Here is a 57,671-nt window from a genome sequence, read left to right as displayed (position 1 = left end):
GGTCGCAACGCTATTCCCAACAGTGTTACAGATGGCTATCGCTATAGACATAAAACGGTAAACTCCAAAAATAAGAGCTAATCCTTCAACGGGTAAAATGTTTGTTGAGGTGACTGTGGCAGCAAAGACAACAAACGATCCACCGGATACTGTCGCAGCGCCCTTTGAGGTAAGTAACATTAAAAGGAGTATGCCAAATTGTGCTTCCAATGATAGAGGGATACCGTATGCATGAGAAATAAACATAATTCCCATTGACATAAAAATAGATGTACCATCCAAGTTAAATGCATAACCAGTAGGGAGTACTAATCCTACCGTTTGTTTAGCACATCCAAGTTTTTCTAACTTTATTAATAGCCTGGGAAGAACGCTTTCTGATGATGCGGTACCAAATACGATAATTAATTCATCTTTAATATAGCGAAGCAGGTGCCATATTCTGAATCCAGTTAACCTTGCTATCACCCCCATACCAAGTACAATAAAAAGAGCAACAACTATGTAGAAGACTAATACTAGTTCTGCTAGTGCGAGTAAAACGTTCGAACCGTTACTGCCAACAGAATAAGCTATAGCACCGAAGGTTCCAAGGGGAGCGAATTTCATTACCAGATTGATAAATGAGAATAATATTTCAGATATCATATCTAAAGAACTATTAACTCGGCTACGTTGTTCCACTGAAATAGCCAAGATACCAATCCCCATCATTACCGCTAATACAACAACTTGCAGTAGTTCACCTTTTGCAAATGCGCCAATAAAATTATCTGGCACTATATGCAAAAGAAACTCGTAAGCCCCTGATGCTGATGTGGTTGATGCCTTTAACTCTGGAGCAGGAACCCCGCTCATTAATGACATGCTGCTGCCGATTTTGAAAATATTTCCTGCGGTTAATCCGATAATTAAAGCAAAGGTTGACACTATCTCAAAATAAACAAATGCTCGCCATCCGACACGACCAGCACTTTTAGCATCTCCTGCAGAAGAAATACCATGAACTATTGTTAAAAACACCAGTGGAGCAACCCCAACTTTAATAAGATTTAAGAATATATCTCCTAAAAACTTGAATTTTATTGCCATATCAGGAATTGTGAGACCTACTACAATTCCTAATATTAAAGATATCAGGACTTGAGTACCAAGGTTATAGTACCAAATCTGGCGCTTTTTTGATTCAGGTGTGGAAGTGGTTGTTTTCACAAGTACGCTCTCTTTTTAATAGATCCACTCACGCGCCAAGATGATAACTATTATGAGAACTCATCTTGATAATCAATACATATCCATCATATTCCAATCCGAATGAGTATTGGTTTTTTCACTAACCTGAATCACTTGTTTGAACAAGTTCATCGGAATTTTTCTCTTGCCACCTTCCTACGATTATAATTACTTATGAAATATAATTTTATATGGAAAGTATTTCTCCAAAAGAGAATTTAAATTATCATTTCTCTGCCGTAGAAAAAGCGATCTGCGTTGCATTTCAAAATCACCACTTATAATGTAATTAATAAAAGTAAATTATTTGACATTTAATTGCTCTTGGTTTTCAATTAAAAACAATCATAAATAACTAACTGAATATAAATAATTTAATTCATGCTGTAAGTATACTGATAAACCGAACCATTCACTTTTAGAGATCTTCCGACATACTGATTGTGTCCCGTTGAGGAGATCGCTATGCGCAAAGCCCGATTTGCTGAGCATCAAATCATCGCCGTTTTGAAGTCCGTTGAAACCGGACGTACTGTCAAAGATGCCTGATGATTGAATCGCATCATTATGATGGGATCATATAACCAAATAGCTCAATCCAACTGCCGATCCCCCTTTCTCTGGCGCAGTACCAGGGATCGGCAGAGAAGAAAGGAAACTGGGCGTTACACCAGTCCAGCGGCGGAACGTGCGGCGAAAATTATTGATATCGCTGATATTCAGATACTGCGCGACCTCTTCATTATTTAAACCGTTAAACCAATAGAGGAATAGCGCGGTGTGCTTTCGCACCCGATCCCACTGCTGCTGGAAGCTGCTATCGTGCTTGCGTAATTTACGTTTCAGCGTAGCGGGGCTCATGCCAAACGTGGCGGCGATACGTTCAAGGTTGAGAGGTTCGCGCACATTGCGGTACAGATGGTCATAAAAGTAGTCGACAAAACTGCGCTGAAATCCCAGTGCAGCAAGCTGTTGCCAGCATTGCTGGCGCACCGCGGCGCAAATGGTGCTGTTGGCATGGGGCGACGCCTGTCGGGCGTATTCCACCGGCAGCAGCATCATATTCAGCGGCTGGTCGAAGCGTAACGCATCCCCCAGATGCACCCAATACTGTTCGATATGGCGTGGCTGGCGATAGTTAAATAAAAAACGCCAGGGTAAAGAGCGTTGCGGACAGAGCGAGCGGCCAAGCGCCACGACGGAAGTCATGGCGGCCTCCAGCAGAAAACGCTGCCGCCCTGCATCCGCCTCGCTTTGCGGCCAATACAGACAAAGATAGCGATCATCCAGATGCATGCGCGGCACCAGCAGCGGGCTGAACAGGCTGCCAAAACGCACGACATCCTCCAGCGCCTGCTGCAAGTTGTCTGCCTGTTGCAGCACATGGCTAAAGTTGCCGTAACAGCCGGGCAGCGAACGTTGGCCGAACAGAAAGCTGCTATCGTCGGCATCCAGCAGGCGTATGCTGTTGTCGATAAGCTGGCCAAACTGCCGCTGGCTAAACCGCGCCGCGCCGGCGGCGATATCCTCAAGAAAGACGCCGGTGCCGCGCAGCAGGCGGTGTCCGCCGATATCCCGCGACAACGCCAGATCGATCAACATCCCCGGTTGATGGTGTCCGACGATAAAACGCTCATCGCACTCGTACCAACGCTCGTTCGCTGTCATCAGGCTAGCCTGCTCTGCCGTCCGGTGCAGCCTTGACCTGACTCAGCGTATAGTTCAGGCGCTGCAGCAGGCGCTCCTGATCCTCGTCGAGCGCCATGACTGCGGCGACGCTGGCCTGTAGCCTGACACGCTCACCATGCTGCTGCGTGTGGTGCGCCAGGCTGGCGATCGCCGCCGTCAGATCCTGTGCCATCATGTCTGCCTGCTGCTCGCCGGTATTGGGCAACAAGGCGACGAAACGGTCGCCGGCCAGCCGGCAGAGCAGATCCTGCCGACGCAGATTAAGCAACAGCAGTTGACACAGCGCCTGCAACACATAGTCCCCTTCCGCGGTGCCGAAGCGTCGGTTAATCGCGTCAAAATCATTTAAATCGACCACGATCAGCGAGAGCGGCTGCCGTTCGGCCGCCGCCTGTTTCAGCGACAGCGACAACTGCTTGCGCAGATAATCGGCGCCGCCCAGCGGGGTCAGCTTGTCAAACAGCAGGTGTTCGCGAAACAGCCGTTCGCGTTTATTTAACTGCGCGCTAATCGCCAACTGTTCCTGATGCCAGTGGTAAATCCCCAGCGTAATCAGTATCAGGCCGAATGGCATGGGAATATTTTCCAGCCACTCTCCCATATTCGCCCCCGGCGGCAGCTTAATGAACTCATCCAGGCAGTCCATCCACCAGGAGAAGAAAATACAGGCCAGCCCCAGCGCCAGCAGCGTGGTCACGCGCCCGGTGGGCCGACTGATCAGCAGCATAATCAGCCAGCTTAGCGCCAGTAGCGCCGAGCCGCCTTCGGTCAGCACATCCATCCCGTCGATTATCGGCCAGGGCTTCACCTCGCCGATAATCAGGTCGATCAGCAGGCCGAAATTGGCGAGAAAGGCCAGCAGCAGCAGCTTGCTGCCGTGTTGTTTCCAGAGGCGATACATCGTAAGGCTCTTTATGCGTAATCATCGGATGACCTAAGCATACAGGCGCAGATGACGGCAGCATGACAGCGCAGGGGTCAATTCAGCTCAACTTAGATAACTATTTATTTTACGCCGCCGTCGGCCGAAGGACGCGCCACACATCGCGAATCTCAGCGCCGGGAAGTGTTGCGCGCCACGGCGCGAGGCCGTAGCCGTACTACGCCGCTGCGCGTCCGACACCGGTCATAAACGCCGCCTCCCGGCGCGTCGGTTTTCCGTTCCGCACGTACAGATGCCTTTACGGCAGTCATTTCAGCTCAAAACGCGCGTTACAGAGCATAATTGAGCGCCGCTACGCCCCGATAGCCGTTAAATGTCATATAACTGACATCGGTGATTTTTAGCATCCCTTCCCCAATAAGCCGGTCAGCCAACAGTAAACCGTCGTTACTCTGGGGGGAAAACACGTGAAATCGCAGCGAAACAATACTGATCCACGATATACAGCTGTAAGGACAACATTCAGACATAGCGCTCTGGCGCTCGCCATCGGCAGCCTGACCGTCACCGCACCAGCGCCAGCGGAAGAGAACGCCGAACATGTGGACGTTATCGGCCAGGCGGCCAGCATCAGCCAGGCGCTGAATGAACAGCGCGCTTCCGACGCCGTCCGTAGCGTGGTTCACGCCGACGCCGTGGCGCAACTGCCGGACGACAACGCGGCGGAAGCGCTGCAGCGCCTGCCAGGCGTCTCCGTCGAACGCGACCAGGGTGAAGGGCGCTATGTCAGCGTGCGCGGCCTGGGACCAGACCTGAACAGCGTGCAAATCAACGGCACTTCCATGCCGTCGCCGGAGAGCGACCGCCGCGCCGTGGCGCTGGATGTACTGCCTTCGGAACTGGTGCAGTCGCTGTCGGTGGTCAAAACGCTGACGCCGGATATGGACGCGAATTCGCTGGGCGGCACCGTCGAAGTCAACAGCCTGTCGGCGTTCGATCACGACGGGCTGTTTTACACTCTGGGCGCGGAAGGCAGCTACGATACCAATCGCAATAAAAGCAGCCCGAAGTTCTCCGGCGCGGTCAGCAATATTTTCAGCATCGGCGACGGGGAAAACAATTTCGGGGTGGCGGCAGCGCTCAGTTGGCAGAAGCGCAGTTTCGCTTCGGATAACGTGGAAACCGGCGGCGACTGGGATTTCAGCGACGGCGCGCGGCTGAACAGTTTTGAACAGCGACGCTATGAGATCGAGCGCGAACGCACCGGCTTCGGCCTCAATTTCGACTATAAGCCGAGCGACTTGTCCAGCTATTACCTGCGCACGCTGTACAGCCGTTTTAAGGATAGCGAAACCCGCCAGTCATCCGCCATCGAATTCAGCGATCCGCTGGCAGCGGGGGAGCAAGGCGATGCCGAGGTTGAGCGTAAACTAAAAAACCGCGAAGAGACCCAGAATGTCAAAAGCGTCGTCCTGGGCGGCGAACATCTGCTCGGTCCGTGGACGATCGGCGGCCAGATGGCCTATAGCCGATCCAGTGAAAATCTGCCCAACGGTGCCTACGCCACCTTCACCGGGCTGGACTCGTTCGCGGACAGCGGCTTTTCCGACACGGTTAAACCGACCAGCCAGATCGGCGGCGGCTATGCCGACGCCGATAATTATCAGCTCAACAGTATGGAGTCGGAAACACAGAAAACCAGCGACACCGAGAAAAATATCCGCCTCGATTTGGCGCGCGACTACACCCTGCTGGATACCGACAATCAGGTCAAATTCGGAGGAAAACTCAGCCGTCGCGACAAGAAAAATGACATGAATGTCTGGAAATACAAAAAATTGGGCAACTACGGTCTGTCCGACGAACAGCTCAATCTAAGCCGTTTTTCCTCCGGCAACGCTGGCTACGCCTTTGGCCAGGACGGCCCGGCTATCGATGCGGCCAGCATCAACGCTCTGATCGGCACGCTGGGCAAGGACGGCTTCTACGATCAGGAAGAGTCGACCATCAACGACTACTGGATGAGCGAAGATATCAACGCCGCTTACCTGATGAACACGCTGGATATCGATAACTGGCGCTTTATTAGCGGGCTGCGCTATGAAGGCACGCGCTTCACCGCTGACGGCACCGGGCTGCGCGACGGCGAGTATCAGGCCTCCAGCCACCAATCCAGCTATCACGACTGGCTGCCGGGCCTGCACGCCCGCTACCGTCTGAACAAAAATACCCAGATCCGTGCGGCCTGGACCAATTCGGTGGTGCGTCCGGCATTCGGCCAACTGACCCCCGGTTATAGCATCGACGGCGATGAAGCCGAGTTCGGCAATCCCGCGCTCTCCCCACTGAAGTCGAAAAACTTCGATTTGGGGATCGAACACTATATGGGACGCGCTGGGACGCTCTCAGGCTATCTATTCTATAAAGACATCCGCGACTTCGCCTATCAAACCGATTTGGCCGGCAGCGGCGCATGGATCGATTTCAGCGAGGCCAAGACCTGGGCCAACGGTGAAAAAGCGCGCTTGTACGGCGCCGAACTGGCCTACTCGCAAAAATTCGACTGGCTACCGTCGCCGTGGAACGGCCTGCTGACTGGTGCCAACTTGACGCTGAGCAAATCCAGCGCCCGCATCGAAGGCAACGGCCACTCGCGTAAAATTTCGCTGCCGGATCAATCTGACGTGGTGGGCAACCTGATGGTGGGTTGGGAAAACGATAAAGTGAGCGTGCGTCTATCGGCCAACTATAAGTCGGATTACCTGAGCGAAGCGGCCAATGTCAATGATAGCGCCTACGACAGCTACGTCGACGATCAGGTGTTCGTCGATCTCAGCGTGCGTTATTTCCTCACCAAACAGCTTCAGTTTTCGTTCGAAGCGCAGAACCTGACCAACGAACGCTACTACACCTATACCGGCAATTACGGCTTCAACTCGCAATACGAACAATATGGCCCGACCTTCAAGCTGGGCGTGACTTACACCAATTTCTAAAGGGATTCGCGCATGTTTTTCAGACTTCCATACCGTTCGGCGGCGCTGACGCTACTCGCGATGGGCATCGCACTGAACGTCGGCAACGCCTGTCGGGCCGAGACGCCAGAGCCGGAAGCGCCGCAACTGACGCCGCTCGCAGGCAGCGCCAATAACGACGAACTCAAACTGTTGTCCGATGACCGTTTTTGGCCGGGCGCGGACCGGCTGCTGCTCGGCGATAAGCAAGGGTTACGCCTACAGGATAGCCAGGGTGTGACGCTGGTCGAACTGCCCGGTAGCTACCAATCTCTTGACGTGCGCACCGACGCCGTCGGCATGCTGGTGGCGGCGGTGGACAAGTCGCGTCGGCAGCCGATGCTGGCGCGGCTGGACGGCACCAAGCGCCGCTGGGAGAGCGTACGCTATCTGCCAGCTCCCGCGTTTAAGGTTAACGGCAGTTGCCTATTCCGCGATGAAGCGGACAACGGTTTCGTCTTTCTGATCGGCGATAGCGGCGTGGCGGAGCAATGGCTAGTGGCCCAGAGCGCCCAACTACTGGATACGCCACGTAAGGTGCGCGATCTGAGCATGCCGCCGGAAAGCGAATATTGTCAGGCCGACGACCGGCGGGCGCTGCTGTACGTCAACGAAGGATCGGTCGGTCTCTGGGCCTATGACGCCGGGAGCGAAGCGCCGCTACGCCGCCAGCCAGTCGATCTACGCCAGCCGTTCGGCTCCATCGGCGGCGAAATAGCGGGCATCGCGGTACTCCCCGACGCACTACTGGCGCTGGATCCCAAGTCCCGGCGCCTGCATCGCTATCGCTATGATGGAAAACGCTGGCAGGCCGAGCCCGCGTTGCCGCTACCGGAATTGAAAAAACCGCAGACGGTGACGGCGCGCCCGACGGCGCAGGGAACGGAGATCGTCGTCGCCGATAAACAGGGGCTGCATCGCGGCCTCCTCGACTGGATGCCGCCGGATATCACGCCGCTGCCGACGATAGCGACGCTGTCGGCGCTGGTGGAAACCGATCCGGTAGCCAGCCTGGGCGACGCCGCCGACGATCCGGCCATTTGGGTTAACCCAGCCGACGGCGCAGCCAGCCGTATTCTGGCCACCGATAAACAGCGCGGACTGCTGGTGTACGACCTACAGGGTCGTAAATTGCAGGAATTGCCGGTCGGGCGACTGAACAATGTGGATCTGCGTAGCGGACTGAGGCTTGACGGCAAGAGCGTCGATCTGGCAGTGGCCAGCAACCGGGACAACAACTCGCTGCATCTGTTCTCCGTCGCGCCACAGAGCGGAGAGGTCGCCGTTCTGGGCGAGATCGCCACCCCGCTGTCCGAGATCTACGGCCTGTGTATGTTTAAGGATTCGCAGGGGACGATCTACGCCATCGCCAACGACAAGAGCGGCCGTTTCCTGCAGTACCGGCTGTGGGGCGAATACGGCGGCGTGCGAGGCGAGATAGTGCGCGAATTCAGCATCTCCAGCCAGCCGGAAGGCTGCGTGGCGGACGATCGCCAGCAGCGTTTATTCGTGGGAGAAGAGGATGTCGCTGTCCATGCGTTGGATGCCCGTCCCACGCAGCCCGCGCGCTTACAGCAGGCGATCGCGGCGGGCGGCGCGCTTCAGCCGGACGTCGAAGGAATAACGCTGTATCAGGGCCGCCGGCACAGCTATCTGGTGGTTTCCAGCCAGGGCAACAACCGCTATCTGGTGCTCGACGCCCAGCCTCCCTATACCTTGCGCGGCGCATTCCGCATCGGTCTGAACGCCGACGCAGGCGTTGATGGCGCGTCCGAGACCGACGGCCTGGATGTCGTTTCCGCTGACCTGGGCGGCCCGTGGCGGCAAGGCCTGCTGGTGGTGCAAGACGGCCGCAACCGTCTGCCGGAGCAGGCGCAAAACTATAAATATCTTCCCTGGTCGGCGATCGCGCAAGCGCTGCAACTGGCGGACTGACGGCTAACTGAATCATCCGCTGGCCTCCGGGGCAGCGGGCAACCGTAAGGAGTAGAGAATGACACCCGATAATAGCGTAATTTCCGATAACACCATGACGCTCGTCAGTCTGATCGGCAATGCCAGCCTGCTGGTGCAGTGCGTTATGGCGATCCTGCTGCTGGCATCGCTGACCTCTTGGTATCTGATCGTGGCGCACGGCCGTGTGCTGCGCGGCAGCGAGAAAGATATCATCGCCTTCCGCCACCGTTTTCGTCAGGACGGCGATCTGCCGTCGATTCAGCGCACCATTCAGGGCAACATCGCCCGGGACGCTGGTGCCGGACACCTTTTCTCCGCCGCCTGGCATGAATATCAGCAATTAAGCCAGATAGAGGGCATATCGCCCGACGCCGTGACATCCGGCGTGGAACACAGCTTGCACGTCGTCATCGCCGAGCAGGAAGAGCGCCTGACCAACGGCTTGACCATGCTGGCCACGATTGGCTCGGTCAGCCCCTACATCGGTCTGTTCGGCACGGTGTGGGGCATTATGAACGCCTTTATCGGCCTGGCGCACGTACAGCAGGCGACGTTGAACACTGTGGCACCGGGCATCGCGGAAGCGCTGATCGCCACCGCTATCGGCCTGTTCGCCGCCATCCCGGCGGTGATCTTCTATAACCGCTTTACCGCCCGGACGCAGACACTGGTGAACCGCTATTACAGTTTCGCCAATGAGCTACAGGGCTATTTGCACCGCCAGCTACATACCGCGGCCCACCAAACCGCTTCCCGTTTCCAGGCCGCCTGACAGGAGTCGTTTATGCGCAGACCACCGTTACGCCATAGCCCCAAGGCCGAAATGAACGTCGTCCCCTATATCGACGTCATGCTGGTGCTGCTGGTGATTTTTATGGTTACCGCTCCGATGCTGTTGCAGGGCGTAAAGCTGGAACTGCCCAAAGTGGCCAGCGAAGCCCTGCCCGCCGACAGCCAGCGTCAAATTCTTACGCTGTCGGTCAAGGCCGACGCCACCTACTACTGGAATCTGGCCAGCGACGTGCGGCCCGAGCAGCGTGACGATTCGGCGCTGGCGGTCACGTTGGAAGAGATGAGCGCCAAGGTCGCGGGCATCATCGCCGCCAAAGGCGACACCCTTGTCTATATCCGCGCCGACCAGGCCGCCAACTACGGCAGCGTGGTCGCCTGCATGGCTGCACTGCAAAAAATCGGCGTCGAAAATATTGGGTTGATTACCGAGGCGCCACAATGAGTGCAATCAGCGTCGATTACTCTGCTGATAATAAAATGATGCCCGAGGATGTGATGAAGCGACAAACTCTCTGGCCCCGGCGTATCGCCGCTGCGACGATTGCGCTGGCGGCCCACCTGCTGCTGGGAACGATTCTACTGCGACACTGGCAAATGGAAACGCCCCCGGCACCGGTTGTACGTCATCTGAACACTGTGCTGATAGCCCTGCCCACCGCGCCGCCTACAACGCCGGACATCGCACAGGAACCGCTATCCATGCCGCAGGCCGCGCCGGAACCTGCTCCACGCCAAACGCTGCCGCCGGAGCCGCCCAAGGTGGCCGAACCGCCGGTCGCGCCGCCCCGGCCGGACAAGGCGCAATTGACACGTCGGCAGCAGGAGCACAACGTGCGAAAAACCCAGCGTCGGCGGCAGGAACAACAGCGTCGACAACAGCAGGAACTGGCGCGGCGGCAGGCCGAAGACGAACAACGCCATCAGACTGCGCTGCAAAGCCAGGCCGCCGCACGGACGTCGGAAAACGCGCGCCAGACGGGAGTGATGGACGAGCATCAGTATCAGCCGATCAGTAAACAAGTGCCGGACTATCCGGATAAAGCGTTAAGCCGCAAGATAGAGGGTGACTGTACCGTGGTTTACCGGGTAAACCGCCGCGGCGAGGTGGAAGATCCGCAGGCGCAAAGCGACTGTAATCCGCTGTTCGTCCGTCCGTCCGTCAACGCAGCCCGAACCTTTCGCTATCAGCCGCGCATTATCAACGGCCAGCCAGTCGATGTACGGCAAGTGAAAAATACGTTCCACTATCGGATTGAGTAAGTTCCACTTCGGGGCGACACAAGCGCGAACGTACGGTTTTTGGCCATTCTGCAGTCGTCTACTTTGCCTATGCCGTCTGGAACGAAGCAGTAAGAGACCGAGCCAAGGCGTCTGTAGCGGTTTAATGATTTGGCCACCTGATAAGCGGTGATATTCTTCATCTCATAACAACATCGGTGACACAATACGAAGACATTTCAGCCCCGAATTTAAGCGTGAATCTGCTCAGTTGGTTCTCGACCAACATTACACTGTTATAGACGTAGCCAATGCCATGAATGTTGGCCTGTCGACTATGACGCGCCGGGGCAGACAATGACGAGAAGAACGGCAAGGTAAATCACCAAAAGCGCCCCATAACGACATAACAGATTGAAATAGAAAAATAAATATTAAAAAGCTACCGCGCTCTTGATATCAGACTCCCTGAACAATTCTCGTTAATCGGGAAGCTCAGAACGCGTTATCCCGCGGCAACACTTTGCTATGTATCGGGGTTCATCGCAGCCGTTACAAACACTGGAAGTCACATCCAATGAAGCCGGATGCCCGCCGGATACATCTTCGCAGTCTGCTTCAGGATCTGCACAGCGTCAGCCATGGCTCGGCAGGGGCAAGCAATATTGCCACATGGCTACAAGGGCTTCAGGATGGGGCGCTGCCTGACCCGCCAGTTGATGAAGGAACGGGGCTTGTCAGTTTCCAGCAACCCGCGCATCGGTATAAGCGAGGTGGTCAGAAGCATATCGCTATCCCATGTGAATATTTATAAGAACATTGACGCCGAAGAAGATGAAACGCTTTTAAACTGATGGCTGGATAGCTAAGCGCCCATCAGTCAGCTTCTCAGGAGAAATAACGTGTTTCGGTAATCTCGGAATACATAGAAAATCACAGCGGATTGAACCATGTAAAGAAACGGATCGTCCCCTACCCAGCGCGCAACAGAAGCAGACCTGCGATAAGTACCAATGTCACCGCATCCCCCTGAGGACAGGGTCGAAATAGCTCTGGACACCTTACACCGTTTCCCCCTTTACGGAACCCGGATCCGATTGCCAGAAAACGGCACGATAAGCTGGTTCATCCACTGCGGTGAGCATTCAGCCGAGAACGGCTTTTACCAAGTCCTCTTCACACGAGTCACTTAGAGGAAACGTTGCCTAAAGTCGTACCGTATTTATTTTTACCCGAAGGAACGAAATTCATCATTGACCGGGCGGGATATGAAGAGTTTGGACGGAGGCGGAGTAGAAAAACGCCCTGAGAGCATCTCAAGGCGTTTTAGAATAGACAGGAATATTCACTGTTAATTTATAGTGCGACACTAAAATAATAAGCATCGCAATATTTCACATTATCTAAAATAAAATCACAGCCTATCGTGCAGCATTCAAAGGAATTTCGGGGTCAGGCTCGCGAGTCATACGATTACGTAAATCACGACGAATAATTTCAATGGACCAGAACCAAATGAGGTGGCCTACAATTTCTGACACATGTTCATACCAAGGGAGAACAAACAGAGACGGGGTGAGGCCCATTAATGGGAATGAAATCATATGGACAAATAATTGAGCCAGCGCACCGGCCAGCAGACCTTGCCATAATTTTATTTTAGGAAATACTTCTGCAACAACACAATAACCTACAGCAAAAACAATAGAGAAAATAATATGCGTCACACCAACCCAATTGAATACGTGGCCAGCAAAGGTATAAACCGCTGCATTAGGGTCAACGACGCCAAGCCAATCGCGTAAAAAAATGTAGGGTGGGTTAAGAAAATTACGAGAGCAATCAATTTGATCGGCAGCTCTAATCAGTGATTCAGGTACGCAAGCACTACTAAACATATCAGTGGGGCTACGTGGAGGAAGCGGATTTTCAGCGCCCCACTTAACAAAAGATGAAACAATACCTGCAATCAAACCAATAAAAGCCGCTAATCCATAGCGTCTCCGGGATGGAGATGTTTGTTCAAAAAAGTTCATTTTTTTACCAATCTAACTATTAAAGATTATATTCTTACATAGGTATTATGGACTGATAAAGATGTTAATTGATATATCTAACAATTCCTCTAGTATATTTTGTTATTAGGAACTTCGTTTTAAAATTTATAAAATGGAAAATAAAATAATGCGTTGTTTTTTTGTTAAACTTTTATTCAATAATTGAAAAACCAGCTTCTATAACGTATACGAAATGTATATTTCCTCCGATAAAACGAATAACAACTTTCCAATAAATAGCCGATAAACATATTTTCGGTTATTTTTTTGTAAAATACTAACAGTTCAGTAACTCATAATCTCACGCGGCAACACACTGATATTCAACCCACCACATGGATTGATAGGATGAAGTAATCCAGCCAACCCTCCCCCATACACCCATTTTACTCTTCCTTAATTCTGCCGGAACCAACCTGGGCGCTGATGCGCTTCACGCCAGAATAATGCAGCCATTCCCCAGGATGCTCCGTCCTGATGGCGTAATTGCCAGACCACACCACCGTAAATCGGAAATGTTTGGCCATTCTTCTTGATGCGGATTCCGGTGTAATTATGGTCAATCCCTTGCCGAGACACATTTTCAAGAAACTGCTGCCAGGCAGGCTGCAAAGCACCGTTCAACGCCAGATAACATGAATCAATCTTCTCAAGCAATGTGAGCGGCATAGCTTCTCCTTAACGGTTTCTTCGTCATGAATTGCTTCCAGCAGTTTATGCGCATCAACCAGCACATCGAACAAGGGTAGTAATAAAAACCGATACCACCACCAAGATTCCAAAGAAAACGGTTCATCATCCGCACCAAGTAAAAGCCTTTCACATATATATTTTTATGGAATTTAAAATCCATTTTTATTCTTTTACACACATAAGGCTGCTCTCTAGAGTAGCGAAAACACCGCCGTGTATGGCCTCATGTCATTCGTAAAGGACACAGGGAATGGAAAAAACGCATCCGCAAGTTACGACTCTCGCCGCAGGATTACTCTCGTTACTTTTCGCACTCAATCCCGGTGCTTATGCCGCACAAAGCGGTGAAAAACCGGTGTCCGGCGGTATCCTGAATATCGGGCTAGGTAGCGATACGCCAATTATCGACCCGCACATTACGGCCTACGGCGTAACCGCGCTGATTGCACGTAACGTAGTCGACTCTCTGGTCGGACAGGCGGAAGATAACCGCTTTACGCCCTGGCTGGCGGAAAGTTGGAAAATTAACGACGACAACACCGAATATACCTTCCATTTGCGTAAGGACGTCACGTTCAGCGACGGCACCAAGCTGGATGCAGCAGCCGTGAAATACAACATCGAGCGTATTCTCGATCCGAAAACCACCTCCAGCTACGCAAAATCGCTGTTAGGCCCTATCGACAAGATCTCAACGCCGGATGACTACACGATTGTGCTCCACTATAGCTCCCCGTTTGCGGCGCTGTTACAGGGGCTGAGCCTGCCGTATCTGGGCATCCAATCACCGACGTACCTGAAGAACACGCCAAATACCAGTAACACCGTGGTAGGTTCCGGGCCGTTTATTCTCGACTCCTTTGTAAAAGGTAGCGGCAGCAAGCTGACAAAACGCCCTGATTACAACTGGGGGCCGGGTTATGCCAAACACACTGGCCCAGCTTATCTGGATGGTCTGGTGTTCAAATATCTGCCGGAAGCGTCGGTGCGCCTTGGCGCGCTGAGCAGCGGCCAGATTCAGGCCATTGACGCCGTGCCGCCTGCCAATTTCCCGGCGGTGAAGCGCAATCCGAAGCTGGAAGTGATCACCTATGAGAACCCAGGCGTTAACCGCGTGCTCTATCTCAATACCACCAAAGGCCCTTTCCAGGATGTCACGGTGCGTAAGGCGTTCCAGAGCGCGGTGGATACTCACGCGGCGGTGAAAGTGGCCTTTTTCGGTACGCTGAAAGCCGCTGACAACGTTCTCGGCCCAGCCACGCTGTACTACGACCCGAGTGTGGCATCACGCTGGGGCTTTGATGTGAAAAAGGCTAATGAGCTGCTGGATAATGCTGGCTGGAAACAGAAAGATGGCGAAGGCTTCCGGACTAAAGACGGCAAGCGCCTGAGCGTCAGCTTCGTGTACGCCTCAACCAACGTTGAAGCTGCCGATGTCGCGCTGTTCCAGGCGGTGCAATATCAGGTGAAGCAGGCAGGCTTTGATGTCCAACTGACGCCGGTCGATGCCGGTGAATTCACCACACGCACCAACGCTAACGAGTACGATATCGCCTCCAACTTCTTCGTACGTGCAGAGCCGGATATTCTGCGCACCGTCTTCGATTCAGCCTACGCGCCACCGAACGGTAACAACTTTACCCGTATCAGCGTGCTGAATGACAAGCTGAGAAAAGCCATCGGTGCTGGCGACGCGGAACGTAAACAGCTTTATAGCGAAATACAGCGTGAGGTCATCGATCAGGCGTATGTGGTTCCACTGTACATTCCCGCCTATCAACTCGGCCTGTCCAAACAGGTACAAGGCATAAGCTGGGCCACTAACGCAAAACCGAACTTCTATGATGTCTGGATTAAACGTTAATCTGTACGCGTTAGGTAAACGTCTCTTCACCATTCTGGCTGTGCTCTGGGGCGCAGCCACATTGACGTTTATCGCCGTCAAACTGATCCCCGGCGATCCCGTCGCTATTCTTAGCGGTGGCGATAACGTGGTGGATGAAGCCTATCGTACCGTACTCATCAAACAATTTGGACTCGATCAGCCGCTGTGGGTGCAATATCTGCGCTACTGCGGACAGGCGCTACAGGGTGATTTTGGCGTCAGCTATCTCTATCGTCTGCCGGTTGGTAACGTGATTAGCGATGCGATGCATGAAACCCTGCCGCTAGCGCTCGGCGGCCTGATTCTGGCGCTGATCCTTGCGATTGCCAGCGCGCTGCTGACCGCTGGCCGCTATGGTGTGCTGCGTACCACCATTTCCTGGCTGGAACTGACGCTGCTCAGCACGCCGGTCTACTGGATTGGGATCGTACTGCTGAGCCTGTTCAGCTTTCGTCTGCAATGGTTTCCGGTCACCGGCAACGACGGATTGATGTCGCTGGTGTTACCGGTTATCACGCTGAGTCTGCCGATCGCCGCCATTCTAAGTCAGGTGCTGCGCGACGGTCTCGAAGAGGCGCTCTCCCAGCCCTTTTCGTTAACCGTGCGTACACGTGGCGTCAGTGAAATCCGGCTGCGTTTTCGTCACGGTTTGCGCCACGCGGCGCTGGCGACCTCAACGCTGACCGGCACCTTGCTGGCAAGCGTACTCGGCGGCTCCGTGCTGACTGAAACCGTCTTTGGTCGCGCAGGCATCGGGCAGGTCACATTGAGCGCGATTGAAAACCGCGACATGCCGCTGGTGCTGGGTGTCGTCATGCTGTCCGCATTTCTGTTCGTCGTCATCAATCTGCTGGTGGATGCGCTGTATCTGATTATCGATCCCCGCTTACGCAAGAAGGCGAGCGCCCATGAGTAGTGACCCCATGCCTTTCACGCAGACACCACCAAGAAAAACCTATCGCAGCCCGTGGCTAAGCACCGCGACACTGCTGCCTGCCGCACTCGTTTTCCTGCTGACGCTGGCGGTCTTCTTTCCCTCGTTGTTTACCAGCCGCACCGCCGATGAAATGGATATGGGGGCGGTATTTCAGCCACCGAATGCCACCTACTGGTTCGGCACCGATCAACTGGGACGCGATATTTTTTCCCGTATCGTTCACGGCACCTCGCTGTCGCTGGGCATCGGCGTCGGAGCAATGCTGATCGCCTGCTTCGGCGGCGTGCTGTTTGGCACGCTGTCGGTACTCGCGCCGCTGCGTATCCGGCAGGTTCTGGTGCGCCTGATGGACATCATGCTAGCGTTTCCCGATCTGCTGCTGGCGCTGCTGGTGATCGCCGTACTGGGGCGCGGCCCGGAAAACACCATGCTGGCCGTTGGGCTGGCGGGGATTGCTGGCTATGCGCGTTTAATTCGCTCTCAGGTGCTGCAAGTCAGGCTATCCGGCTATGTCGAGCACGCGATTGCGCTGGGCGAGCACCCACTGTATATCGTTTTCCGCCATATCATTCCCAATACGCTGCGTCCGCTGCTGATTGTCGCCACCATTGGCGTCGGCCATGCGGTGCTGTCCGCCTCGGCGTTGAGCTTTCTGGGGTTGGGCGTTGTCCCACCGACCGCCGAATGGGGCGCGTTATTGGCCGACGGACGTAACTTCCTTGATATCGCCCCTTGGGTCAGTCTGCTGCCCGCCAGCGTCGTTGCGCTGTCGGTGATTTCCATCACGCTGCTGGGACGCCGTTTACAGGCTATTTTGGCAAAAGGAGAGGCACGATGAGCCCGAATACACTTCCTCACCCCTCTCATGCCGCTTCAGAAGCCCCCGCAAAGGCGCCGCTGCTGCGCGTAGACGGCTTGAGCGTCACCTTTCCCAACCCTTTCGGCCCCATTCGTTCGGTTAAACACCTCTCTTTTCAGGTGAATGCCGGAGAAATTCTGGCGTTGGTCGGCGAGTCGGGATCAGGTAAATCCGTCACCGCTCGCACGCTGGTAGGGTTATCCGGCGAAGGTGCCGAGATACAAGCAAACGCGATTGAACTGACTCGTCATGACGGCAGCTCGTGTGATTTACGTTATCTGACCGATCGCGACTGGCGTGCGATTCGTGGCCGAGAGATCGGTTTTGTTTTGCAAGATGCGCTGGTGTCTCTCGATCCGCTGCGCAAAATTGGTCAGGAAGTCGCAGAGCCGATTCTGACTCACCGCCTGCTGCCCCGTAAGCAGGTTCCCGCGCGCGTCGCTGAACTTCTGACAAAAGCTGGCATTCCCGACCCAGAGAACCGCGCGGCGCAGTATCCGCATGAGCTATCCGGCGGGCTGCGCCAGCGGGCGCTTATTGCTTCCGCGTTAGCGGCGGGACCGCAGTTGCTGATTGCCGATGAGCCCACCACCGCGCTGGATGCCACCGTGCAAAAGCAGGTACTGAAAGTCTTCACCGCATTGGCGCAAGCAGGGCATGGCGTGTTGCTGATCACCCACGATCTCGCCGTCGTCGCAGATGTCGCGGATCGCGTCATCGTTATGCAGAACGGATCGCTGGTAGAAGGCGGTGAGGCACAACAGATCCTGTCAGCGCCGACGCATCCCTACACCCGAAAACTGCTGGCCGCGATCCCAACGGCTTCTACGCGGGGAAAGTGGCTGGCTAGCGTCGATCCCTTACAGGGTGGCATTGCGCCGTCACCTACCTCGCTGGCAACAAATCGCGCCAGCACCGACGATGCCATCGCTCTGACGGCGGATCGCATTGCGGTGTCGTTCAAACGCCCGGACGGCAGCCGGATGCAGGCCGTTAATCAGGTTTCACTCCAGATCAAGCGCGGCGAAACGCTGGGTATCGTCGGGGAATCCGGTTCGGGGAAAACCACGCTGGGCAAAGTCATTCTGGCGCTGCAAAAGCCGGACAGTGGCGAAGTCCGACTGGCGGACAATGCCTGGAGCACATTAACGGAACGCGAGCGCCGACCGTTGCGCGCGCGCATTCAGACGATCACACAGGATCCGTTCAGTTCGTTCGATCCGCAATTTACCGTCGCACAGATTCTGAACCAGCCGCTGCGCCTGCGCCGCGATCTGAGCGACGATGAGAAACAGCGACGTATTTTGACACTGCTGGAATATGTCGGCTTAGCCCCAGACCTGCTGAGCCGCCGCCCTCGCGCCCTCTCCGGCGGGCAGCGTCAGCGTGTTTCCATCGCACAAGCGCTGGCCTCAGATCCCGAGATTCTGATCTGCGACGAACCGGTATCAGCGCTGGATGTCACCACACAGGCGCAGGTACTCGATTTGCTGGTCGCGTTGCAGCGCCAGTTGGGGCTGACGATGCTGTTTATCTCCCACAATCTGGGCGTGGTGCAACACATGAGCCACCGCATCGCAGTGATGAAAGACGGGGATATCGTAGAAACGGGGCCGGTCGAGCAGATCTTCAATCAGCCGCAGCACCCTTACACACGCCTGTTGCTTTCAACGGTGGCGGAGTAGCGCTGTTGAGGTTTAGCGGCACACTGAATTTGTGCCAAAGGATAAATCTCAGAGGAACTGTATTAAGGGCTTTGGTAACCGGCTTCTTTTTGGTGTTTGACGGTCAGTATCACCACTCTGTCAGTCAGTTCATCGTGACGGTAAAGCATCACGTAGCCACTGCTGCCAAATTCGATCACCAGTTCCTGATATTCCAGGGGGAGATGTTCTACTGGTCGCCCACTATTCGGCAGCGCCTCTAACTGACGGATACCGCGAATCAAAATTTCAGCAGCCTTTTTTGCGGCCAGTACATTTTTGTTTTTTAGAAAATCCTGTAAGCGCTGTAAATCACGCCTCGCGCGTTCTGAAACGATCACTTGTGGCATGCCGGCGCATCCTGTTCATGCCCAGAACCCCAGGATTCTAACCAGGTAACGGTCTCATCTGCGGTGATGTGTTCGCCAGTGTGCTGATAGTCTTCCCACGCGGCCAGCGCTTCTTTACGGTACTGGCTGCGTTTTTCTTCCCGCTCAACGTATTCGGCAATGGCTTCCAGCATCAGCGCATGGGCTGAACTGTGGCGGTCATCGGCCAGCGTTTTTAGCCGCTCTTTAATGTCTTGATCGATGCGCAGCGTCGTGGTTTGACGTGTGGTGTCAGCCATAGTGTGCTCCCGTTAATAGTATTGGTGTCACCACTGATATTAGCCCCGAACGATGCGAGTGTCACTCCACATTCAGGAAGCGCTGGCGATAGGCGCTGGGCGAGACGCCGAACGCCTGATGGAACACGACGGAGAAGTAGTTGCTGTCTTCAAAACCGCACAGCGCGGCAACGTCGCCAATCGTTTGCAGGTCATAACGCAGCAGTTCCATCGCCTTACAGAGCCGCAGTTGGCGCAGGTAGTGCGGCACGCTCATGCCGGTTTGTTCTTTAAAGCGTGAACGTAAACTGCGGGCGCTGAAGTGGTGCTGTTCGCAGAAGGCTTCAAAGCGGAATGGGGTCGCAATGCTGGCACGCAGCGCATTCATCAACATATCCAACTGGTGCGCATCGGCCAGTTGTGGATTATCCGGTGTGTGGCGATAACGCGCCGCCAGCAACGCAATCTGCAACAGCAGCGCTTCACTCAGTTGCAGCGACAACGCATCCGACTTCATGCACTCCTGCCTCAGCGCATCCACCTTCTCGCGAAGGGTATCCATACCTTCCGAACCTAAACACCAGTGGCGCTGACTTTGTGGACGATCCCCGCCAGGCAGTAACATTTGCCAGTCGGCGGATAGGGTCAGGCGGTTACGAATATAGAGGATGTTGTCCAGCTCAAGCTCGTGGACGGATTCGTAGCTGTGGCGATCGTTCGCGGAGACATAGAACATATCGCCACGGGTAATGCGGTAAGGCACATCGTTCCAGAGGTGCAGACCATTGCCACGCCAGACAATGACGAGTTCATCGAAATCATGATGGTGCAGCGGAAATACGGGTTGTGGATGGCGTTCAGCCACCATCACGGCATTCTTGTCGGTGAGGAAATAGTCTTCAGTCTGTAATTTCAAACCCCGTATTGCTGTCGCCATTTCCTCATCCGCCGTTGCTGTTACCTACTCTTCACGAGAAAACGCCTGATGGCGTAGTGACTTAGGCGCCTGCGAAAATGCCTTGCGGAATTGCGTCGAGAAGTGATTGCTGTCGCTAAACCCACAGGCGTGCGCAATAGTGGTGATCGAATCGTCACTCTGCTGCAACCGCCGACGCGCCTCCAGTAATCTTAACCGATTCAGATAGCGTTGTGGCGTCATCCCGGTATGTTGTTTCAATTGACGATGCAGCGTACGCAGCGGCAGTGAGAATTGATCGGCCAAATTGCCCCAGTTCACCTCTTCGCTGTAGTTATTTTGCAGCCAGCCCAACAGTGCCTGCACCCCATGATGCTCAGAACCGTTGCCCTGCGTCTGGAAACAGTGTTGACGCAGTTGTACCAGAATGTGCAGAAACAGGCTTTCGCTAGCCGCAATCGCCTCCGGCGCATCACTCTGCGCCAGCTCCGCCAGACTATTGAGCGACTGTTTCAGTTGCTGCATCCCCACCGTATTCACTTGCCATTGCCCTTGCCACTCGCCGTTCGGGCCATATGGCAAAAATGCAGCGATATCGGACAGGAAGCGGAACCCATGCGGCGAACGGTACAGCATATTGGTCAGGCACAGCCCTTCCACGTCTTCAAACAGATGCCGATCGTTATCGCGAACAAAGAACACCGTTCCGCTGCACAGCGCAAAGGGCTGATCGTTAAACACATGGACGCCAGCGCCCTGCTCCACCAGAACAATTTCCCAGAAATCATGATAGTGCTCAGGAAACGCCGTCTGTGGGGTACGCGGCTCTACCGCGACCGTCACGGCGCGAGAAGTAAAAAAATCATCACCACGAAGTAACGTCATTTCAGTTCTCCATTCAGCCTCTGGCAAAAATGCGGCCTTTGAAAAAGGGTAGCCAGAAGCCACAGAACCGACCTTAAATTACCGTCACTCACGCGCCATCTGACTGCTCTTTTTTTAAGATCGCGCCGCCCAATTGATTGAAGTGTGGTAAGGATCACACCGCTTTTCCCTTATTTTTACGTGGTTATTCCCTAGATAATTTCCCAGATTGTGAGCCCTTTCACGGTCAGCTTTGTCATTTTGCCAGCCGCCTGTTGTAGATGGCACTCATCGGAAGGTGGCATCCGTTACCGCTCCTTACACTGCAACACATCCAACAATAAGGAGTGCGGCTATGGCGGTGAAGAATATCGTGGCGGTGGATTTAGGGGCATCCAGTGGTCGGGTCATGCTGGCAACCTTGCACACCGCAACGCAGCATCTGACGCTGAAAGAAATTCACCGTTTCAGCAATACGCTAGTGTTTCAGGACAGCCACCACCAGTGGGATCTGGCTGCTCTGGAGCGTGATATCCTCACCGGATTACACCAAATCGATGCCATGGGTATCGCGCCTGATAGCATTGGGATCGACAGTTGGGGTGTGGACTATGTACTACTCGATAAGGACGGGCAGCGTATCGGCCCGCCCTACTCCTATCGCGACCACCGCACCGACGGCGTGATGGCTACCGTCAGCGCCGAACTGGGGCGTGAGGCGATCTATCAACGTACTGGCATTCAATTCCTGCCGTTTAATACGCTGTACCAGCTTAAAGCGCTATGCGATACGCCGTCTGAAAATCTGAATCAGGTGGCACACCTGTTGATGATCCCTGACTATTTTCATTATCGCCTCACGGGGAATCTGGTCTGCGAATACACCAACGCCAGTACGACCCAACTGCTTAATCTGAAAAAGAAAACCTGGGATAGCGAACTGCTGGACTATCTGGATATTCCACGCCGCTGGTTGAGCGAACCCGTGCAACCGGGGTACGCCGTGGGAAACTGGACAGCACCGAGTGGACGACAGATTCCCGTCACTGCCGTCGCCACGCACGATACCGCCAGCGCGGTGGTCGGCGCGCCGTTGCAGAGCCGCGACAGCGCCTATCTCAGCTCCGGCACCTGGTCTCTGATGGGCATTGAGAGCGACACGCCGTTTAACAGTCCGCAAGCGCTGTCCGCCAATATCACCAACGAAGGCGGCGTAGACGGCACCTATCGAGTACTGAAAAACATCATGGGCCTGTGGCTGCTACAGCGGGTTTGTCAGGAGCGCAACATTAAAGATTTAGGCGCGCTGATTCAGTCTGCCTCTGCTCTGCCCGCCTTCATCAGCCTGATTAACCCGAATGACGAGCGTTTTATCAATCCGCCGTCTATGCATCAGGCAATCCGCGACTATTGCTGTGAGCACGGCCAGCCTGTACTCCAAAGCGATGCCGAGCTGGCACGCTGCATCTTTGACAGCCTTGCGCTGCTCTACCGGCAGGTGGTACTGGAACTGGGCGAACTGCGGCATGCCCCTATTCGCCAGTTGCACATTGTCGGCGGCGGCAGCCAGAACGCCTTCCTGAACCAACTGTGCGCCGATGTGTGCCAGATTCCGGTTCTGGCGGGGCCGGTCGAAGCCTCAACGCTTGGCAATATCGGCTGTCAGTTGATGGCGCTGGGCGCCGTCGATGACCTTGCTGCCTTCCGGCACATGCTGACTCATAACTTCCCTCTGCATCGCTATACCCCGCGTGCGGAGAGTGACTTTGCCGGGCACTGGCGTCGTTTTCAGGCGCTCAGCCAGCCAGAAACCGCCCCACAGGGCAAAAAGGAGACCACGCAATGAGCACACCAATTGAAACCGCCTGGCAGTTGGCAAAAGCGCGCTATGCCAGCCTGAATATTGATGTAGAGGCCGCGCTGGAACAGCTCGACCAGATTCCGGTATCAATGCACTGCTGGCAGGGTGACGATGTGGGCGGATTCGAGAACACGGGCGGGCCGTTAACCGGTGGCATTCAGGCCACAGGCAACTACCCCGGCAAGGCGAGTACGCCGGATGAACTTCGTGCCGATCTGGAACAAGCCTTTGCGCTCATCCCCGGCCCCAAGCGGCTGAACCTGCATGCCATCTATCTGGAATCCGCACAGCCTGTTGCCCGTAACGACATTGCGCCCGAACATTTCAGCACTTGGGTTGAGTGGGCCAAGCGCCATCAACTCGGTCTGGATTTTAACCCAACCTGTTTTTCTCATCCGCTGAGCGCAGACGGTTTTACTCTGTCGCATCCGGACGAAAAAGTACGCCGTTTCTGGATTGAACACTGTCAGGCCAGCCGCCGGATTTCTGCCTACTTCGGTCGCGAACTCGGCACGCCATCCGTGATGAACATCTGGGTGCCGGACGGCATGAAAGATTTGACCATCGATCGTCTGGCGTTCCGCCAGCGGCTACTCAGCGCACTGGATGAGATCATCGCTGAACCGCTCGATCAGGCACACCATATCGACGCGGTGGAAAGCAAGCTGTTCGGGATCGGCGCGGAAAGCTTTACCGTCGGATCCAATGAATTCTACCTCGGCTACGCAGCCAGTCGCGGCACCGCGCTCTGTCTGGATGCCGGACACTTCCACCCGACCGAAGTCATTTCCGACAAGATCTCCAGTGCCATGCTTTACGTCCCACGTCTGCTGCTGCATGTCAGCCGCCCGGTACGCTGGGACAGCGACCATGTGGTACTGCTGGATGACGAAACGCAAGCCATCGCCCACGAAATCGTGCGCCATAAGCTGCTTAACCGCGTACATATCGGGCTCGATTTCTTTGATGCCTCTATCAACCGCATCGCCGCCTGGGTTATCGGCACACGCAATATGAAGAAAGCCCTGCTGCGCGCGCTGCTGGAACCGACGGAAACGCTGCGTAAGTTGGAACAACACGGCGATTACACCGCGCGTCTGGCCCTGCTGGAAGAGCAGAAATCGCTGCCGTGGCAGGCCGTGTGGGAGCACTACTGCCAGCGTCATGACGTGCTTCCAGGCAGCGAATGGCTGCAACAGGTGCGTCAGTATGAAGAAACCATCCTCACTCAACGTCAAGGGTAAGACTATGCAAGCAATTCTCTCTTCCTGGTTTGTACAGGGAATGATTAAAGCCACCAGCGACATGTGGCTCAAAGGCTGGGACGAACGTAACGGCGGTAACGTCAGCCTGCGCCTGACGGCTGAGGATGTGACGCCTTATGAAAGCGATTTCTACCCGCAGCCGCGCCATGAGGCGCTATCGCAACCGATGCCCGAACTGGCTGACTGCTGGTTTATCGTCACTGGTTCCGGCAAATTTTTCCGCAACGTTCAACTCGATCCGGCGGATTCACTGGTGGTATTGCAGGTTGATAGCGACGGCAAAGGCTACCGTATTTTCTGGGGGCTAACCAATGGTGGCCTGCCGACGTCTGAACTGGCTTCGCATTTCCAATCGCACATCGTGCGTATGGGCGTGACCCACGGGCATGACCGCGTCATCATGCACTGCCACGCGACCAACCTGATCGCCCTGAGCTATGTGCTGGAGTTGAATACTGCGACGTTTACCCGTGAACTGTGGGAAGGCAGCACGGAATGTCTGGTCGTCTTCCCGGACGGCGTGGGCATTGTGCCGTGGATGGTGCCAGGCACCGATGCCATTGGCGATGCCACCTCCGAGCAAATGAAGCGTCATTCGCTGGTACTGTGGCCTTTCCACGGCATCTTCGGCACCGGCCCGACGCTGGACGACGCCTTCGGCCTGATCGATACCGCAGAAAAATCCGCCGAAGTCATGGTGAAAGTCAGATCGATGGGCGGTAAGAAGCAGACGATCTCGACCGAAGAGTTGATCGCCTTGGGTAAACGTTTCGGCGTCACGCCGATGGAAGCCGCGCTACGCGTGTAGTTCATATGACGCTATAGTTTGTATCACGCCTATCGCGTTACCTTCAGCCTCACACTGCCACGGCCTCACGCCGTGGCGTTCTGCTAACGACTACGGGGGACTCATCCATGTTGCGTAAGGCTTTTGTGATGTCGGTTTTTCCTGACTGTCACGATGAATACCAGCGTCGCCACAACCCCATCTGGCCGGAGCTGGCCGAGGTGCTGAAAAACCACGGGGCGCACCACTACAGTATTTTTCTGGATAAGCAGCGCAACTTGCTGTTCGGCTATGTGGAAGTCGAATCCGAAGCGCGTTGGGAGGCCATTGCGCAAACGGAAGTCTGCCAGCGCTGGTGGAAGCACATGAGTGACGTGATGCCATCTAATTCCGATAACAGCCCGGTTAGCGATGCGCTGGAACCGGTGTTCTATCTGGACTAAGGCATACTTTGCGCTAAACCTCATCGTGCAGCGGTAATGATATTACCGCTGTATCATTATGATTGAAGAGATAAAAAAGAAATAATTTGTCATTTAATGAATGGATTTCGTTACATATAGTTATTAGCTTTAGTAAATACATAAATATTTATTGAAATCGCAATACACCGCATCGACATCTGCTGAGTAACGAAAAGCACACTCAATCTGATTCATGAACTGATGTTGACGTTATGTTTATGAAAAGGGAGTTATTGTTGCGCCATCAAACTATACATTCTGTTTTTTACGTAACGGTTTCTACGTACCCGCCGTCAACTGACGACTATTTTGCTATCTCGCCGCACGGCGATAAGGAGACAACATGGACGAGCACCCTCGATGGCCCGGTAAACCGCATCCGTTAGAATAAGGACTGTCTTCTCCTCCGACCTCTCTGTTCTCTTCGCCTGCGCTGTTTACCTCCCTTAATACCTTCATTTTTTCCGCTTGACGTCCCTTTATCCGGGATGCGCGCCCGTGCGTGGCGGACAGGCAACATTAAGAGAACAGCATCATGACCGATATGATCACGCAAACGGGATATCGTCGCGCCCGTAAAACGCCTACGGCCACCTTTGCGATTGCCCGCGAAGCACAAAACAGCCTCGACCAAACGCTGGCTAACCTGAATACCCATCTGCACGGCTTAAGCCATGATGACGTCATTGAGCGTCAGCAAACCTATGGGGAAAACCGCGTCGCCCACGAAAAAGCGCCCCATGCGCTGGTGCAGTTGGCGGCCGCGTTTAATAACCCGTTTATTTACGTACTGATGGCGCTGGCCGCTATCAGCTTTTTCACCGATTACTGGCTACCGCAGCGCCATAACGAAGAGACCTCGCTCACTGGCGTGCTCATCATTCTGGTGATGGTGAGCCTGAGCGGCCTGCTGCGCTTCTGGCAAGAGTTTCGCACCAATAAAGCCGCAGAAGCGCTGAAATCCATGGTGCGGACAACGGCCACCGTGCTGCGTCGTCCTCACGCCAGCGCCACCGCTGTCCTGCAAGAAATCCCGCTTCAGCAACTGGTTCCCGGCGACATTCTGACCCTCTCCGCTGGCGATATGGTGCCAGCAGATGTCCGGTTGGTGGAATCACGCGATCTGTTCGTTAGCCAGGCGGTACTCACCGGTGAATCGCTGCCAATCGAAAAATACGACGTATTCAGTGATATCAGCGCCAAAGGCTGTCAGCCCGCAGGCTGCGGAGGCGAGAGCGATCTGCTGGCGCTATCCAACATCTGCCTGATGGGAACCAACATTTCCAGCGGCACGGCAACGGCGATTGTCGTCGCGACCGGCAGCCACACCTACTTCGGTTCGCTGGCAAAATCGATCGTCGGCACACGTTCTCAAACCGCCTTCGATCGCGGCGTAAACAGCGTCAGCTGGTTGCTGATCCGTTTCATGATCGTGATGGTGCCTGTCGTGCTGCTGATTAACGGCTTCACCAAAGGCGACTGGATGGAAGCCAGCCTGTTTGCGCTGGCGGTTGCGGTTGGCCTGACGCCAGAAATGCTGCCAATGATTGTCTCGTCCAATCTGGCGAAAGGCGCGATTGCCATGGCACGACGTAAAGTGGTGGTCAAACGGCTGAACGCGATTCAGAACTTTGGCGCGATGGACATCCTGTGCACCGATAAAACCGGCACGCTCACGCAGGATCGCATCATTCTTGAGCATCACCTGAATACACAGGGTCGAGCCGATGAAAGTGTGCTTCAGCTCGCCTGGCTCAACAGCGCGCACCAGAGCGGCATGAAAAACCTAATGGATCAGGCCATCATGCAGTTTGGTCGCCATAATCCCGCGATTGCCGCGCTAGGTCGCTATCGCAAAATCGATGAGCTGCCGTTTGATTTTATTCGCCGCCGCCTGTCCATCATTGTTGCCGATGAACACAACCAGCAGCGCCTGATTTGCAAAGGCGCGGTAGAAGAAATGCTGTCTGTCGCCACACATGTGAGTGAAAACGGGCGACGCTATGCACTGGACGACGCGCGCCGCAATACGCTGAAAACGCTGGCAGAAAGCTACAATCAGCAAGGGTTTCGCGTGCTGATGATCGGCACCCGTGAGTTGAGTCCGGTGGGCAGCACGCTGCCGCTCAGCGCCGAGGATGAACGCGACCTGACAATTTGCGGCCTGCTGACGTTCCTCGATCCGCCGAAAGAAAGCGCCTCTGCCGCCATTCGCGCCCTGCATGAAAACGGTGTGATGGTTAAAGTCCTGACGGGTGATAACGCGATTATTACCAGCAAGATCTGCCGCGATGTCGGGCTGGAACCGGGCGAGGTACTGGAAGGGAACGCGATCGATGCGCTCAGCGATGAACAGCTCGGCGTGCTGGTGGAACAGCGCACCATTTTTGCCCGACTGACGCCGCTGCAAAAATCTCGCGTACTACAGGCGCTGCAAGGCAATGATCATACGGTCGGTTTTTTAGGCGACGGTATCAACGATGCGCCCGCCCTGCGCGATGCCGATATCGGGATTTCCGTCGATACGGGCACGGATATTGCCAAAGAATCGGCCGATATCATTCTGCTGGAAAAGAACCTGATGGTGCTGGAAGAAGGCGTTATCAAAGGGCGCGAGACGTTCGGGAATATCATTAAATACCTGAACATGACCGCCAGTTCCAACTTCGGCAACGTGTTTTCGGTGCTGGTCGCCAGTGCCTTTATTCCCTTCTTGCCGATGTTGGCGATCCATCTGCTAATTCAAAACCTGATGTATGACATCTCCCAACTGTCGCTGCCGTGGGACAAAATGGATCAGGAGTTTCTGCGTAAACCACGTAAATGGGATGCCAAAAATATTGGTCGCTTCATGCTGTGTATCGGGCCGACGTCATCGATTTTTGACATCACCACCTATGCGCTGATGTGGTTCGTGTTTGCCGCCAACAGCGTGGAACATCAGGCGTTGTTCCAGTCAGGCTGGTTCGTTGAGGGGTTGCTGTCACAAACGCTGGTAGTGCACATGCTGCGTACCCAAAAGATCCCGTTCATTCAGAGTACAGCGGCGCTGCCAGTGATGCTGATGACCGGGCTGGTGATGGCGATGGGCATCTATCTGCCGTTCTCTCCGCTGGGGCCGCTGGTTGGGTTGCAACCGCTACCGTGGGAATACTTCCCCTGGCTGGTCGCCACGCTGATTGGCTACTGCACCGTCGCGCAACTGGTTAAGCGCGCCTATATCCGCCGCTTCGGCCAATGGTTCTAATCCCGTCTTCACGGCGGGTGCGCTGTCGCCCGCCATATCAGGAGTCTCAATGAAATTTTCTCGCTACGCATTTCAGATCGTTATCTTTTTTCTAGCACTGCTTTCACTGGTTAACATCACGATACTGCTTACCGTCATCTAGACGGTAGAAATACCGATACAGTGGCAAAAATAAATACCATCGATGCCAGCCAACGGCTGGATGAACAAACCATTGAAATGGAATCGTTGGTCAATCGCTTCAAGGTTGACAACAGCGCACCACAACCTCCTGTACAGCAAGCGCTGTTATCAAGGTAGGCCATAAAAAAACCGACCGACAACAGATGTCTTCTGCTTTTTTAGCCGGGTGGTACCGCCCGGCATCCCCTCATCATGGAGAATAGATATTCCGTACTTTCCTCATCACTCACTCTATTATATTTCCACACTTTATATCTGGCTATTCCCAATAAAATATATTTTACATTCCCAACATAATTATAATTGGTACCCCAGTCGCTTTAATTAACTAATTAAAGTGAATGTCGGTAATGCATTACTTTATATAAAAGGCGAAGTGATAAGGATATAAATTGCAATATCAATGCAACATTAAATACCTAACCTCAAATCAACTGACGTAAAATGGTTTTTTCTTATCACAAGAAATAAAACAATAAGTTATTGTTTTAAAATCAATTAAATAAAAATTTAAGCTATATAAAAAACAAGCAGCATTATAAGAAAAGTCTCAATATTCATCACAATTTAGAAAACACCAGAACTAAAATTAATTATGCCGAACTTAATTAAATGAAGGCTAAGAATTAGTGGTTCCCCCTTCCTGTTCAATTGGGAAGGAAATATCCCTGTATTTTCTAAAAAGAGAGAGTTTAATTTGACGACATTAAAACCCCTATTAGCCAAAAACCGCAGTTGGGCGACGCTACGTCGCCAACGCCATCCCCACTATTTCAGAAAGCACACGCAGGGCCAGACGCCGCACTCACTCTGGATAGGCTGTTCAGACAGCCGAGTGCCTGCCGAAGTGCTAACAGGCTCTGCTCCCGGCGAGCTTTTTGTTCACCGCAACATCGCCAATATGGTGGTGGCAGACGACGATAACTTCATGAGCGTGCTGCAATATGCCCTCGAATACCTGCATGTTTCCCGTATCGTGCTCTGCGGTCACTACGGCTGTGGCGGCGTGCAGGCGGCGGTAAACCTGCCCGAAATGGGGCTGGCTCAGGAGAATTCAGCGCTTTCCCGGCGCATCACGACACTGCGTCAGGCACTTTCGCCACATATTGCTGCTTCGCAAGATAGTGATGCCGATGAAAGCACACGCCAGAACCAACTGGTGGAAGCTAACGTGCTGGCACAGTTCGCCCACCTGATCGCCTGTGAACCGGTGCAGAAAGCCTGGCGCAATGGCGTCGAGCTTGATGTTTTCGGTTGTGTCTACGACCTGCATAGCGGTCATCTGAAAGAACTCATCCACCGTCACACCCAGGAACAGGAGGCATCCCCATGAACCTGAGTACACTCCGACATGATATCCCCGCGGGGCTCGTCGTCTTCCTTGTTGCCCTGCCGCTGAGTCTCGGTATCGCGCAGGCCAGCGGTCTTCCTCCTTTTGTCGGTCTGTTGACTGGCGTCGTCGGCGGTATCGTCGTTACCCTATTCAGTCCCTCTCGTTATGCCGTCAGCGGCCCAGCCGCCGGTCTGGTTACTATCGTCTCAGGCTCTATCGCCAGCCTGGGGTCGTTTTCAGCATTGCTATTGGCGATCATGCTCGCAGGGGGGCTGCAATGCCTTCTGGGCCTGCTACGTGCCGGGCGCTTCATTACGCTCATCCCCGGCACCGTGATTAAAGGTATGCTGTCCGCTATCGGCATCCTGCTAATTATTCAACAGATCCCGCTTGCCTTCGGCTCGGACGGAGAAGACGACCTGAAATCGCTCTTTAGCGCCTCCGAACCCGGATTCTCCGCCAGTGCGCTGACCGTTTGTCTGGTCGGGCTGGCCATTCTCTGGCTCTGGACCACCAAGCCCGTGCAGAAAATCAGCGCATTAAGCTGGCTTCCCGGCCCGCTGGTCGCCGTACTCTTTGGCGGCTTGTTTACCGTCTACGGTGATCGTCTGTCCCCCGACATGGTCAATAACCTGCCACGTATTGTCCTGCCAGAATTTGGCAATCTGGAGCAGTTGATGGGAGAGATGATTCGCCCTGACTGGCAGGCGTGGAAAAACCCGGCGGTTTATGTCGTCGCGGTAACGCTGGCACTGGTGGCCAGTCTGGAAACCTTGTTAAGTCAGGAAGCGCTGAAAAAAATTCGCCCGCAGCATCCGGCGCCCTCACCGGATAAGGAGATGCGCGCGCAAGGTATCGGGAACATGGTGAGTGGTTTTCTGGGCGGCCTGCCGATTACAGCCGTGATCGTACGCAGCTCCGTTAACGTCAACGCAGGCGCACGTACCAAGTTCTCCATCCTGCTGCACGGCGTGCTGCTGCTACTTTGCGGCTTGTTCATGACCGATTTGCTCAATGTCATCCCGCTTGCCAGTCTGGCAGCCGTATTACTGTATACCGGCTATAAGCTGGCTTCTCCGCAACAGTTCCTGCTGCTGTGGCGTCAGGGGTTACAACAGTTCGTGCCTTTCGCCACAACCGTCATCGGGATTATCGTATTTGGGATGCTGGCAGGTATCGGGCTTGGCATCATGACCCAGTTGGCTTTCAGTATGTATAAAAGCCACCGCAACGCGATGCAGCTTACACGCTACGGCGATCATTTTGTCCTGAGCTTTCAGCAGAACCTGACGTTTGTACACAACCCGCGTCTGCAAGGCCTGCTCAACAAGATCCCCGCCAACAGCGTCGTGATTGTCGAACACGACAACGCCGATTACATCGACCCGGATGTCCGCACAATGCTGGAAGATTTCCGCGAGAACGCGCAAGAACGTGGCATCAAACTCAATCAATGGCCGGTTTAACACACGGCTTGCCATGCACAGCCACGCCCTCGCAGGAGGGCGTTTCCTATTTAGATCTCGCTAAACAGCGCTGGCGACGCTCATCAACCCGTTGGGCAAACCATGCCGTAGTGAGCTTACGGGTGATCTTCGGGCTTTCCAGCGTGATCCCCGGCAGGATAACGCGCGGAGCTTTCTCGCCCGATTGATCAGCCAATGCAAAGACGCGCTCGTACAGACTGGTGTCTTCAAAATCGAGGCTATTCCCCTTCTCCAGCGCGCGACGAATGGCGCTGTCGCTCATGTCTACCCGTTTCCCCAACGCACGTACTGCCAGTTCTGTGGCGCTGGCTTTATCCGAGCTGTAATTGATTACATCGCCATCCAGCGCCAGTTTGATCCCTGTCAGACGGCTGACGGCACGCTGGAACGCCGCATTACGACTGGCATACCATCCTGCGTTGAAATCGGCAAATCGATAAATGGACTGTGGATAGTTCGCCGGATAACCCAACAAATGTTTGATACCAAAGTACATTCCACCACGACGGCTAAAGACTTCACGGCGGAGGGTTCCGTCTACGGTATAGGGATAGCCCGTCGCGTTCGCTTCAGCAAAGGCAATGCTCACCTGCATCGGCCCGCCGGTATGTACCGGATTCAACCGTCCGAACAGCGTCTGCCCCATCGGCACCATATTGATAAAATCATCAAAGATCGCACTCAGTTCCTTTTCCGTACGAACCTTATCAAGCCGCTCGCTGTAGCTTTTTCCGTTAGGAGACTTGATGAGTAACGCGGTGCGTACCAGAAACACCGGAACATGAACTTTCTCCGCACGACGGTCGATCTCCTGCCAGGCGATTTTCGACAGATTCGGCACCTGAGGATCGGCATTAAACGTCGATTCCTGTTCAGTCACCGCGAGCACCGAACACAGGTTTTCATTACTGGGATCGAGATCCTGCGTGGTAAATGCCGTCGCGATATCCGTCGCCCAGCCCTGACGATCTTTCACGCTGTCAGGCAAGAGTTTAAGTAGCTGCGCGCGAACATCCGCAGGCCGCGATTCCGGCGTCGTCGCCGTTTTGCTGGCGCAGCCCGCCAGAACCAACAGAGTTAGCGCACACAAGGGACGAAACAAGGAAATAGAAGAACGGAACATAGTCTCTCAGCATCATGGTAGGAAGGCTGTCAGAACGTTAGCGCAGCGCGCGCCAATTATCCAGCCGGAGTCAGCACATGCATTTTACGTACTGACCTGGCATAGTTAGCGCTATCACTAACCGAATGCGCTAACGAACGGACGACACACGCATGGCTGTCACCAACCATTGGACGCGGGATCAGTTACTGATCGCCTTCACGCTATATAGTCAGTTGCCATTTGGCAGGCTGCATTCGCGTAATCCCGACATCATTCGCTACGCAGCGTTGATTAACCGCACGCCTTCCGCACTAGCAATGAAGCTGGTTAACCTTGCCAGCCTCGACCCGTTTATTATCGACTCCGGCCGTACTGGATTGCGCGGTGCTTCCAACGCCGACCGCGCACTGTGGCAAGAGATGGACAACAATCCTGAGTTATTTGAACAGCAGTGCCAACAGGCTGTTGCCGCCCTTGAAGCACAAGCGGTAGCAGTGACGACGCCAGCATCGTTTAAGGCCAACGAAAGCGAAATTCATGATTATCACGGCGGTGAGCGTCTCGCGCAGGTAAAAACCCGCATTGGCCAGCAGCTATTCCGCAAACGCGTGCTCAGCAACTATGGAGAGCGCTGCTGCGTGACCGGGCTGGAAGAACCCGCGCTGCTGGTCGCCAGCCATATTCGCCCGTGGAAAACGGCAGCGGAACACCGCCTTAATCCCAGCAACGGGCTCTGTCTGTCTAACCTGCATGACAAAGCCTTTGATATGGGGCTTATCAGCTTCAATGATTCGCTGGAAATGTTGCTTTCTCCACGCATCAAAAAGCTGAAAAGCGCCATCAGCGACGTCAATTTCGTCCAGTACGAAGGTAAGCAAATCCATCTTCCAGACGCCTATCCGCCCGACCTGTCACAGATGGCGTACCATCGTGAGCATATTTTTTTGGGGAGGGGGGAAATACGTTATCGGTAGGACGCCGATAGCTTGCGGGAGGTATGCAAGGGCAAGGGTAGGTTCCCGAATAATCGCCGAATGGTTATTAGTTAACCTAAGAAACGATGCTGACAGTAATACATTGGAACAATGGTTTACTGGAACCACGATTAAACATTTAACAGGGAAAGCGTTAAAAAATTATCCCTTAAAAGTTCCCCCACTTGAAGAACAAACCGAAATTGTTCGCCGCGTCGAGCAGCTTTTTGCCTATGTTGATAGAGTGGAAAAACAGGTGAAAAATGCCCTCGAATGGGTCAACAATCTGACGCAATCGATACTGCCGAAGGCGTTTCGGGGTGAGTTGACTGAACAATGGCGCAAGCGGGGAAAACCGTGCCGAAGCGCTTTTAGCCCGTATCAAGACTGAGCGTGCCGCACAACTGCCGCCTCGTGTATCTCGGTTTGCCAGCGACAAGCCTTTCAGCCATTTCTGCGAGCACCATTCCAAAACATGCTGTAATTCCACTGTAAATCCATCCACCCTATTTCACGTTTTTCGTCGTTGGAATACAGTCTCTGTGCTGCGGCAACATCCGCCACCGGGCTTGGAACCCCGAACATCTGGAACTGAAAACGCTTTGTTTTTTCAGGGGCTACGTGCACACTCTCATCCGTGGCTCAGGCAGGGCAATCGTAAGGTTGGCCGGTCGCTAGATCCGGTGTTCCAACCCTGTCTGGGTCACACCTTTAGTTTGGAACCTGAAGGCGTGATGAAATAATTATCTAGCTATGGAAGATTTAATCATGACGGACGCTCACGCCACACCCGCTGACAGCACCATTACCATTTTCCGCGACCTGATCGCCATCCTGCCCTTCGCGCAATTAGATGACGTTCAGCTCTGCGATCTCGGCGCCATTGCAGCCGAATCGGTTGAAGGTCTGTGCCTCGGCCTGAATTACCTCGGCGACACGTTGCAAAATGACGTTGAACTGCCGCAGGAAAGTCTCAGCCAGCTCGGCGCTAGCCTCAACGCCACCGCACATCTGATTCCGGCACTGCTGGAAATATGCGAACAGGCGGAACGTCACGTTAGAACAGCGGCTTCATCCGGTGATATCTCTCTCACCACGCAGTAAAAACAATGAATTACACCATTCACATTGTCTTTTATACATAAATATAGGGATTCATCGCGAGTTTTGTCGTTATCCGGCGTAAAGAATTATGCTGAGGAGATAGCAGGCTTAGGATGAGCCACATGGACGCGGCGAAAGCTTGCGCCACGTCGGGAACGTGTCGCAAGCGGTCCGTTAAGCCTGATACCGACGAAGGCACCGCAAAGCGGCATAATTCGCCCAAAAGCCTGGGGTCTCGGGGCGAGCGGCGTTTGAGCCGTCCCGAGTCGGGCGCGTGCTATGAGATAGCATAAAAATATCGGTGTTATGGCGCACGAAACTATCTCTCAGTTTGCATAAAAAATATGACTAAGAGGCAGCCCCTGAAGACGGGGAGGAAATAACATCAGCAAAGCAGAATCACTCTGACAGGCGGTGCTCAAGCACTCTTAACGCTTCACCTTCAGATCCGCTAAAGCTAGGAATAAGAAAAAATTAATCAGTGATGCAACCTGTATTTTTTCTGAAGTTAGCCGACTATTCTAGTGTCAGTTAGCAGGTCCGCTGTCGGTGATATGAGATAAACTAACTGCTCGAACTTTGACGACATTCACCTAGCAGCGCAGGCAAATTCACATGGTTAAACGAACAGTGTCCGCCAATAAATCGATCGATATGTACGCCGTCTATGTGTTTGTGACGATGGCGGAAGCAGGAAGCATGACAGCCGCCGCTGCGCGGTTAGGCCTGACGCCCTCGGCCATTTCTCAGACGATCCGTTTATTGGAAGAAGATTTCGGCGTCAAATTGGTTAACCGGGCTCGTCGCCCTTTTGTCCTGACGCCCTACGGCATTGCGTTGAAAAACCGCGGAGAAATCCTGACGGAGGAGATCGCAAACCTGAAGGCTCAGGTGCTGGAAGCGGGGAAAGGGATTAAACCCGACTTGCGTATCGGCCTGGTGGACTCATTCGCGATCACTTGCGGTTCAGTGTTTACCAAGAGTTTGATGAAGAGTTCGTCGCAGTTGTTGATTCGTACCGGACTCAGCCCGCAGCAGGGTGAAGCGCTAATGCGCCGCGAGCTGGATATGATCGTCACCAGCGACCCATTGATCGACAGCGATAGCGTGGTGCGTCACCAGCTGTTTTCCGAGGGCTATTTCATTATTACGCCGCCGGATTACCGCAAACGCATAAAAACAGTCGAGGATATCCGCGAGCTTTCCACCGCGCTGCCGCTGGTGCGCTTTAACCGGAACTCGCAGATTGGGATGCAGATTGAGCGCTACCTGCGCCGTATCGATGTCCGCGTACCGAACATGCTCGAATTTGATAACGCGGATACCTTAACGTCGATGGTAGCGGCAGGCATCGGTTGGGCGGTAACCACCCCACTGAGTTTCCTGCAATCCGTTGCGCACTCTCGCGAAGTGCTAACGCATATGCCGGAACAACTGAATATCAAGCGCTCGCTGTATATTGTCGGGCACCGTGATGAATACAGCGCGTTCTTTGAAGAAGCGTGCGATGTCACACATGACATTATCAAAACCGTATTTATTCCAAAATTGAAAACGCTGAACCGTGGAATAGAAAAGCTGGTTGAGATTAATCTGGATAATACGGAATAACCGTTAGGTATAACTATTCACGATTGGGAGACAAAACATAAATGGAGGAATATATCCACTCATAGCCATTTAACGATGCTAATTCCATGTTCGTCTCCCCGAGAACGCTTTTTAGTCATGATTTTATAAAATCGTGATGGGTTTGTGTTACCTGAAAACCAAAAAACAGGAAAACAAACCCTAAAAAATCATAGTTTTAATATTGAAAGCGATGCTATGTACATCGAACAAGAAAAAGGAAGAAGATCCATGTCAACGAATATCCGTATTGAAGAAGATCTGTTAGGTACCCGCGAAGTCCCTGCCGATGCCTATTATGGTATCCATACGCTGCGTGCGATTGAGAACTTTTATATCAGCAATAGCACCATCAGCGATATTCCAGAATTCGTCCGCGCCATGGTGATGGTAAAAAAAGCCGCCGCGCTGGCGAATAAAGAACTGCAAACCATCCCGCGCAACATTGCCGACACTATTCTGCAAGCCTGTGATGAAGTGCTGAATAACGGTAAATGTCTGGATCAGTTCCCGGTCGATGTGTATCAGGGCGGTGCGGGCACCTCAGTCAACATGAACACCAACGAAGTGCTGGCAAATATCGGTCTGGAGCTGATGGGTCACCAAAAAGGTGAATACCAATACCTGAATCCGAACGACCACCTGAACAAATGCCAGTCTACCAACGATGCCTACCCGACCGGCTTCCGCATCGCGGTGTACACCTCAATCCTGAAACTGGTCGAAGCGATTACTCAACTGAGCGATGGCTTTGAGCGCAAGGCGAAAGCGTTCGAAAACATCCTGAAAATGGGTCGTACCCAGTTGCAAGATGCCGTGCCAATGACCCTCGGTCAGGAATTCCACGCATTCAACGTGCTGCTGAAAGAAGAAAACCGCAACCTACTGCGCACCGCCGAACTACTGCTGGAAGTGAACCTGGGCGCGACCGCCATCGGTACACGCCTGAACACGCCGGACGAGTATCAGAAGCTGGCCGTTCAGCATCTGGCAAAAATCAGCGGCTTGCCTTGCGTACCAGCGGAAGACCTGATCGAAGCCACTTCCGACTGCGGCGCTTACGTGATGGTGCACAGCGCCCTGAAACGTGTGGCCGTAAAACTGTCGAAGATCTGTAACGACCTGCGCCTACTGTCTTCTGGCCCGCGTACTGGCCTGAACGAAATCAACCTGCCGGAATTGCAGGCAGGCTCATCCATCATGCCGGCTAAAGTTAACCCTGTCGTACCGGAAGTCGTGAATCAGGTGTGCTTCAAAGTCATCGGCAACGATACCTGCGTCACCATGGCGGCAGAAGCGGGTCAGCTACAGCTGAACGTGATGGAACCCGTTATCGGACAGGCCATGTTCGAATCCATCCAGATTCTGTCCAGCGCCTGCTACAACCTGCTGGAAAAATGTGTCGATGGCATCACCGCTAACAAAGACGTGTGTGAAGCTTACGTCTTCAACTCTATCGGTATCGTGACCTACCTGAACCCGTTCATCGGTCACCACAACGGCGATATTGTTGGGAAGATCTGTGCCGAAACCGGTAAAAGCGTACGCGAAGTGGTACTGGAACGCGGCCTGCTCACCGAAGAACAACTGGATGATATTTTCTCCATTCAGAACCTGATGCACCCAGCTTATAAAGCTAAACGCTACACCGACGAAAACGAAGCCGTTTAATTTTCATTTTCTGTCACGCTGGCCCGGAGGATATCCGGGTCTTTGCCTGATCATTATTTACAGGGTCGTCTTTTTGAGAAAAATCCATCACCAAATAATTTAAAATAATAACCAGACCAATAATCCGAAAATCCATTTATTGCTTCCGAGCCCAGATTAATATTACTTATTGATTTAGATATTTTTTATTTTTATCAAAATTAAACCCAGCATGTCCAATTATAATTGCTACAAACCCTAATGCCGCTGACAATGGTATTGAAGCAATCCGACCGCTGTTGCTGCCTCGACACTCATCTTATTATCTCTCCATGACGTTATTTTAATGCAAAGTAAATTTATATAATTTAGTAAGCTCTCTTAAACTCATAGGGCGCCACATACTCTTCCCGATTCGCATCCAGATAATCCGCCCACCATTGCTGCATTAGCCTGCGCTCATCCAGATGTTCCGCTTTGTGGAAATAGGCAGCACGAACGCCGTTGCGTTCCTGATGACTCATCTGGCGCTCTACCGCATCCCGTGACCACTGGCCGGACTCCACCAATGCGCTACAGGCCATGGAGAAGGCCGGACCGAATTTTACAACGTAACCAACTGATAAATATAATTTTAAAAACCAGTGATATTATATTGTATACTCACATATATACTCAGCCTCATTTATTTTAAAAAACGATATAAATCAATTAATTAAATTTCATCGTCACCATCTTCAACAGGCTCTAGCGCATCAAGCGAAACCTTCACCATAGCGATTGAGCCAATACGGATAAAAGCATCTTCTCCGTCAACATCGGCTATCACATAACGTGCTGTTTTTTCAGGGCCAGACTCAAGCATATCAAAGAGTCCGTCTAACTGTCCTAAGGCTCCTGTCTCTTCGTTCTCTGGTTCATCTGATTCGGCACTCAGTCCGATAATTGGGCCGCCGTTTTCCAGCGCAATGTGGACATTATAATAGATATCTTCAATCCCATGCTCATCACCATCGCCGTAAATAGGAGTAAATGGTTCAAACAGAAACTGGTGAAATGCCACTTCGCGGGTATTTAACGCATAGCGATGCTGCTCTGAATCGAATATAAAAAATCGCTCAATCTCTGGATCTGTTTTCTCTTGAAAATAGGCAAAGAATCGACGCTTATCAGCCGCAGATATTGGCAGCCAGAGTGGATCTTGATGTCCTTTCAGGTAGATCTTCACGGACCAAATACCGTTATCCATTTCAATACCATTGGCAGCACAGCTATCCAGCTCTTCATCAGTCTGAGTACGATAAGTGCGGAACTGCTTTAACACTTCATCACCATCAGGAAACACTGCGCTTAACGGCTTATTCAAAACAGCGCATATCGCCTGTGCCAAACCTAGCTTTGCGGCAACTTTCCCTGTCTCTATGCGCTGAATCTGTTGCTGACTGGTTCCCACTCTTTCTGCCAGCTCACGTTGAGTGATAGATAGCTGGGTACGAAACTGTTTGATCTTGTTTTGCAACATGGAACATACCCTACTGAAATCGGTAAACAGCATTAAAACACGTAGTAGTGTTATAAACACCAATCAGGGTTAATTGGCAATCTCTTTGCCGTTTCAGCAATATCAGCAAGCTGTAAGATAGAACTACACTATATCGATAGCAGCAAATACGATTAAGGAAAGAGCTAATGTTTCAAGTCATCGATTGAGCTTACTGTTCCCTACGCTAAGCACTCTCTTAAAACTCGGTGGGGTTTCTATTTCCAGAGAGGCTGGGATTTGCGTAGATTTTCCACTGTTATACGCTGCCGTTGCGCCAACAAAACGATAAGGGATATTTAAACGCTCCAGCGTTTCAATAATTACGGCTGAAGATCCCCCTGGTGCAGCAGGCATAATGTTGCCGGTAATGCTATTTTGACGAGCTTTGGTGTATACCCCATAACCCACTTTCAACAATAGGCCTTCACTGACCAGACTACGTAATACTTTTCCAACTTGGGCATAGCTGCCAATATCGTTGAAGTCATCACGAGTGAAGACATAATGCATTGAACGCTTCACTCTGGATTGGATACGATCTCTCGTCGTCATGTTTTACTCCAAAGACAACGGAAGCTAGCGATCTTCTCGTGTATGCCAAAGATCGACGATATAAATAGTATCGTGCTGAATTTCATAGTGAACTTCATAATCATCAAACAAGATTTTTCTCACCTCGCGTGGTTCATATCTTGTCTGAGATACGCCGATTCTTGGATGGTCAGCAAGCCCCGTAGTGCCGATGATCAAGCGATCTAACACCTCGTCAGCATGTTGCCGACTGTACTGACTGGCAAAACCATAAATACGTTCCAAGTCATCCTGTGCCTTTTGCGTCCAACGTATTTCCATTGATTATGACTTTTTCAGTTTGTTGGCAAAGTCGATCGCATCTGCATGGCTTACTACTCTTCCCGCATCAACATCAGCAAGGCCTTTCAAAATCCGCTGATGCCGCCGTTCTCTCTCTTCAATCATTGCGGTCAACGCTTCTTTAATCACCCAACTTTTGGATCTATCCAGTTCAATAGCCAGGCTTTCAACCGCAGCAGCAAGTTCGGCGGGTATCTGAGCACTGATCGTCTGTTTTGCTGGTTGTCCCATGAATGCCACCTTTTAATAAAAGTTAATAATACTTATTAAAATAGCATGATTCTGTTAGCGTCACTACCTGTGGCAAACACAACATCAGCATCCCTGCTACGTCATGTGATCACCTCGCCGCCAACATCCCTGGATAATGTTTGGCAATAATGTCGTTCATCTTCTCGATCAGGTCGGGACGTTTAAAGGTCAGATGCCCGGTGCCTTTCTGAAAGTAACGGACGCTAAAAAACTCATCCTCGTATTCCTGCTTGTGCGGGTTATCACGGATATGGTCCATTAGCCGGATGGTGACATCGCCCCGATTGTCGGGGATCGGTTTTCCATCCAACAGATAAAGCATACGTTCCAGATCAGCCAGCTGAACGCGTCGCCAGCCCCAGTTCAGGCCAAAGCCCCAACGGTTGTATGTTACCAGATTGCTGATGATGATTTTCTTACCGAAGTAACAAGGGTGATTGGTTTTGTAATCCCACGATAGTCCTTTGAATACGTTGATTACTCCACGCTCGAATACTTCCTGCTTACTCTGATGAAGTTGCTCAAACGTGCTGAGAATATTGGCTTCGCTGATGGCAGGTAGCTCTCCTTCATCCAGATTTTTATGCCACTGGTTACGCGCTTCAGCATCCATCAGCGACAACATGCCGGATTTCAGCATCAGGTCGCGCCAGATATTGCGATCCAACGTGCGGGTGATGGCAGGCATCGTCTTGTTGGGCGCGTCTGTTAGCCAGCAATCGTAGCGATGCCCCTGCTTTAATGCCCAGTCCTCAGCGGTGCCGCCACCGATAGTCGCCGTGAGTGTTGAGATCGACTGTAGCTGGTTGAGGAGCTGTTCTATTTGTTGCAACGCGGTATCACGTCCAGTAACGATACGTTCGATATTGGTCGAGCAAATCAGCTCGGTGTGTTCGGTCAAAACCTCGGATTCAGTTTGCATCATTTATGGTCCATACATACAAGCAAATGCGCCAACCGCTGAGGGCTGGCGCATTATGCATTGGGGAAGAAGATAAATAGATTTGGCCTGGTATTAGTGGAAAGCGGCTCGCAATCTTTATGCTTTGAGCAAGCCGATAGCGCGTCTGGCACGGAGAACATCAACGGCAGTGAGAAATGGCGATTGCTCCTGCCAGTTAAAGCCGTTGCGATCGATACGCACCAGTTCGTATTTTTCCACCAGAAAATTCACGGCGTTTACCAACGTGACGCCAGCATCGATATGCTCCTGAATCACATTTTCCTCACAGAGCGGAGTATCGTTCAGCGTGAGGCCGTAGTGCTTTTCCAGTAGATAGGTCAGAAGTTGCTGCCAGACGGCTATAGATGACGGACAGGGGTTATCCTCCCGTGGAGGGATTGCAGGTGATGTTTGCATGGGAATTGTCTCTCAGGTTAAGTCGATAAGATCAGGGAAATGTTCAGAATGGGGAGAGAAGCAACGGGTTATTCTGCTGCTACCGAAGAGGGATAAATAGCAATATACACGTAGCCAAAACTGCCCAGCGTATCGGCTTCACAGGTCCATTCGTTGCAATACAACGTGACACAACCCTGCTTACGGGGATTCAGCTCCCCCGCGCACAGTTTCTGTTCCAACTGCTTAATCAGCTCAGAGAAACAACGTTCCAGACTTTGGGCTTCTGTTTTGCTGAACGTACCGACAACGCTGGCCCGGTCTGCCAGATAATGCAGACGGTTACCTTCCTGCACCAGTCTGGCTCTGAATCGCGGCGTAATGGCACATTTTAGTCCCCATTCCGGGGTATCCGATGATGGCATGATGGTTTCCTTATAAAAGCGCGGTAGTAAATGCGGTCATCACAGCCAGCCGCGTTCAGCGAACGACACTACCTCAGCGCCGCCGACTACCAGATGATCGAGGACTCTGACGTCGAGTTGTGACAGTGAGTCCTTCAGCTTGTCGGTGATATGGCGGTCAGCCTGACTGGGCTCGGCACAGCCGGAAGGATGATTATGTGCCAGTATCACGGCGGCGGCGTTATGACGCAGTGAAGCTTTGAGGATTTCACGCGGATGCACTTCGGTGCTGTTGATGCCACCCAGCGCGATAATTTCCTTTTCTATCAGGCGATGCTGGTTATCCAGATACAGCACTATAAAGACTTCACGCTCCAGGCTACTGAGTTCCAGCATTAACCAGCTTTTGGTGTCCTCCGAGGTTTTGAACTGCCGCGCATTTTTACGCACCCGTTTTTCCAGCAGGCACAGCGCCATCTGGATAATGCGCTGCTCTCTGGACGCAACGCAGCCTGCCAATGGATTACATGACATGATGATTCCTTACGTGTTGGGATTGATATGAAGAGAAGAGAGAAAAACCGATTCAGATTTATTCCCCCACAAACATAAGCGGGTGAGATATTTCTATCTACTAAAAAGAAAATGCTCGCTTATATAAGCGAGCACTAAAAAGTCAGGCTGTCATTGCTGCGTTGGTGGTGTTTGTTTTGATGGCTCTTCCAATAATGAAGAAGAACCATAAATTATCTTATGTTTTGCCAATGCGTCCGGCATAGCATTGATGCAGTATGTAATGTAATACACGTTAAAAACAATGGTATAAAACACATTCATTTTCAGATCAAATCTGAATTCCATCAACGCATAATGTCGTAACGCTGTCCGTGCCTTAAAAGCCCATACAACATAGAGTACTGCGCAAGCTAATGAGAGTATCCCACTCAATGCCAGCAAGGTGTCGCTGGTTGGATCGTATCCATAAATATCCGTCGACACCATTGCCGCCAGTTGACGAGACATTCCGAAGCATATCGCGATCCAAATAACAAATAGCTCATTGGAAAATGGATATTTAGTTATCTCACTAATTATGCTTTGCTTTTTGAAAAGCCACACGATCGGCCATACGCCGCACGTAACCAGGGTTAATAAAACAAAGTTGAGCGTTTTAGTATCAAGACGCTGTTTAAGATCGGTAATATCAGACATGTTAATTCCTAATGATTAATGATGGCTCGGTAATAAAATCATGAGAAGAGAGTGAAATTAGTCATTACTCGGTGTACATCCTGTCTTGCTATATTCTGGTAAGACGTTTTTAGCCCCGTTTAAGGTAAAAGCCGCAGGCTTCACCCCACTGCCAGACACAATAACGCGTTTTCCAGTACGGAATTTATCCCACATCCAGGCAAAATTATTTGCGCCTACTCGACTCGATGTTTCACTTACACTGAATGCGTCATCATCATCGATTTTTACTTTTATGATTTCATTGGTATCTGTACTAACAGAGTGACCATTAACATCCGTAAAGATGAGCACTTCTGGGCGATAACCTGAATCGTCACAAGCCAGGTATAACTGCGATTTTCCTTTACCTAAAATGCTATACTCGGAAACACCTTGCCCCCATCCGCTCACCCATTCATTCCGGTTACCAAAGGCCTGAACGAGACTGGGTATTAATGATGCCGTCAGCAGTAAAGTAATCAGTAACTTATTTTTCATTCTATCAATCCTTTTCATTTGAATCAGAAACCGGCCCATCCGCCAACGGTATTGATAATAAAAAGCAGGCAGGCCATAAAAATCACCAGCGTGATATACCAGCGCATAAAGCGGCCAAACAGCTTCAACAGCGTTCGCATATTATTTTTCTCTGCAAATCAGGTAATACAGCAATCCGGCCAGTAACGGGTCGATGACCATACCCAAAATAAACCAGCCCCAGAATGAGCGACCGTTACTGGATGCCACGCATCCCAGTACGATTGCCAGTCCAACCCAAAGCAGTAACAACGGCATCATTGCCCTCCAGACGCATACGCGTTACATGAACATGTTATTGATTCGTAAAAGTAAAAAATTCTCAGAGTGGAATGTCGATTTTATAGCGGGGAGAAATGGCGGTATAACAAATCAATTCGATCGGTTCGATCGACAAAATCGATCGGTGACAATAAAGAAACCTGATGGAAGCAGCAAAAACATTAGTCGAAGAAGAAAGACCACACGGCATTTGCCGCTCTGGCGACTGTATGGGTGACACCATGCAGCACCTGTTTTGCCACCTGAGGCAACGGCGCGTGATCAATGACCCAATTCACCGCACTGACCACCGTGTCGGAAAATCCTGTCCTGGCCTGCTCTATCGCGCTTTCGGTTTGATGTTCGGCACGTAAATGCGGAATGACCGGACTGCGGGCCTGCTTTGGGAGAAGGGTTATCATCGCCTCCACCATCTTTCCCAGTTGATAACGGCCTTTAACGGAAAGCGGCAAAATGTTCTCTGCCACAATACCGAGTTGTTGCCCGATAACCGCCTGCTTTTGCGCCATATGTTCCCGCTGTCTGAATGACGGTTGTGCAGAGGCCCAGTGCCATTCCTCGCTCGGTTCAATCTTGTCGACCTGATTGAGTAGCCAGAGTATCGGCGGATGCTCACCGTTCACGGAGCCGAACACATCACGGTAAAACTGCTCCTCGGCAGAATAGGCACGGTCATCTGCCTTCAATACCCACAGCACCATATCCAACTCCGGCAACAGGGATTGATACAGTGCGCGATATTCCTCATCCCGTTGCTGGCTCTCACCGACACCCGGTAAATCAACCAGCGTGAGATAATGACGACCAAAACGCAGACGAATTCGCTGTGGTTCACGGGTACAGGCTGCGACGGCATTCACCGCACAGACCTCGCTGCGAAACAGCGCATTGCATAGACTGGATTTTCCTACGCCGGTTTTGCCCATAATGCCAATCACCGGTTCATAGGTGACCAACCGGGTCAACTCCTGCATAAGGGCATGACGTAACGAACGGGGATAACGCCGCAGATGGCGGCGTATCAGGGCATAGCCTGATGATTTTTTCATATCAACCTCAGAATGAAAAAGGCCATCCGGGATGGATGGCCTGATGAATTGAAATGGGTAGTAATCCAATGAGGTGATATATAACTGAGATTTTTTTAGTTTTTCTGATTCAGTTCTGCCCATGCTTTTTCTATCAGAAATTCGATCACATCAGCCCTGTTACGGTTAAAACGTTTCTCAAGTTTTACCAGCGTTTTTTTAGAACTTTCAGAAATACGAATATTTACTGGTGCTTTGGTGGCAACTTTCTTACGATGCTTCATATTTGCATAGCGTTTTCGCAACGTATTCAGGAAAAGTTGTTTTTCTGCCGGTTCTTCATTCCAGAGATAATATATTGCAGGAATGGCAAAAGCCTGCATCTCAGGAATAATATTGATATCTCTGAAACCCCTAAATATGCGACGTTCCGAAAAAAATTGTTCCATTATCCATTCAATATTTTCTTTTCCCGCATCAACCATCCATGAAAAATCCTTTCTGAACCTTTTTTTGTTTTTTAAGTAATCATCTTTTATTTCAGATATAATTGAGTCATTTCTGCTTGTCCGGGTCAGCAATATATCGAGAATGGACAATGTAGCCAGATAACATTGCTCAGGTGTATCAGGTATCGCCGAAGGTAAATGCTCACCAATAAACCAGAGATGTCTTTTTCGACGAAAATAGTATTGAGGATATGCATCATCCGCGTCTTCAGAGTAGAAAGTCACATATTCTTTTATTAACCGTAGCCAAAAATACATACAACCATACTGATCTTGTTTAATCCATACCAGTTGTGATTCATCGACGCTATGCTCACGGTAAATTGTGCTATACCGGATCACATGTTTTGTAATACGCGTGACTCCGTCACTCTCCTGTACCTCAGCGTCAATAATCTTGTTAATCTTCTCATTAATCAACTGCACGTTTTTCTGTGTGCCGAATGAAAATCGTCTTGCCTCTTCAGAATGCCCCATCCGCCAGAGAAGATAAACCCCCTCCCTAATGGACTTAACTTCAATATACCTAACCATCTCCTACCCTCCATTGCTGGTGTCTTTATTTTTTAATGAAACTACTACAAACATCATCAAAAAACCATGATTCATGAAGCTAAAATCAGGCTATCTAAAAGCATGAAAAAGGCATATTTTCTTACGAATTACTGTTGCGTATAGTCGTGTTTTTCAGGTTATTCATGTGTGATTCATAACAGATATCATACAATTTTATTTTAAGTAAAAAACATAAAATCAAATAGTTATAGATTTATAATAAACTTATGGCATGTACTAATTTAGTTCTGTTTGATTGATTTATGGAAGAGTGGATATGAACCAGCCTCATGACATGAGGGTGATTCGTCGCTGATGTGATTCATTAAGGAATAAAGTATTATTTAATAAATTCAGTCATCACTTTTATATAAATAATAACATTTCTCGCTTAGTTACTAGTCGAATTATTAAAAATATCCAAAATAGGATGTATTAATATAAAAACAACCCATCAGTCATACTCCGTTTATCGTTAAAAATTAACGCACTGAATAATTATCATGAGATAAACCTACCGGAATAGACATCATGAAAAAACGTCAGTGTAAAAGCATCAATCCAAACTATCAGCATGACATGCATCTGAACCAAAAACTTAGAGCACATCAGGAGATGTTGTTCCTGCGTTACTCAAAGTTACTGATGTTGCGCGTAGACTTCGCGTACATTAAAACGAGTTACGAATTTAAGCACTCAGATAAAAATACCATTGTAGGGGACATGGTTAAGTTACTCCAACAAAGCTTGAGTATAAAAGGACTTGTAGGGTACGTGTGGGTACTGGAATATACCGAAGCTCATGGCTTTCATATCCATGCAGCATTTTACCTTAACGGTCAGAAACACCGTAAGACATGGAATACGTTTCTTTCTGTAGCTGAACTCTGGGATGATATTACCGATGATGCGGGTTATACGCATTGGTGTAACCCCCGGAAATATTATGACGTACAGGGTGAGCGAGTTACCTCCTGGGACAACAATACTGGTCGAGATGACATGCTATATATTCTGAGTTATCTCAGTAAAAAGGATCAGAAGACAGACAGAATTATTTTTCAGTGCAGCGATATTCCTTCCCAATGTAAAAATGGAGGGCGCAACAGAAACAGACGCCGCTCTTATTTGTAAAAAATTACTCCGCTGGTGAATCATTTGAAGGAGTTCGCCAATTTTATTTTTCCGGCTCCTTCTCCATTCACCAGAGGAGAAAAAACGATGAGCACCACTACCGATTATCGCCTTCTTAAAGACCAGTTCGTGGATATGTCATTTATCACCCAGTTGACCGGATTAACAGACAAATGGTTTTACAAGCTAATTCAACTGGGTGAGTTTCCGAAGCCGATTAAGCTGGGCCGCAGTTCCCGCTGGCTACAAAGCGAAGTCGAAGCCTGGTTACAGCAACGTATCGATCAATCTCGCCAGTAGCTACACTCCCCCAATTCTACTTATTTTCCTGCTAACAGCGATAGGACACTCTCTACGCACGGACCTCCTTGTCACCAGAAATGGAATCAATTTATGCGCTTTCTAAAATGCTATCTGGCTAACAACGCCAAAAATCATTTTGTTAGTTCGACTGAGGCTAGCGGCCTGCCTCAAGGTCACTGGACGTGTACATCCTGTGGCTGCACGTTAATCCTGCATAAAGGCTCTCAACATGAAAGGGCCTGGTTTGAGCATGACCTGCTCAATATAAGTTCAAAAAAACTGATGGCATGTCCCTATCGAGACCCCGAAGAGAAAGAAGAAGAGAGGATTAAAAAATTACGGGAGCAGGTCTTTGCCAGATACGTTCTCCCTAAACCGAAAAGCTGGTATTGCGCACTGTGCAAAAAAGACTATACCGGTAAGAAACTCTGCCCAACGTGTAAATACGGTATCTACAGTGTTGTCGCCAGAGAGAAGGGACATGAACCCGAGGAAGAAGAGCATCAGGAATAGATAATCCAGGCGCGTTATCTCTCCCATCATTTCAGACCGAAACAGCGCCGTTCCCCCCGTTATTTCATTTTCCCTGGATAACAGACAGCTATCCGACTTCTCCGGAGGACACCGACTGTGTGTTATCCAGCAGGTTGAAGAGGTTTCCAAATGACACGTCACACGACGATATCCACGTTGTTGGATAAGTACCAGAGTCATCTTGATGACAGTACAATGCACGCCATCCATCAGGGTATCTGCACGAGAAAGATTTATACATACCATCAGTTGAGTCTGACGACAGTGTCTACGCCAGGCCAGCGTAGAGCGCATCTGATTATTCCCGCGAGGCTAATGCAGCAATCAGATGTATCACGTATTGAAGCTGGTAGCAGAACTATTCTGCCAGTGAAGGCTGCTCGCTATCTTCGCCGATATCCTATGCTGAGCGGTATTCTCATCAGCGAATGTGAGCGACTGCATCTGGAGGTATTGAGTGACAACCTTCAGCAGTTATTTGATCGGGAAAACGACCCCGGCGTTCAAGAAACGTTGACGCTACTGTGCTGGTCTGAGCTACTTGACGGCCTGTCTTATCGTGAATGGGCATCACTGACGGATAAAACCAACAGACAGGTTCAGGTGTGGATTAACACCCGCCTGCGCACTCGACCAACACACTGGGCGATAATTGACGAATATGTCTTCTTCGCCTGTTTTGGTTGTTGGGCAAATTACCAACCTGCTTAATTTTCATGTTGTTACGCACATGCTGACTCAGCTCGCTTTTGATCGGTAACGCCGATCGATACGATCGCATCGATCTATCAAAACGATTATCTTTTGATCGCAACCGTCGATAAGCTATTACCGAGAATAACTATAACGTAATGTTTTATCTGTTTTTATTCCCATTATCGGGAAGGGTTGACTTTTGCCGGTCATCCGGTAAATCAATAATCAGCAGATAAAACCCACCCGTTATTTTTGCCAAGTTAGGACTGGTGCGCAATGACGCCGATTACCTCTCTTCATTTAACTATACTGAATCAACAGGGTAAATCGGCCACCCGATTGAGCCAAGCGATTGAACGGCTTTCATCGGGCCTGCGTATCAATAGCGCGAAGGATGATGCCGCCGGTCAGGCGATTGCCAACCGGATGACCGCTAATCTGAATGCCAACAGTGTTATCACCAATGGAATGAAAGACGGCCTCAGCCTGATGCAAACCGCCGAGAGTGGGTTGAGTACCATCAATAATCTGATACAACGTGGTAGGCAACTCGCGGTGCAGGCGGCAAACGGCACGCTATCCGATACCGACCAGACCAGCCTTAATGGTGAATATCAGCAGATTAAGGAAGAAATCGACCGCATCGCTTCGTCAACGCAAATCTTTGGCCGCTATCCGTTGGCACCTGCTGAGCCTGGCCCCCAGTCTGCCAAACTGGGCAATACGTTGCCGCTGGCTGAAAAGTTTCCCGTCCCCAATATCAATCATCAATTTCCCTCTGGGGTGATTTCGCTGGCTTACATTCCTGCTGGCGCAAAAAATATTACCATCACCATCGACTCATTAAGCGCCGATGACGATATCCAGCTATTCGCGCGAGATGGCAGGCACCTGGCCGGTACGCCCGCAGAAGGCACAGACGCCGATATCGTCTGGTCAGCAAACGGTGTGACAGATGAAAGCACCATGAATACCGCCGTGATTACGCAAGATAACGGCTTTTTACCTGGAGCCACCTACTCGGCAGATTCACTGCTGCAAGCCGGGGAATACAATATCAATACAGGGGCACAGACAACGTATCAAGGTATGACCATCACCTACAGCGGTGATGGCGACCGTTTTGAAGATACCAACACAGGGGGATTTAACGATGGGAATGTGGGGGCTGCAAACCGACTGGAAAAAATTCATATTGATGAGGTGAAAGAAGATCTGATTATCATTGTGGTTGGCAGCGGCGTGTTTTACAGCAACGCAAGCTGGGACGAACTGCCCACACCGACAGAACCTGCCCCGCCACTGCCGCCCTCCGTACCAATCAGCAAAGAAACGACGTTTGTCGTTGGGGCGAGTTTCGGTGATGCACTACAAACGGTCACTATCAACCCAACACCAGCAGACAGCCAGTCACTGGGGCTTTCCTCTGTGACGCTAAGTACACCAGAACAGGCCAGTGCGGCATTAGCCACATTCGATAACGCACTGAAAACTCTGGACGGTTACCGCAGTGAATATGGCAGCCAGATGAACCGTTTTGAATCCGTCACTGCTGTGCTGTCACAGGAGAAGGTTGCCATCGCTGCCGCTCGCTCACGCATATTGGATGCCGATTACGCCATCGAGGTTTCCACGATGACAAAAGCCCAGATCCTGCAACAGGCTTCTCTGTCCGTATTGTCACAAGCCAACCAACTGTCGGGAAACGTATTAAAGCTGTTACAGGGATGATGCGTCGTCAGATATCACTTTGCTATTTTTCTGCTGAACCACTATCGCCATGAGCATTGAAATATTCAGCCGCTGCCCTTTCACCACAGCGGCGTTTACCTATCTGGGAAATAAGGATAACGGTAATGTGCCAATCACTGTTGTTGATATTGAACACGGTATCGACATGGCACTATTAAGCCACATCATTACCACTGAACACCGGACATTCATCATTATTCTGAACAACCGCAGACATGCACCAGTGATGGTGGCTAAAAAGGTATTGCTGTTATCAAAACACGCACCGATGAGCACGATCAAAAAAGTGATCTCTGCTATGTCATCATTCAGGGAAATAAAAGGCAAGACAATATCGTTATCACCGAATGAGAAAATATTCTTCGGCTATTGGCTGGACGGAATATCAATAAAAACCATCGCAAAGAAGATGGTGATAACCCATAAAACTGCCAACAACATGAAAAATAATATCTACAGAAAATATGGCATAAAGGATCTGCTCACCTTTTTACTCATCGCCAGAATCTCACATATGCAAAGTATCACTGACGCCGAGCATCACAGGGTTATCTACGTTGATAAGGTGGCGTGAGGTAGGATTCTGAGATCAGAAAGACGCTTTGATCTAACTAATTTTGCGAGCAAAATCGCAATACGTCCCCCTTCAACCTGTATTAAATATGTCATCTGCCCTAGCGTTTCTCGTAGGCCATGTAACCTTATCCCTTAGCCAAGGAATAGCAAATTCTTGTAGAATCAATATAATTACGCACACTAATCTTGCACAGTAGCACACTCATATACGTTGTTGGCTGAAACAGAAGAAAGTGGAGGATACCATGTCTGGACTGCATACATGGTTACAGGAAAAATCAGAGAATAATAATTTCTTTCTTATCAAGAGATTATCAGCCAATGATACTGGTGCCACAGGAGGACATCAGGTTGGTCTCTACATTCCATCAAAAATTGTAGAGGTCCTTTTCCCGTCGATCAATCATACAGACGAGCTGAACCCCTCGGTCATGTTAACCGCACATGTGTCTTCCCATAGCTGCCCGGATAGTCAGGCAAGAGCGATTTATTATAACGGGCGCTATTTTGGTAAAACCAGAAATGAAAAGCGAATTACTCGATGGGGGAGTGGCAGTCCTCTTCAGGATACTGAAAACACTGGAGCATTGACACTACTAGCGTTTGATTTTACCCCGGAAAGAGACAGCGGATTTGTTGACATATGGGTTTGTATCAATGCGGATGAAGAAAATATCATTGAATCAATGATCGGGGAAGTGTTACCAGGGTCGGTGCTTTTTGACGCAACAGAAAAAATCTTTGGGGGATTTGCTTTAACACCCAAAGGCATAAAATCTGGCTATATCGTCCCAGTGGAATGGAAAAATCATTTTCCCAGTGGTCGAGAAATTATTCGTTTTGCAGCAGAACATTATTCCAGAACACCAGATGGCCCCGATAAAAAACTTATTGATCGTCGGCGTATTGAATATGAAATATTTCTTCATATAGAAGAGCTTCACGTACTAGATATTATTCGTGAAGGGTTTAGTTCTGTTGATGAATTCATCCTGCTGGCAAACTCAGTCAGCAACAGGAGAAAGTCCCGGGCAGGAAAGTCATTAGAATTACACCTTGAACAGCTATTTATTGAGTATGGACTGACGCATTTTGAAACTCAAGCTACGACAGAGGGAAATAAAAAACCTGATTTTATTTTTCCATCTGCGGCAGCATACCACAATTCTGAATTCCCAGCTCATAAACTCAGAATGCTGGCGGTCAAAACAACCTGTAAAGACCGCTGGCGTCAGATATTGAATGAAGCAGACCGGATAAATAGCATTCATCTGTTTACCCTCCAGGAAGGTGTATCTCTTGCTCAATTTAGAGAAATGCAGCAAGAAGGGGTAAAGTTGGTCGTACCAACACCGCTCCATACAAAATATCCAGAAGAAATCAGGGGAGACCTGATGACGCTTGGCGGGTTTATCAGGGAACTTTGCGAACTCTATGCTGATTAATATCAAGCTGTCATTGGTTGTCTCAGCAATGAATGGGTTCAGGAACCATTGTATATAACATCTCGGACTCATCAACCTTCACTGATGTGGACATTGAGTATATCGTAATTCTTTGAGGTATAGATGAAAACTCCTTGGGGCCTTCTTAGCAGGCTTGATCAGAAAAACTATGAATTAGCCGCTGAAATACTCAGTGCAGACAAGCACCAGTTACTTGAAGGCCTAGTTGTTGAATGCCTTTTTGATCAAATAGTAATGAATATTCAATCAGTTACTGAGAAAAAAGTCATCTCCCTTGATATTGACTCAGTTGTTGTGGATACAGGTCGGGAACTGGATCGGTGGATTGGCCTTGTTTGGGCAAGAAAAAAAGAAGAAGGGCTAGGTCGCTATCTGCTTCTGCTTGAGAAGTGCCTTGTACCCTATCTTGTCACATATAAAAATGGTGATTTCATGGCTGTTTTAATCCGAGAGGGGAAAAAATCAGGTCCAGAAAGGCCGTTAACTGAATTGATGGAAGAATTATCAAACGGAAAATATGTCCCGTTTAGTGTGGATATTTCCGTCAGAGACAAAAACCGACAGCGTCAGGCATTCTGGGGCTTTATTTCCGACTATTACAAGGAACGACTTTGGGAGCGAGTTATTCTACCACGCATTTTAATAAATTGTGGAATACAGCCTTATTTCCGTGCGGTGTGGAACTTAGATCGGATTGTCATTATTGAAAATGATATCTGGTTGTTTGAGATAAAGCATAAATATCCGATGAGGAAAAAGAGCCTCAGTTTCGGGATAAATGTCGGGGAACTAGGGGTTATTGATCGTCTGACCGATGCAGGAATTCACTGCCTGCACACCATTCTGGTCAAACCTTTTTGGTCCAAAGATGTCAGTTCTTTATATCTACTGAATGATCTGAATTTAAGAACGAAAGCAGCGATCATTGCCACTGTTTTGGATAAATCAGTAACATCCCAAATGCTGGGACAGAAGCCAAGTAAATCAGGAGTTCACACATCTATCAGCGGTTATAGCAGTCTGAAATATAAAACCATAAATTCAAATAATTTCAAAGCATTAGGTGTCATATCCGATCCACCATCAGATCTGGCAGACAAAATGTATGCAGTTATGGCTGGTTTACCGGTGAGCTCAGCACAGGATCAATGGTTATCTGAACTAAAGACATTGTAGAGGAAGAAATAACCTAGGGAGTATTTTATATAATAATATGTTTTATATGTCTTTTTAAGATAAGCATTGTTCATCCACAACAAATAACTGTTTATTTATACAGCCCCATTTCATCTGGGTTAAATCAGTGATAGACTTTCACTTAGAATTCCCATGGTAAAATGGCGCTAAACATGAACGAATTAGACCTACTTGCACAAAAGTTGATTGCACAGAATGAGAAAGATCAGCTTCTTAAAAGAGCAAAGGACAGAGTTTTAATTAGTAAACTGGTTGAAATATATGACCAAAAATATGTGGCTAACGCCCTGCGTATCATCAGTGACAGTGACTGGACTCGTGAATCCTTAAACCGTTGGCTGAATGGTAAAACAATACAAAAGGCCCTTACAGATTTAGAAGTGAAGATGCTCAACGAGCTTTTACCAGCGCCACCTCAGCACCATCCTCATTACGGTTTTCAGTTTATTGATCTGTTTGCCGGAATCGGAGGAATCAGAAAAGGGTTTGAAGACATTGGTGGTCAGTGTATTTTTACCAGTGAATGGAACAAAGAAGCTGTTCGTACATATAAGGCAAACTGGTATTGTGATCCTGAACATCACAAATTTAATTCGGATATCTGTGATATCACTCTTAGTAACGACCAATCTGTAAGCGAAGTAGAAGCATACAGGAACATAGATCGCGAGATTCCCGACCATGATGTACTATTAGCTGGTTTCCCCTGTCAGCCATTTTCTCTGGCTGGAGTATCGAAAAAGAACTCATTAGGCCGTGCCCATGGGTTTGAATGTGAAACTCAAGGGACTCTGTTCTTTGATGTTGCCCGAATTATTGCAGCTAAAAAACCAGCTATTTTCTTACTAGAAAATGTAAAAAACCTGAAAAGCCATGATAATGGAAAAACGTTTAAGGTCATTATGCAGACACTCAGTGAGCTGGGATACGTTGTTGCTGATGCTGATCATATGGGGCCCGACGATCCTAAAATTATTGATGGAAAATACTTTCTCCCACAGCACCGAGAACGAATTGTTCTGGTAGGGTTTCTACGTGATCTTAATATTCATAAGGGATTTACACTAAAGAATATTAATCAATTCTTCCCATCGAAAAGGCTGACATTCGGGGAACTCCTTGACGACAAAGTTGATAGTAAATATATCCTTACCCCAGCTCTTTGGAAATATTTATACAACTACGCTAAAAAGCATCAGGCAAAAGGAAATGGATTCGGATTCGGCCTTGTATCTCCCAGTAACCCGGATAGTGTTGCCCGTACGCTTTCGGCTCGTTACCACAAAGACGGTTCTGAGATACTAATCGATCGTGGGTGGAATAAAGAACTTGGTGAACAGGACTTTGATAATGAAGATAATCAGAAAAACAGACCCAGAAGGTTGACACCCCGTGAATGTGCTCGTTTAATGGGGTTTGAATCGCAAAACGGCACATCTTTTCGTATCCCTGTATCAGATACTCAGGCATACCGGCAATTCGGAAACTCTGTCGTTGTTCCCGTTTTTGCTGCTGTAGCAAAACTGCTGAAGCCCTACATTAATAAAGCAGTTGAGTTAAAGAACAACAAAAAGGTCGCATAAGGTTTAACTATGGCTGATGTTCATAATCCTGCGATTCGCAGCAAAAATATGAAAGCGATCCGTAATCATGACACAGCCATAGAAATAAAACTGGCAACCATTCTTGATAATTTAGGATTTGATTTCCGAACTCAGGTAAAGGATTTACCCGGAAAACCAGACTTTGTAATTGATAAGTATAGTAAAATTATCTTCACTCATGGATGCTTCTGGCACCACCATGAATGTTATCTGTTCAAAGTTCCGGCAACACGAACAGAATTCTGGATGGAAAAGATTGGGCAAAACATATCCCGTGATAAAAATGTTTGCAAAATACTCAGAAATGATGGCTGGTGTATTATGATTATTTGGGAATGTGCAATAAAAGGCAAGCATCGGCTCTCTGTTCAGGAGTTATCAGAAAGAATCGAAGAGTGGATTTGTGCGGGGAATGGCTCTGTGGAAATCGATACTAAAGGGATACATAATAAAAATGCTTGAACAATTATCTAACCATTTTGAAGTGGCTATTGCAAAATACCTTTCTGCTGTTGATGTCAACATCAAAAAATCTAACCAGCACGAAATAGGTGGGTTAGTAAAAGCAGGATTTTCGAAATATCTCCCAACACCTCAAAACGGTGAAAAAATATCCATCCCCGCAACGCTAATTTATATTTCTGATGAAAATTCAGAACCTATAGTCTGTGAAGATGAACTAACATGGTATGATACTCGCTATAATAAAGAAAACAGATCCCCAGAATATCGCATGTATTATAAAATTAATGTTGTTTCATCTATGATGAATGAGGGAGATTTTTTTCTTATCATTAAAAATGATACTAATGATTTATTTTTTATTATTACCCCAACTAAATCTTTAGTTGAATCACGCTTAAAAGAGCTATTTGGAATTAATAATGTTGGTGATAATTTCTCTCGACCGGCATTGATCAGAACCCAAAAAGACAAGAATGATATAAAAGTAAAAACAACAAATCAAAATATAGACAGTATTTACTTTAAAAATCTCAAGTGCCTACAGGATGTCACTGTCCATTTTACCTCTAAAAGGGTCACAGCCATATTTGGACCGAATGGAAGTGGAAAATCGACAATATTACATGCCATGGCTAGTCTGTATCAGCCTGAAGACAAAGGTGAAAATTATAGATTTATTGACTTTTTCCCCCGCAGTCCCGACGCTGAGTGGAATGGCAGTCATCTTGAGATAACTCACTCCTACAGGAAAGGGAAAGATGAATTTAATAATGAGTCAGATTTTTATGGTAAATCAGAACAAAAAGGTTCTCGATGGATAAAAATATATGCCAGAAGGCCCTTTAGAGAAGTATATTATATTGGCATCGGCCAATGTGTTCCAATGATTGAATCAGAGAAAAATAACAATAACATCAACTATATTACAACATCTCTAAAGGCTGAGGGATCCCCACAAACCCAGTGCTAATAAACCAGCACCATATTTCGATAG

Annotated in this window: 57 protein-coding genes and 3 pseudogenes (1 of these 60 running past the window's edge); 36 read left to right on the top strand and 24 right to left on the bottom strand. The window is 50.4% G+C overall.

Going from position 1 to position 57,671, the window contains the following annotated elements; translation table 11 throughout:
• The 3 genes from ACKQAD_RS12930 to ACKQAD_RS12920 all read right to left on the bottom strand — a co-directional run.
• On the bottom strand, positions 1-1,212 hold the 5' portion of the coding sequence (locus ACKQAD_RS12930) for a cation:dicarboxylate symporter family transporter (protein ID WP_409160531.1). It extends 111 nt beyond the left edge of the window; 1,212 of the gene's 1,323 nt are visible here — the first part of the coding sequence; it begins with the start codon at positions 1,210-1,212; its stop codon lies beyond the left edge, outside the window.
• Between the two features lie 597 nt (positions 1,213-1,809).
• Positions 1,810-2,901, bottom strand: coding sequence for an AraC family transcriptional regulator (locus ACKQAD_RS12925; protein WP_409160530.1), 1,092 nt, complete (start codon positions 2,899-2,901; stop codon positions 1,810-1,812).
• Positions 2,902-2,905: 4 nt separating this feature from the next.
• Complete coding sequence (locus ACKQAD_RS12920; protein ID WP_409160529.1) at positions 2,906-3,823, bottom strand: GGDEF domain-containing protein; 918 nt, start codon at positions 3,821-3,823, stop codon at positions 2,906-2,908.
• Positions 3,824-4,272: 449 nt separating this feature from the next.
• Between ACKQAD_RS12920 and ACKQAD_RS12915 the strand changes: the two genes are divergently transcribed.
• From ACKQAD_RS12915 to ACKQAD_RS20380, 8 genes and pseudogenes are all read left to right on the top strand, one after another.
• The gene (locus ACKQAD_RS12915) at positions 4,273-6,801 is read left to right on the top strand and encodes a TonB-dependent receptor (RefSeq protein WP_409160528.1); all 2,529 of its coding nucleotides are present in this window, start codon (positions 4,273-4,275) and stop codon (positions 6,799-6,801) included.
• Between the two features lie 12 nt (positions 6,802-6,813).
• Complete coding sequence (locus ACKQAD_RS12910) at positions 6,814-8,754, top strand: phytase (protein WP_409160527.1); 1,941 nt, start codon at positions 6,814-6,816, stop codon at positions 8,752-8,754.
• A 58-nt stretch (positions 8,755-8,812) separates the two neighbouring features.
• Complete coding sequence (tolQ, locus tag ACKQAD_RS12905; protein WP_409160526.1) at positions 8,813-9,547, top strand: protein TolQ; 735 nt, start codon at positions 8,813-8,815, stop codon at positions 9,545-9,547.
• A gap of 12 nt (positions 9,548-9,559) precedes the next feature.
• Positions 9,560-10,009 (top strand): protein TolR, encoded by a 450-nt coding sequence (gene tolR / locus ACKQAD_RS12900; protein WP_409160525.1) that lies wholly within the window; start codon positions 9,560-9,562, stop codon positions 10,007-10,009.
• The gene (locus ACKQAD_RS12895) at positions 10,006-10,827 is read left to right on the top strand and encodes an energy transducer TonB (protein ID WP_409160524.1); all 822 of its coding nucleotides are present in this window, start codon (positions 10,006-10,008) and stop codon (positions 10,825-10,827) included. Before tolR ends, ACKQAD_RS12895 begins: the two co-directional genes overlap by 4 nt.
• A 184-nt stretch (positions 10,828-11,011) precedes the next feature.
• Positions 11,012-11,584, top strand: a pseudogene (locus ACKQAD_RS12890) (transposase); the annotation flags it as partial.
• 214 nt (positions 11,585-11,798) lie between these two features.
• On the top strand, positions 11,799-11,978 hold the full coding sequence (locus ACKQAD_RS20385; RefSeq protein ID WP_498044232.1) for an immunity protein Imm33 domain-containing protein: 180 nt from the start codon (positions 11,799-11,801) through the stop codon (positions 11,976-11,978).
• A gap of 8 nt (positions 11,979-11,986) precedes the next feature.
• Positions 11,987-12,094 carry a hypothetical protein gene (locus ACKQAD_RS20380; RefSeq protein WP_498044231.1) on the top strand — a complete coding sequence of 36 codons (108 nt, stop codon included), beginning with the start codon at positions 11,987-11,989 and terminating at the stop codon, positions 12,092-12,094.
• A 112-nt stretch (positions 12,095-12,206) separates the two neighbouring features.
• Here ACKQAD_RS20380 and ACKQAD_RS12885 read toward each other — a convergent pair whose 3' ends face one another.
• Positions 12,207-12,821 (bottom strand): YagU family protein, encoded by a 615-nt coding sequence (locus ACKQAD_RS12885; protein WP_409160523.1) that lies wholly within the window; start codon positions 12,819-12,821, stop codon positions 12,207-12,209.
• A gap of 417 nt (positions 12,822-13,238) precedes the next feature.
• On the bottom strand, positions 13,239-13,511 hold the full coding sequence (locus ACKQAD_RS12880; RefSeq protein ID WP_409160522.1) for an MEKHLA domain-containing protein: 273 nt from the start codon (positions 13,509-13,511) through the stop codon (positions 13,239-13,241).
• A 274-nt stretch (positions 13,512-13,785) separates the two neighbouring features.
• Between ACKQAD_RS12880 and ACKQAD_RS12875 the strand changes: the two genes are divergently transcribed.
• From ACKQAD_RS12875 to ACKQAD_RS12860, 4 genes are read left to right on the top strand one after another with little or no spacing between them, the layout of a single operon-like run.
• Positions 13,786-15,399 (top strand): ABC transporter substrate-binding protein, encoded by a 1,614-nt coding sequence (locus tag ACKQAD_RS12875; protein ID WP_409160521.1) that lies wholly within the window; start codon positions 13,786-13,788, stop codon positions 15,397-15,399.
• Positions 15,377-16,336, top strand: a complete 960-nt coding sequence (locus ACKQAD_RS12870; protein ID WP_409160520.1) for an ABC transporter permease — start codon at positions 15,377-15,379, stop codon at positions 16,334-16,336. The genes ACKQAD_RS12875 and ACKQAD_RS12870 overlap by 23 nt, the downstream gene beginning before the upstream one ends.
• Positions 16,329-17,195 carry an ABC transporter permease gene (locus tag ACKQAD_RS12865; protein WP_409160519.1) on the top strand — a complete coding sequence of 289 codons (867 nt, stop codon included), beginning with the start codon at positions 16,329-16,331 and terminating at the stop codon, positions 17,193-17,195. The genes ACKQAD_RS12870 and ACKQAD_RS12865 overlap by 8 nt, the downstream gene beginning before the upstream one ends.
• The gene (locus ACKQAD_RS12860) at positions 17,192-18,901 is read left to right on the top strand and encodes a dipeptide ABC transporter ATP-binding protein (RefSeq protein WP_409160518.1); all 1,710 of its coding nucleotides are present in this window, start codon (positions 17,192-17,194) and stop codon (positions 18,899-18,901) included. Before ACKQAD_RS12865 ends, ACKQAD_RS12860 begins: the two co-directional genes overlap by 4 nt.
• A 62-nt stretch (positions 18,902-18,963) precedes the next feature.
• Here ACKQAD_RS12860 and ACKQAD_RS12855 read toward each other — a convergent pair whose 3' ends face one another.
• The 4 genes from ACKQAD_RS12855 to rhaS all read right to left on the bottom strand — a co-directional run bounded on the left by ACKQAD_RS12855 (position 18,964) and on the right by rhaS (position 21,327).
• Positions 18,964-19,269 carry a type II toxin-antitoxin system RelE/ParE family toxin gene (locus tag ACKQAD_RS12855; RefSeq protein ID WP_409160517.1) on the bottom strand — a complete coding sequence of 102 codons (306 nt, stop codon included), beginning with the start codon at positions 19,267-19,269 and terminating at the stop codon, positions 18,964-18,966.
• The gene (locus ACKQAD_RS12850) at positions 19,257-19,547 is read right to left on the bottom strand and encodes a CopG family ribbon-helix-helix protein (RefSeq protein WP_409160516.1); all 291 of its coding nucleotides are present in this window, start codon (positions 19,545-19,547) and stop codon (positions 19,257-19,259) included. Before ACKQAD_RS12850 ends, ACKQAD_RS12855 begins: the two co-directional genes overlap by 13 nt.
• Positions 19,548-19,608: 61 nt before the next feature.
• A complete protein-coding gene (locus ACKQAD_RS12845) occupies positions 19,609-20,463 on the bottom strand; it encodes a helix-turn-helix domain-containing protein (RefSeq protein WP_409160515.1) in 855 nt (284 codons plus the stop codon).
• Between the two features lie 24 nt (positions 20,464-20,487).
• Complete coding sequence (rhaS, locus tag ACKQAD_RS12840) at positions 20,488-21,327, bottom strand: HTH-type transcriptional activator RhaS (protein ID WP_409160514.1); 840 nt, start codon at positions 21,325-21,327, stop codon at positions 20,488-20,490.
• Positions 21,328-21,661: 334 nt separating this feature from the next.
• Here rhaS and rhaB point away from each other — a divergent pair, with 334 nt between their 5' ends.
• The 8 genes from rhaB to ACKQAD_RS12800 all read left to right on the top strand — a co-directional run bounded on the left by rhaB (position 21,662) and on the right by ACKQAD_RS12800 (position 31,912).
• A complete protein-coding gene (gene rhaB, locus ACKQAD_RS12835) occupies positions 21,662-23,152 on the top strand; it encodes a rhamnulokinase (RefSeq protein WP_409160513.1) in 1,491 nt (496 codons plus the stop codon).
• Complete coding sequence (locus ACKQAD_RS12830; protein WP_409160512.1) at positions 23,149-24,411, top strand: L-rhamnose isomerase; 1,263 nt, start codon at positions 23,149-23,151, stop codon at positions 24,409-24,411. The genes rhaB and ACKQAD_RS12830 overlap by 4 nt, the downstream gene beginning before the upstream one ends.
• 4 nt (positions 24,412-24,415) lie before the next feature.
• Entirely contained in the window at positions 24,416-25,240 is an 825-nt protein-coding gene (gene rhaD / locus ACKQAD_RS12825; RefSeq protein WP_409160567.1) for a rhamnulose-1-phosphate aldolase, read from the top strand.
• Positions 25,241-25,347: 107 nt separating this feature from the next.
• Complete coding sequence (gene rhaM, locus ACKQAD_RS12820) at positions 25,348-25,662, top strand: L-rhamnose mutarotase (RefSeq protein ID WP_409160511.1); 315 nt, start codon at positions 25,348-25,350, stop codon at positions 25,660-25,662.
• Between the two features lie 556 nt (positions 25,663-26,218).
• Positions 26,219-28,930 carry a magnesium-translocating P-type ATPase gene (gene mgtA, locus ACKQAD_RS12815; RefSeq protein ID WP_409160510.1) on the top strand — a complete coding sequence of 904 codons (2,712 nt, stop codon included), beginning with the start codon at positions 26,219-26,221 and terminating at the stop codon, positions 28,928-28,930.
• 162 nt (positions 28,931-29,092) lie between these two features.
• A complete protein-coding gene (locus ACKQAD_RS12810) occupies positions 29,093-29,230 on the top strand; it encodes a hypothetical protein (protein WP_409160509.1) in 138 nt (45 codons plus the stop codon).
• Between the two features lie 580 nt (positions 29,231-29,810).
• Positions 29,811-30,446 (top strand): carbonic anhydrase, encoded by a 636-nt coding sequence (locus ACKQAD_RS12805; protein ID WP_409160508.1) that lies wholly within the window; start codon positions 29,811-29,813, stop codon positions 30,444-30,446.
• Positions 30,443-31,912 (top strand): SulP family inorganic anion transporter, encoded by a 1,470-nt coding sequence (locus tag ACKQAD_RS12800; protein ID WP_409160507.1) that lies wholly within the window; start codon positions 30,443-30,445, stop codon positions 31,910-31,912. The genes ACKQAD_RS12805 and ACKQAD_RS12800 overlap by 4 nt, the downstream gene beginning before the upstream one ends.
• Before the next feature lie 46 nt (positions 31,913-31,958).
• Here ACKQAD_RS12800 and ACKQAD_RS12795 read toward each other — a convergent pair whose 3' ends face one another.
• Complete coding sequence (locus ACKQAD_RS12795; RefSeq protein ID WP_409160506.1) at positions 31,959-33,056, bottom strand: DUF1615 domain-containing protein; 1,098 nt, start codon at positions 33,054-33,056, stop codon at positions 31,959-31,961.
• A gap of 152 nt (positions 33,057-33,208) precedes the next feature.
• Here ACKQAD_RS12795 and ACKQAD_RS12790 point away from each other — a divergent pair, with 152 nt between their 5' ends.
• From ACKQAD_RS12790 to aspA, 5 genes and pseudogenes are all read left to right on the top strand, one after another.
• Positions 33,209-34,012, top strand: a complete 804-nt coding sequence (locus ACKQAD_RS12790; RefSeq protein WP_409160505.1) for an HNH endonuclease — start codon at positions 33,209-33,211, stop codon at positions 34,010-34,012.
• Positions 34,013-34,040: 28 nt separating this feature from the next.
• Positions 34,041-34,437 (top strand): annotated as a pseudogene (locus ACKQAD_RS12785) (restriction endonuclease subunit S); the annotation flags it as partial.
• Between the two features lie 343 nt (positions 34,438-34,780).
• Entirely contained in the window at positions 34,781-35,116 is a 336-nt protein-coding gene (locus tag ACKQAD_RS12780) for a hypothetical protein (protein WP_409160504.1), read from the top strand.
• 615 nt (positions 35,117-35,731) lie between these two features.
• Positions 35,732-36,727: a LysR family transcriptional regulator gene (locus ACKQAD_RS12775; RefSeq protein WP_409160503.1), complete on the top strand. Its 996-nt coding sequence runs from the start codon at positions 35,732-35,734 to the stop codon at positions 36,725-36,727.
• Positions 36,728-36,976: 249 nt separating this feature from the next.
• Positions 36,977-38,416 carry an aspartate ammonia-lyase gene (gene aspA, locus ACKQAD_RS12770; protein ID WP_409160502.1) on the top strand — a complete coding sequence of 480 codons (1,440 nt, stop codon included), beginning with the start codon at positions 36,977-36,979 and terminating at the stop codon, positions 38,414-38,416.
• A 347-nt stretch (positions 38,417-38,763) separates the two neighbouring features.
• On the opposite strand, the pseudogene ACKQAD_RS12765 reads toward aspA, so the two are convergent.
• From ACKQAD_RS12765 to ACKQAD_RS12700, 14 genes and pseudogenes are all read right to left on the bottom strand, one after another.
• Positions 38,764-38,982, bottom strand: a pseudogene (locus tag ACKQAD_RS12765) (tyrosine-type recombinase/integrase); the annotation flags it as partial.
• Between the two features lie 128 nt (positions 38,983-39,110).
• Positions 39,111-39,917 carry a helix-turn-helix transcriptional regulator gene (locus tag ACKQAD_RS12760; protein ID WP_409160501.1) on the bottom strand — a complete coding sequence of 269 codons (807 nt, stop codon included), beginning with the start codon at positions 39,915-39,917 and terminating at the stop codon, positions 39,111-39,113.
• Between the two features lie 177 nt (positions 39,918-40,094).
• Positions 40,095-40,490: a DUF6088 family protein gene (locus ACKQAD_RS12755; RefSeq protein ID WP_409160500.1), complete on the bottom strand. Its 396-nt coding sequence runs from the start codon at positions 40,488-40,490 to the stop codon at positions 40,095-40,097.
• Positions 40,491-40,514: 24 nt separating this feature from the next.
• On the bottom strand, positions 40,515-40,790 hold the full coding sequence (locus tag ACKQAD_RS12750; RefSeq protein ID WP_039345623.1) for a type II toxin-antitoxin system RelE/ParE family toxin: 276 nt from the start codon (positions 40,788-40,790) through the stop codon (positions 40,515-40,517).
• Positions 40,791-40,793: 3 nt separating this feature from the next.
• Entirely contained in the window at positions 40,794-41,042 is a 249-nt protein-coding gene (locus tag ACKQAD_RS12745) for a CopG family ribbon-helix-helix protein (RefSeq protein ID WP_409160499.1), read from the bottom strand.
• Between the two features lie 109 nt (positions 41,043-41,151).
• A complete protein-coding gene (locus ACKQAD_RS12740) occupies positions 41,152-41,985 on the bottom strand; it encodes a DUF4942 domain-containing protein (RefSeq protein ID WP_409160566.1) in 834 nt (277 codons plus the stop codon).
• A gap of 117 nt (positions 41,986-42,102) precedes the next feature.
• Complete coding sequence (locus ACKQAD_RS12735; protein ID WP_409160498.1) at positions 42,103-42,423, bottom strand: TA system toxin CbtA family protein; 321 nt, start codon at positions 42,421-42,423, stop codon at positions 42,103-42,105.
• A gap of 68 nt (positions 42,424-42,491) precedes the next feature.
• Positions 42,492-42,827, bottom strand: coding sequence for a type IV toxin-antitoxin system YeeU family antitoxin (locus tag ACKQAD_RS12730; RefSeq protein ID WP_409160497.1), 336 nt, complete (start codon positions 42,825-42,827; stop codon positions 42,492-42,494).
• A 39-nt stretch (positions 42,828-42,866) separates the two neighbouring features.
• The gene (radC, locus tag ACKQAD_RS12725; RefSeq protein WP_409160496.1) at positions 42,867-43,340 is read right to left on the bottom strand and encodes a RadC family protein; all 474 of its coding nucleotides are present in this window, start codon (positions 43,338-43,340) and stop codon (positions 42,867-42,869) included.
• A 150-nt stretch (positions 43,341-43,490) separates the two neighbouring features.
• Complete coding sequence (locus tag ACKQAD_RS12720; protein ID WP_409160495.1) at positions 43,491-44,018, bottom strand: DUF4234 domain-containing protein; 528 nt, start codon at positions 44,016-44,018, stop codon at positions 43,491-43,493.
• 57 nt (positions 44,019-44,075) lie between these two features.
• Positions 44,076-44,537, bottom strand: coding sequence for a YfjT/YkfB family phage-associated protein (locus tag ACKQAD_RS12715; RefSeq protein ID WP_409160494.1), 462 nt, complete (start codon positions 44,535-44,537; stop codon positions 44,076-44,078).
• A gap of 141 nt (positions 44,538-44,678) precedes the next feature.
• The gene (locus ACKQAD_RS12710) at positions 44,679-44,837 is read right to left on the bottom strand and encodes a hypothetical protein (protein WP_154715508.1); all 159 of its coding nucleotides are present in this window, start codon (positions 44,835-44,837) and stop codon (positions 44,679-44,681) included.
• 182 nt (positions 44,838-45,019) lie between these two features.
• Entirely contained in the window at positions 45,020-45,907 is an 888-nt protein-coding gene (locus tag ACKQAD_RS12705; protein WP_409160493.1) for a GTPase family protein, read from the bottom strand.
• 95 nt (positions 45,908-46,002) lie between these two features.
• On the bottom strand, positions 46,003-46,929 hold the full coding sequence (locus ACKQAD_RS12700) for a hypothetical protein (RefSeq protein ID WP_409160492.1): 927 nt from the start codon (positions 46,927-46,929) through the stop codon (positions 46,003-46,005).
• 552 nt (positions 46,930-47,481) lie between these two features.
• On the opposite strand from ACKQAD_RS12700, the gene ACKQAD_RS12695 reads away from it, so the two are divergent.
• The 11 genes from ACKQAD_RS12695 (at position 47,482) to ACKQAD_RS12645 (ending at position 57,647) form a co-directional block, all read left to right on the top strand.
• Entirely contained in the window at positions 47,482-48,084 is a 603-nt protein-coding gene (locus ACKQAD_RS12695; RefSeq protein ID WP_409160491.1) for a YagK/YfjJ domain-containing protein, read from the top strand.
• Between the two features lie 87 nt (positions 48,085-48,171).
• Positions 48,172-48,384: a helix-turn-helix transcriptional regulator gene (locus ACKQAD_RS12690; RefSeq protein WP_409160490.1), complete on the top strand. Its 213-nt coding sequence runs from the start codon at positions 48,172-48,174 to the stop codon at positions 48,382-48,384.
• Positions 48,385-48,477: 93 nt separating this feature from the next.
• On the top strand, positions 48,478-48,900 hold the full coding sequence (locus ACKQAD_RS12685) for a putative zinc ribbon protein (protein ID WP_409160489.1): 423 nt from the start codon (positions 48,478-48,480) through the stop codon (positions 48,898-48,900).
• 150 nt (positions 48,901-49,050) lie between these two features.
• Positions 49,051-49,632 (top strand): hypothetical protein, encoded by a 582-nt coding sequence (locus ACKQAD_RS12680; protein ID WP_409160488.1) that lies wholly within the window; start codon positions 49,051-49,053, stop codon positions 49,630-49,632.
• A 261-nt stretch (positions 49,633-49,893) separates the two neighbouring features.
• A complete protein-coding gene (locus ACKQAD_RS12675) occupies positions 49,894-51,348 on the top strand; it encodes a flagellin N-terminal helical domain-containing protein (protein ID WP_409160487.1) in 1,455 nt (484 codons plus the stop codon).
• A gap of 49 nt (positions 51,349-51,397) precedes the next feature.
• The gene (locus ACKQAD_RS12670; protein ID WP_409160486.1) at positions 51,398-51,943 is read left to right on the top strand and encodes a helix-turn-helix transcriptional regulator; all 546 of its coding nucleotides are present in this window, start codon (positions 51,398-51,400) and stop codon (positions 51,941-51,943) included.
• Between the two features lie 247 nt (positions 51,944-52,190).
• Entirely contained in the window at positions 52,191-53,390 is a 1,200-nt protein-coding gene (locus tag ACKQAD_RS12665; RefSeq protein ID WP_409160485.1) for a type II restriction endonuclease, read from the top strand.
• Between the two features lie 123 nt (positions 53,391-53,513).
• Entirely contained in the window at positions 53,514-54,587 is a 1,074-nt protein-coding gene (locus ACKQAD_RS12660) for a hypothetical protein (protein WP_409160484.1), read from the top strand.
• Between the two features lie 173 nt (positions 54,588-54,760).
• On the top strand, positions 54,761-56,191 hold the full coding sequence (locus tag ACKQAD_RS12655; RefSeq protein ID WP_409160483.1) for a DNA cytosine methyltransferase: 1,431 nt from the start codon (positions 54,761-54,763) through the stop codon (positions 56,189-56,191).
• A 9-nt stretch (positions 56,192-56,200) separates the two neighbouring features.
• The gene (locus ACKQAD_RS12650; RefSeq protein WP_409160482.1) at positions 56,201-56,674 is read left to right on the top strand and encodes a very short patch repair endonuclease; all 474 of its coding nucleotides are present in this window, start codon (positions 56,201-56,203) and stop codon (positions 56,672-56,674) included.
• A complete protein-coding gene (locus ACKQAD_RS12645) occupies positions 56,667-57,647 on the top strand; it encodes an AAA family ATPase (protein ID WP_409160481.1) in 981 nt (326 codons plus the stop codon). Before ACKQAD_RS12650 ends, ACKQAD_RS12645 begins: the two co-directional genes overlap by 8 nt.
• Positions 57,648-57,671: the final 24 nt, after the last annotated feature.

Origin of the sequence: Pectobacterium artocarpous, assembly GCF_046159765.1 — a bacterium.
Lineage (GTDB): Bacteria > Pseudomonadota > Gammaproteobacteria > Enterobacterales > Enterobacteriaceae > Pectobacterium.
Note: the sequence above shows the minus strand (reverse complement) of the source record. Positions and strands in the feature narration are given on the sequence as shown.

Bases quoted from the DNA above. Each gene is read 5' to 3' on its own strand.
- ACKQAD_RS12925 (WP_409160530.1), bottom strand. From the start codon at position 2,901: ATGACAGCGAACGAGCGTTGGTACGAGTGCGATGAGCGTTTTATCGTC.
- ACKQAD_RS12920 (WP_409160529.1), bottom strand. From the start codon at position 3,823: ATGTATCGCCTCTGGAAACAACACGGCAGCAAGCTGCTGCTGCTGGCC.
- ACKQAD_RS12910 (WP_409160527.1), top strand. From the start codon at position 6,814: ATGTTTTTCAGACTTCCATACCGTTCGGCGGCGCTGACGCTACTCGCG.
- tolQ (WP_409160526.1), top strand. From the start codon at position 8,813: ATGACACCCGATAATAGCGTAATTTCCGATAACACCATGACGCTCGTC.
- tolR (WP_409160525.1), top strand. From the start codon at position 9,560: ATGCGCAGACCACCGTTACGCCATAGCCCCAAGGCCGAAATGAACGTC.
- ACKQAD_RS12895 (WP_409160524.1), top strand. From the start codon at position 10,006: ATGAGTGCAATCAGCGTCGATTACTCTGCTGATAATAAAATGATGCCC.
- ACKQAD_RS20385 (WP_498044232.1), top strand. From the start codon at position 11,799: ATGTCACCGCATCCCCCTGAGGACAGGGTCGAAATAGCTCTGGACACC.
- ACKQAD_RS12885 (WP_409160523.1), bottom strand. From the start codon at position 12,821: ATGAACTTTTTTGAACAAACATCTCCATCCCGGAGACGCTATGGATTA.
- ACKQAD_RS12880 (WP_409160522.1), bottom strand. From the start codon at position 13,511: ATGCCGCTCACATTGCTTGAGAAGATTGATTCATGTTATCTGGCGTTG.
- ACKQAD_RS12875 (WP_409160521.1), top strand. From the start codon at position 13,786: ATGGAAAAAACGCATCCGCAAGTTACGACTCTCGCCGCAGGATTACTC.
- ACKQAD_RS12870 (WP_409160520.1), top strand. From the start codon at position 15,377: ATGATGTCTGGATTAAACGTTAATCTGTACGCGTTAGGTAAACGTCTC.
- ACKQAD_RS12865 (WP_409160519.1), top strand. From the start codon at position 16,329: ATGAGTAGTGACCCCATGCCTTTCACGCAGACACCACCAAGAAAAACC.
- ACKQAD_RS12860 (WP_409160518.1), top strand. From the start codon at position 17,192: ATGAGCCCGAATACACTTCCTCACCCCTCTCATGCCGCTTCAGAAGCC.
- ACKQAD_RS12855 (WP_409160517.1), bottom strand. From the start codon at position 19,269: ATGCCACAAGTGATCGTTTCAGAACGCGCGAGGCGTGATTTACAGCGC.
- ACKQAD_RS12850 (WP_409160516.1), bottom strand. From the start codon at position 19,547: ATGGCTGACACCACACGTCAAACCACGACGCTGCGCATCGATCAAGAC.
- ACKQAD_RS12845 (WP_409160515.1), bottom strand. From the start codon at position 20,463: ATGGCGACAGCAATACGGGGTTTGAAATTACAGACTGAAGACTATTTC.
- rhaS (WP_409160514.1), bottom strand. From the start codon at position 21,327: ATGACGTTACTTCGTGGTGATGATTTTTTTACTTCTCGCGCCGTGACG.
- rhaB (WP_409160513.1), top strand. From the start codon at position 21,662: ATGGCGGTGAAGAATATCGTGGCGGTGGATTTAGGGGCATCCAGTGGT.
- ACKQAD_RS12830 (WP_409160512.1), top strand. From the start codon at position 23,149: ATGAGCACACCAATTGAAACCGCCTGGCAGTTGGCAAAAGCGCGCTAT.
- rhaD (WP_409160567.1), top strand. From the start codon at position 24,416: ATGCAAGCAATTCTCTCTTCCTGGTTTGTACAGGGAATGATTAAAGCC.
- rhaM (WP_409160511.1), top strand. From the start codon at position 25,348: ATGTTGCGTAAGGCTTTTGTGATGTCGGTTTTTCCTGACTGTCACGAT.
- mgtA (WP_409160510.1), top strand. From the start codon at position 26,219: ATGACCGATATGATCACGCAAACGGGATATCGTCGCGCCCGTAAAACG.
- ACKQAD_RS12800 (WP_409160507.1), top strand. From the start codon at position 30,443: ATGAACCTGAGTACACTCCGACATGATATCCCCGCGGGGCTCGTCGTC.
- ACKQAD_RS12795 (WP_409160506.1), bottom strand. From the start codon at position 33,056: ATGTTCCGTTCTTCTATTTCCTTGTTTCGTCCCTTGTGTGCGCTAACT.
- ACKQAD_RS12790 (WP_409160505.1), top strand. From the start codon at position 33,209: ATGGCTGTCACCAACCATTGGACGCGGGATCAGTTACTGATCGCCTTC.
- ACKQAD_RS12780 (WP_409160504.1), top strand. From the start codon at position 34,781: ATGACGGACGCTCACGCCACACCCGCTGACAGCACCATTACCATTTTC.
- ACKQAD_RS12775 (WP_409160503.1), top strand. From the start codon at position 35,732: ATGGTTAAACGAACAGTGTCCGCCAATAAATCGATCGATATGTACGCC.
- aspA (WP_409160502.1), top strand. From the start codon at position 36,977: ATGTCAACGAATATCCGTATTGAAGAAGATCTGTTAGGTACCCGCGAA.
- ACKQAD_RS12760 (WP_409160501.1), bottom strand. From the start codon at position 39,917: ATGTTGCAAAACAAGATCAAACAGTTTCGTACCCAGCTATCTATCACT.
- ACKQAD_RS12755 (WP_409160500.1), bottom strand. From the start codon at position 40,490: ATGACGACGAGAGATCGTATCCAATCCAGAGTGAAGCGTTCAATGCAT.
- ACKQAD_RS12750 (WP_039345623.1), bottom strand. From the start codon at position 40,790: ATGGAAATACGTTGGACGCAAAAGGCACAGGATGACTTGGAACGTATT.
- ACKQAD_RS12745 (WP_409160499.1), bottom strand. From the start codon at position 41,042: ATGGGACAACCAGCAAAACAGACGATCAGTGCTCAGATACCCGCCGAA.
- ACKQAD_RS12740 (WP_409160566.1), bottom strand. From the start codon at position 41,985: ATGCAAACTGAATCCGAGGTTTTGACCGAACACACCGAGCTGATTTGC.
- ACKQAD_RS12735 (WP_409160498.1), bottom strand. From the start codon at position 42,423: ATGCAAACATCACCTGCAATCCCTCCACGGGAGGATAACCCCTGTCCG.
- ACKQAD_RS12730 (WP_409160497.1), bottom strand. From the start codon at position 42,827: ATGCCATCATCGGATACCCCGGAATGGGGACTAAAATGTGCCATTACG.
- radC (WP_409160496.1), bottom strand. From the start codon at position 43,340: ATGTCATGTAATCCATTGGCAGGCTGCGTTGCGTCCAGAGAGCAGCGC.
- ACKQAD_RS12720 (WP_409160495.1), bottom strand. From the start codon at position 44,018: ATGTCTGATATTACCGATCTTAAACAGCGTCTTGATACTAAAACGCTC.
- ACKQAD_RS12715 (WP_409160494.1), bottom strand. From the start codon at position 44,537: ATGAAAAATAAGTTACTGATTACTTTACTGCTGACGGCATCATTAATA.
- ACKQAD_RS12710 (WP_154715508.1), bottom strand. From the start codon at position 44,837: ATGATGCCGTTGTTACTGCTTTGGGTTGGACTGGCAATCGTACTGGGA.
- ACKQAD_RS12705 (WP_409160493.1), bottom strand. From the start codon at position 45,907: ATGAAAAAATCATCAGGCTATGCCCTGATACGCCGCCATCTGCGGCGT.
- ACKQAD_RS12700 (WP_409160492.1), bottom strand. From the start codon at position 46,929: ATGGTTAGGTATATTGAAGTTAAGTCCATTAGGGAGGGGGTTTATCTT.
- ACKQAD_RS12695 (WP_409160491.1), top strand. From the start codon at position 47,482: ATGAAAAAACGTCAGTGTAAAAGCATCAATCCAAACTATCAGCATGAC.
- ACKQAD_RS12690 (WP_409160490.1), top strand. From the start codon at position 48,172: ATGAGCACCACTACCGATTATCGCCTTCTTAAAGACCAGTTCGTGGAT.
- ACKQAD_RS12685 (WP_409160489.1), top strand. From the start codon at position 48,478: ATGCGCTTTCTAAAATGCTATCTGGCTAACAACGCCAAAAATCATTTT.
- ACKQAD_RS12680 (WP_409160488.1), top strand. From the start codon at position 49,051: ATGACACGTCACACGACGATATCCACGTTGTTGGATAAGTACCAGAGT.
- ACKQAD_RS12675 (WP_409160487.1), top strand. From the start codon at position 49,894: ATGACGCCGATTACCTCTCTTCATTTAACTATACTGAATCAACAGGGT.
- ACKQAD_RS12670 (WP_409160486.1), top strand. From the start codon at position 51,398: ATGAGCATTGAAATATTCAGCCGCTGCCCTTTCACCACAGCGGCGTTT.
- ACKQAD_RS12665 (WP_409160485.1), top strand. From the start codon at position 52,191: ATGTCTGGACTGCATACATGGTTACAGGAAAAATCAGAGAATAATAAT.
- ACKQAD_RS12660 (WP_409160484.1), top strand. From the start codon at position 53,514: ATGAAAACTCCTTGGGGCCTTCTTAGCAGGCTTGATCAGAAAAACTAT.
- ACKQAD_RS12655 (WP_409160483.1), top strand. From the start codon at position 54,761: ATGAACGAATTAGACCTACTTGCACAAAAGTTGATTGCACAGAATGAG.
- ACKQAD_RS12650 (WP_409160482.1), top strand. From the start codon at position 56,201: ATGGCTGATGTTCATAATCCTGCGATTCGCAGCAAAAATATGAAAGCG.
- ACKQAD_RS12645 (WP_409160481.1), top strand. From the start codon at position 56,667: ATGCTTGAACAATTATCTAACCATTTTGAAGTGGCTATTGCAAAATAC.